Source organism: Streptomyces sp. NPDC028305, from assembly GCF_055569495.1.
The window spans coordinates 245,277-302,947 of the sequence record NZ_JBVHTN010000003.1; the positions used below are offsets into that span (position 1 = coordinate 245,277).

The 57,671-nt window shown below is 67.7% G+C and carries 42 protein-coding genes and 10 pseudogenes (2 of these 52 cut by a window edge); 26 read left to right on the forward strand and 26 right to left on the reverse strand.

The genetic code is table 11. The features are described from left to right. From ACZ4WQ_RS12470 to ACZ4WQ_RS12500, 7 genes are all read left to right on the forward strand, one after another. Window positions 1-709, forward strand: partial view of an ABC transporter substrate-binding protein gene (locus ACZ4WQ_RS12470; RefSeq protein WP_398372424.1) — the 3' portion only. The gene continues 563 nt to the left of window position 1, outside the view; the window shows 709 of its 1,272 coding nt (coding positions 564-1,272); its start codon lies beyond the left edge, outside the window; its stop codon occupies window positions 707-709. 2 nt (window positions 710-711) lie between these two features. Continuing rightward, window positions 712-1,677 carry a carbohydrate ABC transporter permease gene (locus ACZ4WQ_RS12475; RefSeq protein WP_311721384.1) on the forward strand — a complete coding sequence of 322 codons (966 nt, stop codon included), beginning with the start codon at window positions 712-714 and terminating at the stop codon, window positions 1,675-1,677. Then, window positions 1,667-2,512: a carbohydrate ABC transporter permease gene (locus ACZ4WQ_RS12480; RefSeq protein WP_311721382.1), complete on the forward strand. Its 846-nt coding sequence runs from the start codon at window positions 1,667-1,669 to the stop codon at window positions 2,510-2,512. The genes ACZ4WQ_RS12475 and ACZ4WQ_RS12480 overlap by 11 nt, the downstream gene beginning before the upstream one ends. A 145-nt stretch (window positions 2,513-2,657) precedes the next feature. Beyond that, window positions 2,658-3,755, forward strand: a complete 1,098-nt coding sequence (locus tag ACZ4WQ_RS12485; RefSeq protein WP_311721381.1) for a hypothetical protein — start codon at window positions 2,658-2,660, stop codon at window positions 3,753-3,755. Between the two features lie 67 nt (window positions 3,756-3,822). Beyond that, window positions 3,823-4,686 carry a DUF3592 domain-containing protein gene (locus ACZ4WQ_RS12490; protein WP_311721380.1) on the forward strand — a complete coding sequence of 288 codons (864 nt, stop codon included), beginning with the start codon at window positions 3,823-3,825 and terminating at the stop codon, window positions 4,684-4,686. A gap of 41 nt (window positions 4,687-4,727) precedes the next feature. Next, on the forward strand, window positions 4,728-5,054 hold the full coding sequence (locus tag ACZ4WQ_RS12495) for a hypothetical protein (RefSeq protein WP_311721379.1): 327 nt from the start codon (window positions 4,728-4,730) through the stop codon (window positions 5,052-5,054). A 1-nt stretch (window position 5,055) separates the two neighbouring features. Then, window positions 5,056-5,376 (forward strand): hypothetical protein, encoded by a 321-nt coding sequence (locus ACZ4WQ_RS12500; protein ID WP_398372422.1) that lies wholly within the window; start codon window positions 5,056-5,058, stop codon window positions 5,374-5,376. A gap of 103 nt (window positions 5,377-5,479) precedes the next feature. Here the strand turns inward: ACZ4WQ_RS12500 and ACZ4WQ_RS12505 are convergent, their stop codons facing one another. After that, window positions 5,480-5,713, reverse strand: a complete 234-nt coding sequence (locus ACZ4WQ_RS12505) for a hypothetical protein (protein WP_361190783.1) — start codon at window positions 5,711-5,713, stop codon at window positions 5,480-5,482. A 412-nt stretch (window positions 5,714-6,125) separates the two neighbouring features. Between ACZ4WQ_RS12505 and ACZ4WQ_RS12510 the strand changes: the two are divergent. Then, window positions 6,126-7,097 (forward strand): annotated as a pseudogene (locus ACZ4WQ_RS12510) (IS3 family transposase); the annotation flags it as partial. A 90-nt stretch (window positions 7,098-7,187) separates the two neighbouring features. Here ACZ4WQ_RS12510 and ACZ4WQ_RS12515 read toward each other — a convergent pair. Beyond that, on the reverse strand, window positions 7,188-9,224 hold the full coding sequence (locus ACZ4WQ_RS12515) for a glycoside hydrolase family 97 protein (RefSeq protein ID WP_385339788.1): 2,037 nt from the start codon (window positions 9,222-9,224) through the stop codon (window positions 7,188-7,190). Between the two features lie 400 nt (window positions 9,225-9,624). Here ACZ4WQ_RS12515 and ACZ4WQ_RS12520 point away from each other — a divergent pair, with 400 nt between their 5' ends. Further along, window positions 9,625-10,209: a DinB family protein gene (locus ACZ4WQ_RS12520; RefSeq protein ID WP_398372420.1), complete on the forward strand. Its 585-nt coding sequence runs from the start codon at window positions 9,625-9,627 to the stop codon at window positions 10,207-10,209. Window positions 10,210-10,337: 128 nt separating this feature from the next. Next, window positions 10,338-10,700 (forward strand): annotated as a pseudogene (locus ACZ4WQ_RS12525) (integrase); the annotation flags it as partial. Window positions 10,701-10,939: 239 nt separating this feature from the next. Here the strand turns inward: ACZ4WQ_RS12525 and ACZ4WQ_RS12530 are convergent. Beyond that, window positions 10,940-12,418, reverse strand: coding sequence for an ATP-binding protein (locus ACZ4WQ_RS12530; RefSeq protein WP_398372418.1), 1,479 nt, complete (start codon window positions 12,416-12,418; stop codon window positions 10,940-10,942). 335 nt (window positions 12,419-12,753) lie between these two features. Here ACZ4WQ_RS12530 and ACZ4WQ_RS12535 point away from each other — a divergent pair, with 335 nt between their 5' ends. Both ACZ4WQ_RS12535 and ACZ4WQ_RS12540 read left to right on the forward strand, forming a co-directional pair. Further along, complete coding sequence (locus ACZ4WQ_RS12535) at window positions 12,754-13,281, forward strand: NUDIX hydrolase family protein (protein ID WP_358848447.1); 528 nt, start codon at window positions 12,754-12,756, stop codon at window positions 13,279-13,281. Between the two features lie 1,310 nt (window positions 13,282-14,591). Continuing rightward, window positions 14,592-15,077 (forward strand): annotated as a pseudogene (locus tag ACZ4WQ_RS12540) (phosphotransferase); the annotation flags it as partial. 137 nt (window positions 15,078-15,214) lie between these two features. Here ACZ4WQ_RS12540 and ACZ4WQ_RS12545 read toward each other — a convergent pair. Continuing rightward, window positions 15,215-15,715 carry an integrase core domain-containing protein gene (locus ACZ4WQ_RS12545; protein ID WP_398372415.1) on the reverse strand — a complete coding sequence of 167 codons (501 nt, stop codon included), beginning with the start codon at window positions 15,713-15,715 and terminating at the stop codon, window positions 15,215-15,217. A 679-nt stretch (window positions 15,716-16,394) separates the two neighbouring features. Between ACZ4WQ_RS12545 and ACZ4WQ_RS12550 the strand changes: the two are divergent. Continuing rightward, window positions 16,395-17,103: pseudogene (locus ACZ4WQ_RS12550) on the forward strand (transposase family protein); the annotation flags it as partial. On the opposite strand, the pseudogene ACZ4WQ_RS12555 reads toward ACZ4WQ_RS12550, so the two are convergent. Then, window positions 17,092-17,973, reverse strand: a pseudogene (locus ACZ4WQ_RS12555) (endonuclease/exonuclease/phosphatase family protein). The pseudogenes ACZ4WQ_RS12550 and ACZ4WQ_RS12555 sit on opposite strands and share 12 nt — an antisense overlap. A gap of 184 nt (window positions 17,974-18,157) precedes the next feature. On the opposite strand from ACZ4WQ_RS12555, the gene ACZ4WQ_RS12560 reads away from it, so the two are divergent. Next, window positions 18,158-18,313 (forward strand): hypothetical protein, encoded by a 156-nt coding sequence (locus ACZ4WQ_RS12560; protein ID WP_385339801.1) that lies wholly within the window; start codon window positions 18,158-18,160, stop codon window positions 18,311-18,313. Here the strand turns inward: ACZ4WQ_RS12560 and ACZ4WQ_RS12565 are convergent, their stop codons facing one another. Then, window positions 18,314-18,697, reverse strand: a complete 384-nt coding sequence (locus ACZ4WQ_RS12565) for a hypothetical protein (protein ID WP_398372413.1) — start codon at window positions 18,695-18,697, stop codon at window positions 18,314-18,316. It abuts the gene before it with no gap. A 41-nt stretch (window positions 18,698-18,738) separates the two neighbouring features. Beyond that, window positions 18,739-19,218 (reverse strand): annotated as a pseudogene (locus ACZ4WQ_RS12570) (ISAs1 family transposase); the annotation flags it as partial. Window positions 19,219-19,220: 2 nt separating this feature from the next. On the opposite strand from ACZ4WQ_RS12570, the pseudogene ACZ4WQ_RS12575 reads away from it, so the two are divergent. From ACZ4WQ_RS12575 to ACZ4WQ_RS12590, 4 genes and pseudogenes are all read left to right on the forward strand, one after another. Next, window positions 19,221-19,927: pseudogene (locus ACZ4WQ_RS12575) on the forward strand (integrase core domain-containing protein); the annotation flags it as partial. Window positions 19,928-20,103: 176 nt separating this feature from the next. Then, window positions 20,104-20,391 (forward strand): hypothetical protein, encoded by a 288-nt coding sequence (locus ACZ4WQ_RS12580; protein ID WP_398372411.1) that lies wholly within the window; start codon window positions 20,104-20,106, stop codon window positions 20,389-20,391. Between the two features lie 461 nt (window positions 20,392-20,852). After that, a complete protein-coding gene (locus ACZ4WQ_RS12585) occupies window positions 20,853-22,385 on the forward strand; it encodes a hypothetical protein (RefSeq protein ID WP_398372409.1) in 1,533 nt (510 codons plus the stop codon). A gap of 186 nt (window positions 22,386-22,571) precedes the next feature. Continuing rightward, window positions 22,572-22,961, forward strand: a complete 390-nt coding sequence (locus ACZ4WQ_RS12590) for a transposase (RefSeq protein WP_398372407.1) — start codon at window positions 22,572-22,574, stop codon at window positions 22,959-22,961. Window positions 22,962-23,455: 494 nt separating this feature from the next. Here ACZ4WQ_RS12590 and ACZ4WQ_RS12595 read toward each other — a convergent pair. From ACZ4WQ_RS12595 to ACZ4WQ_RS12605, 3 genes and pseudogenes are all read right to left on the reverse strand, one after another. Continuing rightward, window positions 23,456-24,537 (reverse strand): annotated as a pseudogene (locus tag ACZ4WQ_RS12595) (integrase core domain-containing protein). A gap of 357 nt (window positions 24,538-24,894) precedes the next feature. After that, window positions 24,895-25,788 carry a helix-turn-helix transcriptional regulator gene (locus ACZ4WQ_RS12600; protein ID WP_398372405.1) on the reverse strand — a complete coding sequence of 298 codons (894 nt, stop codon included), beginning with the start codon at window positions 25,786-25,788 and terminating at the stop codon, window positions 24,895-24,897. A gap of 27 nt (window positions 25,789-25,815) precedes the next feature. Further along, window positions 25,816-26,622, reverse strand: a complete 807-nt coding sequence (locus ACZ4WQ_RS12605) for an SDR family oxidoreductase (RefSeq protein WP_385339823.1) — start codon at window positions 26,620-26,622, stop codon at window positions 25,816-25,818. Window positions 26,623-27,092: 470 nt separating this feature from the next. Between ACZ4WQ_RS12605 and ACZ4WQ_RS12610 the strand changes: the two genes are divergently transcribed. Continuing rightward, on the forward strand, window positions 27,093-27,392 hold the full coding sequence (locus ACZ4WQ_RS12610) for a hypothetical protein (protein WP_398372403.1): 300 nt from the start codon (window positions 27,093-27,095) through the stop codon (window positions 27,390-27,392). On the opposite strand, the gene ACZ4WQ_RS12615 is transcribed toward ACZ4WQ_RS12610, so the two are convergent. The 4 genes from ACZ4WQ_RS12615 to ACZ4WQ_RS12630 all read right to left on the reverse strand — a co-directional run bounded on the left by ACZ4WQ_RS12615 (window position 27,322) and on the right by ACZ4WQ_RS12630 (window position 30,273). Then, window positions 27,322-28,026, reverse strand: a complete 705-nt coding sequence (locus tag ACZ4WQ_RS12615) for an integrase core domain-containing protein (RefSeq protein ID WP_468022231.1) — start codon at window positions 28,024-28,026, stop codon at window positions 27,322-27,324. The genes ACZ4WQ_RS12610 and ACZ4WQ_RS12615 overlap by 71 nt on opposite strands. A gap of 592 nt (window positions 28,027-28,618) precedes the next feature. After that, window positions 28,619-28,912, reverse strand: a complete 294-nt coding sequence (locus ACZ4WQ_RS12620) for a hypothetical protein (protein ID WP_311730174.1) — start codon at window positions 28,910-28,912, stop codon at window positions 28,619-28,621. A gap of 157 nt (window positions 28,913-29,069) precedes the next feature. After that, window positions 29,070-29,441: a hypothetical protein gene (locus ACZ4WQ_RS12625; protein WP_398372400.1), complete on the reverse strand. Its 372-nt coding sequence runs from the start codon at window positions 29,439-29,441 to the stop codon at window positions 29,070-29,072. Between the two features lie 196 nt (window positions 29,442-29,637). Then, window positions 29,638-30,273 carry a hypothetical protein gene (locus tag ACZ4WQ_RS12630; RefSeq protein WP_398372398.1) on the reverse strand — a complete coding sequence of 212 codons (636 nt, stop codon included), beginning with the start codon at window positions 30,271-30,273 and terminating at the stop codon, window positions 29,638-29,640. Between the two features lie 62 nt (window positions 30,274-30,335). Between ACZ4WQ_RS12630 and ACZ4WQ_RS12635 the strand changes: the two genes are divergently transcribed. Continuing rightward, entirely contained in the window at window positions 30,336-30,488 is a 153-nt protein-coding gene (locus ACZ4WQ_RS12635; protein WP_468022232.1) for a DUF4241 domain-containing protein, read from the forward strand. 859 nt (window positions 30,489-31,347) lie between these two features. Here ACZ4WQ_RS12635 and ACZ4WQ_RS12640 read toward each other — a convergent pair. Together ACZ4WQ_RS12640 and ACZ4WQ_RS12645 are read right to left on the reverse strand one after the other, a co-directional pair. Next, window positions 31,348-31,881: a GNAT family N-acetyltransferase gene (locus ACZ4WQ_RS12640; RefSeq protein WP_398372396.1), complete on the reverse strand. Its 534-nt coding sequence runs from the start codon at window positions 31,879-31,881 to the stop codon at window positions 31,348-31,350. A gap of 114 nt (window positions 31,882-31,995) precedes the next feature. Next, window positions 31,996-33,085, reverse strand: a pseudogene (locus ACZ4WQ_RS12645) (integrase core domain-containing protein). Window positions 33,086-33,157: 72 nt separating this feature from the next. Here ACZ4WQ_RS12645 and ACZ4WQ_RS12650 point away from each other — a divergent pair. From ACZ4WQ_RS12650 to ACZ4WQ_RS12660, 3 genes and pseudogenes are all read left to right on the forward strand, one after another. Further along, window positions 33,158-33,468, forward strand: a pseudogene (locus ACZ4WQ_RS12650) (integrase core domain-containing protein); the annotation flags it as partial. A 237-nt stretch (window positions 33,469-33,705) separates the two neighbouring features. Beyond that, entirely contained in the window at window positions 33,706-33,828 is a 123-nt protein-coding gene (locus ACZ4WQ_RS12655) for a hypothetical protein (protein WP_398372394.1), read from the forward strand. A gap of 275 nt (window positions 33,829-34,103) precedes the next feature. Beyond that, a complete protein-coding gene (locus tag ACZ4WQ_RS12660; RefSeq protein WP_398372392.1) occupies window positions 34,104-34,946 on the forward strand; it encodes a MerR family transcriptional regulator in 843 nt (280 codons plus the stop codon). Between the two features lie 1,168 nt (window positions 34,947-36,114). On the opposite strand, the gene ACZ4WQ_RS12665 is transcribed toward ACZ4WQ_RS12660, so the two are convergent. The 7 genes from ACZ4WQ_RS12665 to ACZ4WQ_RS12695 form a co-directional block, all read right to left on the reverse strand. Next, window positions 36,115-38,484: a glycoside hydrolase family 95 protein gene (locus tag ACZ4WQ_RS12665; protein WP_311730166.1), complete on the reverse strand. Its 2,370-nt coding sequence runs from the start codon at window positions 38,482-38,484 to the stop codon at window positions 36,115-36,117. A 109-nt stretch (window positions 38,485-38,593) separates the two neighbouring features. Next, window positions 38,594-39,472 carry a carbohydrate ABC transporter permease gene (locus tag ACZ4WQ_RS12670; RefSeq protein WP_398372389.1) on the reverse strand — a complete coding sequence of 293 codons (879 nt, stop codon included), beginning with the start codon at window positions 39,470-39,472 and terminating at the stop codon, window positions 38,594-38,596. 1 nt (window position 39,473) lies between these two features. Then, entirely contained in the window at window positions 39,474-40,478 is a 1,005-nt protein-coding gene (locus ACZ4WQ_RS12675) for a carbohydrate ABC transporter permease (protein ID WP_398372387.1), read from the reverse strand. Beyond that, window positions 40,475-41,713, reverse strand: a complete 1,239-nt coding sequence (locus ACZ4WQ_RS12680) for an extracellular solute-binding protein (protein WP_398372385.1) — start codon at window positions 41,711-41,713, stop codon at window positions 40,475-40,477. The genes ACZ4WQ_RS12675 and ACZ4WQ_RS12680 overlap by 4 nt, the downstream gene beginning before the upstream one ends. Window positions 41,714-41,786: 73 nt before the next feature. Beyond that, window positions 41,787-44,216, reverse strand: a complete 2,430-nt coding sequence (locus tag ACZ4WQ_RS12685) for a glycoside hydrolase family 2 TIM barrel-domain containing protein (RefSeq protein WP_398372383.1) — start codon at window positions 44,214-44,216, stop codon at window positions 41,787-41,789. A gap of 382 nt (window positions 44,217-44,598) precedes the next feature. After that, on the reverse strand, window positions 44,599-45,594 hold the full coding sequence (locus ACZ4WQ_RS12690; protein WP_311730161.1) for a LacI family DNA-binding transcriptional regulator: 996 nt from the start codon (window positions 45,592-45,594) through the stop codon (window positions 44,599-44,601). Window positions 45,595-45,693: 99 nt separating this feature from the next. Further along, a complete protein-coding gene (locus ACZ4WQ_RS12695; RefSeq protein ID WP_398372380.1) occupies window positions 45,694-48,564 on the reverse strand; it encodes a glycoside hydrolase family 3 C-terminal domain-containing protein in 2,871 nt (956 codons plus the stop codon). 328 nt (window positions 48,565-48,892) lie between these two features. Here ACZ4WQ_RS12695 and ACZ4WQ_RS12700 point away from each other — a divergent pair, with 328 nt between their 5' ends. The 3 genes from ACZ4WQ_RS12700 to ACZ4WQ_RS12710 all read left to right on the forward strand — a co-directional run bounded on the left by ACZ4WQ_RS12700 (window position 48,893) and on the right by ACZ4WQ_RS12710 (window position 54,270). Then, window positions 48,893-50,878: a beta-galactosidase gene (locus ACZ4WQ_RS12700; protein ID WP_398372378.1), complete on the forward strand. Its 1,986-nt coding sequence runs from the start codon at window positions 48,893-48,895 to the stop codon at window positions 50,876-50,878. After that, the gene (locus ACZ4WQ_RS12705) at window positions 50,875-52,407 is read left to right on the forward strand and encodes a glycoside hydrolase family 43 protein (RefSeq protein ID WP_468022190.1); all 1,533 of its coding nucleotides are present in this window, start codon (window positions 50,875-50,877) and stop codon (window positions 52,405-52,407) included. The genes ACZ4WQ_RS12700 and ACZ4WQ_RS12705 overlap by 4 nt, the downstream gene beginning before the upstream one ends. A gap of 105 nt (window positions 52,408-52,512) precedes the next feature. Next, entirely contained in the window at window positions 52,513-54,270 is a 1,758-nt protein-coding gene (locus ACZ4WQ_RS12710; protein WP_398372374.1) for a cellulase family glycosylhydrolase, read from the forward strand. Between the two features lie 70 nt (window positions 54,271-54,340). On the opposite strand, the gene ACZ4WQ_RS12715 is transcribed toward ACZ4WQ_RS12710, so the two are convergent. The 3 genes from ACZ4WQ_RS12715 to ACZ4WQ_RS12725 form a co-directional block, all read right to left on the reverse strand. Beyond that, window positions 54,341-55,318, reverse strand: coding sequence for a LacI family DNA-binding transcriptional regulator (locus tag ACZ4WQ_RS12715; protein ID WP_361188671.1), 978 nt, complete (start codon window positions 55,316-55,318; stop codon window positions 54,341-54,343). Between the two features lie 212 nt (window positions 55,319-55,530). Continuing rightward, complete coding sequence (locus tag ACZ4WQ_RS12720) at window positions 55,531-56,223, reverse strand: FadR/GntR family transcriptional regulator (RefSeq protein ID WP_385339844.1); 693 nt, start codon at window positions 56,221-56,223, stop codon at window positions 55,531-55,533. Between the two features lie 185 nt (window positions 56,224-56,408). Then, window positions 56,409-57,671: the 3' portion of an alpha-L-fucosidase gene (locus tag ACZ4WQ_RS12725; RefSeq protein ID WP_398372371.1), read on the reverse strand. 999 nt of this gene lie beyond the right edge of the window; 1,263 of the gene's 2,262 nt are visible here — the last part of the coding sequence; its start codon lies beyond the right edge, outside the window — the gene reads right to left on this strand; it ends in the stop codon at window positions 56,409-56,411.

Sequence of the window (57,671 nt, forward strand, 5' to 3'; positions counted from 1 at the left end):
CGTCCACGCGGACACCGGCAAGGCCGGATTCGTCGTCCGGGACTTCGACTACAAGTCGTGGAACACGCTGGCCACCGTGTGGACCGGCTTCGGCGCATCCGCCTGGAGCCCGGACGGCAAGACCTGCACGTTCACCAGCCCCGAGATGCAGAAGGCGTTCACCTTCCTGCACGACGCCGCGTTCAAGACCAAGGCCATGCCCGGCCCCGGCACGACGGCCGACTTCTTCGCCGGTGACTCCGCCTTCACCGTGGCCCAGGTCTCCCGCGCCTCGCTGCTCACCGACAAGTTCACGTACGCGCTGTACCCGCTGCCGGCGGGCCCGGCCGGCCGGTACTCCGTCATCGGCCAGGCCGGCGTGGGCGTCCTCGCCTCGGGCAAGCACAGGACCCAGGCCGCCGACTTCCTCGCCTACCTGACGAATCCGGCGAACTCCGCGAAGCTGGCGCAGTTCTTCCCGCCGCCGCGCAAGTCGATGCTCACCGGCGCGAAGCTCGCCGCCGACAACAAGGTCCTGACCGCCGCGCAGCTCCAGGCCGCTGTGGTCGACCAGCTGCCGAACGCCGTCACCCTGCCCAACCACACCAACCCGGCTGAGATCGCCCAGAAGGGCAAGACCGCGCTGGACGGGATGTGGAAGGCCGACGCCGACATCCCCGCCGTACTGAAGTCGGTCTGCTCCGCGATCAATCCGATCCTGGCCAAGTGACCATGTCCGGCCTCACGAAGCCCCGCACAAGGGCACCTGACACCTCCAGGACGCCGGCCACGGCCCGGAACACCTCCGGAGCGCCGTTCTGGACGACCCGGCGCCGAGACGTACTCGCGGGCTACCTGTTCATCACGCCGCAGCTCCTCGGGGTCGTGCTGTTCGTGCTGATCCCGGTCGGGCTGGCGATCTGGTACAGCCTGAACGACTGGAACGTCTTCTCCGGCGAGCAGACCTTCGTCGGGGTCGACAACTACAAGGCCCTGGCGGACGATCCGCAACTCCCGTCGATACTAGGGGCGACCGCGATCTTCTGCGGCGGGGTCGTGGCCTTGAACATCGGCCTGGGCCTGCTGCTCGCCGTACTGCTGAACCGGCGGTTCCGCGGCGCGACCTTCTTCCGCACTCTGTTCTTCTCCCCGGTCGTCGTCTCCGTGGTCGCCTGGACCCTGGTCTGGGGCTTCCTGCTCCAGGACAACGGCGGAGTCAACGGGGTTCTCGGCGCGGTCGGCATCGACGGCCCGAACTGGCTCCAGCGCGGCGACACCGCGATGCTGTCGGTGATCGTCACCCAGGTGGTCCGCAGCGTCGGCGTCAACATGGTGCTCTTCCTGGCCGCCTTGCAGGGCGTGCCGACACAGCTGTACGAAGCCGCCCGGCTCGACGGCGCGGGAAGCAGGGTGATCTTCACCCGGATCACCCTGCCGCTCATCTCCCCCACGGTGCTGCTGACCGCCATCATCACCATCGTCGGAGCCTTGCAGTCGTTCGCGCAGATCGCCGTACTGACAAGCGGTGGCCCGGAGTTGAGCACCACCGTGCTCGTGTACTACGTCTTCCAGCAGGCCTTCGAGTTCAACCACATCGGTTACGGCTCGACGCTGGCCCTGATGCTGCTGTCCTTCGTCATGCTGCTGACGCTGGTGCAGTGGCAGTTGCGCCGTAAGTGGGTGTTCCATGAGGAGTAAGCCGCGTTCCCCCGTCCTCAGGCGGGTGGCCCTGCTGACCGCGCTCGGCGTCCTGGCGATCCCGTTCGTGGTGCCGACCGTCTGGATGGTGGCGGCCTCGGTGAAGCCGCTGCCCGAGATCTTCAAAGCCCCGCCGTCACTGTGGACCGCCGACCCCACCCTGTCCGCGTACACCGAGGCGTTCAGCTTCCAGCCGTTCGCCCGGCAGTACATGAACAGCGTCTACATCGCCGTCCTGGTCACCCTGATCACCCTGTTGGTCTCCAGCCTCGCCGGATACGCCTTCGCCCGGATCCGCTTCCCCGGCGCGAACGCCCTCTTCCTGGTGGTGCTGGTCGGCCTCCTGGTGCCCAGCGAGGTGACGATCGTGCCCTTGTTCCAGATGTTCAAACGAGCCGGGATGATCAACACGCACTGGCCGCTGATCCTGGTCACCGCGCTGGCCGGACCGTGCGTCCTGGCCACCTTCATCATGCGGCAGTTCTTCATCGCCCTTCCGGCCGAGCTGGAGGAGGCGGGTCGGCTGGACGGCCTCGGCCGCCCCGCGCTCTGGTGGCGGATCTTCCTGCCGCTGGCCAAGCCGGCGTTGTCCGCGGTCGCGATCCTGACCTTCCTCACCTCGTGGAACCTCTACCTGGAACCCACCGTCTACCTCACCTCGCCGGAGCTGTTCACGCTGCCGCAGGCCCTCACCCGGTTCACCGACTCCTACGGGGCCGAGATGTGGAACACCCAACTGGCGGCCGCCACCATGACCGTTCTGCCGGTCCTGGTCGTCTTTGTCATCGCCCAGCGCCAGTTCGTCGAGGGCCTGGCCCACTCGGGCCTCAAATGAGGCCGGAACGGCCCCTGCCGGCGCACCGGGCCCGGACGCCGGCGCCGGGCCCGCCCACTCCCCGCGTGGGGTCGTTCCCAGCAGCCCCGGAGGCAGACACGTGGAGATCCACCGGCCGTCACCCGACCCCGACACAATCACCCATATGACGATCGCCACGGGCGCCGCGCCCCCCGCGCGGAACACACCCCTCGTCCTCGCCCGGGGGGTCCTGACAGGTGGTGTGATCGGGGCGTCGCTGGCCGCTCTCGTCGTCGGCGGCATCATCGAGAAGTGGCCGCTGTTCGCCGCCGGACTGGGTCTTCCCGTGGTCTACGGCCTGCTCTACTTCCTCGCCGGTGTGCCGAGGCGGGCCCGGGAGGCGGCGATCGCGCCCCGTACGGCGCTCGCGATGGTCGAAAGCGTGGAAGCCGTCGGGGGCGAGGCGACCAGCGACGTGGCGGTGCGGTTCGTGTCGACGGTCGCGCCGGACGACGTACCGGCGTACCGCGTCGCGTTCACGCAGGACATCAACCTCGCGGACCTGCCCGACTACCGGCCGGGCGGCGTCGTGGTGGTCCAGTACCCGCCGGACCGGCCGTGGCGGGTGAGGATCGTGAAGCGGCCGACGCCGGAGTGGGAGGAGCGGGCGGCCGGTGCCCTCCTGGACTCGGCGCCGGGGCCGGCCCTGGTGAGCGAGCCCCCAGAGGGCTGTGCCGTCGGCATCGTCACGCTGCTCGCCGTGCTGCTCGCCGCGGCCGGTGTGGTCCTGCTGTTCCGCGCCGACCTGTTCGACGAGGACGCCTCCGCACCGCCGCCGTCCTCCGCCCAGCCGTCGGCCTCCTCCTCTTCGTCGACCACGGTGGTGTCGTCGGCCTCCGGCACGGTCACCCTCGGTCCGCACCAGTCGTTCCTCGACAAGGGCGAGCTGCGCAAGGCCGTCGCCTCGCTCGCCAAGGGCACGGACGCGCGCGCGGCGCTCACCGTCGTCGTACAGGACCGGCTGCTGTCGATCGTGTACGCGCCCACCGGCTCGCAGGCCCCGACGTTCGACCCGGACTCCCTGCCCTACGACCGCTTCCCCGCCCTCGTCGAGAAGGCGCGGACGGGCCTGGGCGTCGGTTCGCCGCAGACCTGGCAGCTCACCGTCGAACGCCTCACCGGCTCCCTCACCATCAGGGTCAGTGTGACGGGGACCGAGGGAGCGGCCTCGCTGGAGGCGGACGGGGACGGCAAGGTGGTGCGGCGCACCCCGGCGCACTGACGGACGCCGCGCCGGCCGCGTCTCACTGCCGCATCTCACCGACGAAGAGGAAGACAGGGGAAACCGCATGGGCCTGCAGGGGTATCTGGCGCTGTGGTGTGCGGTGTTCGGCACCGTCGCACTGGTCGGCTACGCCCGGTCGCTGGCCGGAGTGACCGCGGCCCAGCGGGCGGTCCGGGTCCTGGGGCGGATCGAGCAGGTCCGCAAGCCCAGACACGGAAGCTCGCAGCGCGACGGGATACCCGTGGTCGTCTCCTTCCAGGATCCCTCCAGCGGTGAGGTGTTCACCGTGACGAACGACCGGGACCACGGGGAGAGAATCACGGCGGCCTGGACGGGCCGGGAGATCGGGGTCCGCTACCCGCGCGGAAGACCGCACGCCTACCAGTTCTCTACCGGCGACCTCGGGGCAGGCCGACGCGGCCTCGGGTGGCCCAACTTCGCGCTCTTCCTGATCTACGTCGGACTGGTGGTCTTCGCCGCGATCGACTGGAGCTGGCCATGGGCCCTGATCGGCTTCGGCGTGCCCTGGACCCTGTCCGGCGTGTGGTACATGCCCCAGAACGCACGCGCGGTACGCCGCCGTACCGACGCGCTGTCCTCCCAACCCCCCGTTCCCGGCCACGTCATCGCCGTACTCACCGACACCGACACCGACAGCGAGGGCGGCACCTACACCAGCCACACGCCGGTCATCGCCTTCACCACCCGCGAGGGCACGACCGTCACCGCCTACTGCACCGACCAACTGCCCGACCCCACCAACTCCCACGGCCGCAACATCACGATCCACTACGACCCCGACGACCCCGCCGTCTTCACCCCGGACCTCGCGTCCGAAGACCGTTCCCGCGCGCTCGACATCACCAGCGGCACCGTGGCGCTGCTCCTCGGTGTGGCCGCGGTCGTCGTCGGGGCGACACTGCTGTGACACCCGACGAGCGATGGTACGCACCGGAGGACTTCTCCCCCATGGATCCCCTCACGTTCGACTACGAGAACCTGCATGTGCGCGTGGACCGGGGGGTGTTCGAACTGTTCCGGCCGTACAACCTCGAGACCACGCTCCGGATCCCGCTGCCCTGGCTCGGGGTACTGGTGCACTACAGGAAGCCGGGCAAACCCGGCGAGCTGATCTTCGGCGGCGTACGCAATCCACACGCCGCCCTCTACGGCACCGACCTGGCCTCCTTCGGGTACCGCTCCACCGAGGCGGTCCGGGTGCCCCACAGCGACGAGCCGTTGTTCCGCGCGTACTTCACCGAAGTGGCCGCGCTCGCCGACCGGCCGGTGATCTGACATGGAACCACTGGTCTTCGAACACGGCAATGTGCACTTGCGGGTCGATCACGGCATCTTCGAGGTGTTCCGGCGCAACCGCACCATCGGCCCCTACCGGGCTCCGTTGAGCTGGCTCAAGGTGCGCACCGAGACCTGCAAGAGTGGGGTGACCCGGCTGCACTTCGGCAACATCGCACACCTCGACGAACCGCTGTACGCGCCCAAGACCCAGCCCGGACACCTGCTCGCCACCATCGAGATCCCGACCGCCGACGAGCCCCTCTACCGCACCTACTTCACCAGGCTCGCCCACGTGTCCGACCGCCCGATCGTGTCGTAGCTCCGAGGCCTGTCACCCGACGGCCACTCCCTCACCCCGGCCGCCAGGTGCGAGAACGCCCCCCTGTGCCGGAGGCCCCGAAGACCCGTCGTGCCGCAGCACGTCATTCCAACAGGTCGAGCTGGAGGTGCAGCGCCGCAGTGGTGCGCGCGCTGTCACCGGTGGCGAGCAGGTCCAGCAGGGCGCCGCGCAGGACGGCGAGGACGAGGGTGCGCTGCGCGCGTGCGGCCTCGGTGTCGCGCCCGGCGGCGGGCTGGCTGCGGGCCAGCAGCGCCGGCCAGTCCTCGACCGTGTCGCGGGCGAAGCCGGCCCACGGCCCGTCGGGGTCGATCAGCAAGTCCCGCTTTCAGCATCACGGACATTGACCACTCGCGGGGCCTGTGCCGGACCCCACGAATCACCGTGAGAGCCACCAAGGACAGCGACCTTCGAAAATCAAGATCCCCGATAGGGTCCCTCAGCGCCCTCCCTCTCTGCCCGGCCCCGGCAAGCCGACCCAGCAGGCCCCACAGGGGACCCCGTTCCGTGGCGTACGCCGACGCCATGTGCCCAGTGCCGCATCGGGCGATGTCGGCCCGGTCCACCAGGGCTCGCAGCCGCGGGGACCGGGCGGTGGTCAGGCTCCGGATCACAGCTCTGCCCGGCGGGGGCCGAGGTGGCCGGGTGCTGACCTGAAGGGTGTCTTTGTTGCCGTACGGTGGTTGACCTGGGGCTTTGTGCTCGCCCAAGTGTGGGCATGATCAGTGATTGTGGGTCTGCGACTGCTCTACCTGATCTTCTGCCGCCTGCTGGGCTGCTTCCTTTTGCTGGGCCGATCGACCGCCGCGAACAACACCGAGATCCTTGCCCGTCGTCATGAGGTCACCGTGCTGCGCCGGCAGATCAAGCGGCCAAGGCCCTCATGGGCTGATCGTGCCGTTCTCTCCGCTCTCGCACGGCACCTGCCATCCGCCTTGCGTCGCCATCGGCTGGTCACCCCGGGCACCCTGCTGAACTGGCACCGCCGTCCGGTGCGCTGGAAGTGGCGCCAGACAGCGGTCGAATCCGGTCGGCCACCGTTGCCGGAAGAGACAGTCGCGCTCATCCAGCGCCTGGCGACAGAGAACCCGACCTGGGGATACGTCAGGATCCAGGGTGAACTGCGCCGGCTTGGCCATCGGGTCGCCGCCGCCACGATCCGGCGCGTCCTGCGCCGCTCCGGTCTGCCGCCCGCACCGCAACGAACAAGCCAACAGACCTGGCGCTCCTTCCTCCACGCCCAGGCCCACACGCTGCTCGCCTGCGACTTCATGCACATAAAGACCGTCTTCCTCAAACGCCTCTACGTCTTCTTCGTCATGGAGATCACCACCCTGCGCGTCCATGTCCTGGGCGTCACCGCCCGTCCCACCGGCGCATGGGTCACCCAACTCTGCGCTTGCCGAGAATGTCATCCGCCCTGGTCAAAGGCGCGCACCGGGCCCCACGGTCGTTGGCCTCGGTCGCTCGAGTCGGCGCTCTCGCGTAGCCAGTGGTCCACGCGTCATGATGATCAATCGTGCTGAACATGCGTCATGGGCCTTGAGGACGCGGGCTGCCGGGCGCGGTTCCTGATCGGGGAGCGAGATGGGAAGTTCCCCGCCCTGTTCGATGCCGTCCCTACCGATGCGGGGATTGAGGTCGTACTCAGCGGCGTCCAGATGCCGAAAGTAAACGCGATCACGGAGCGGTGGGTGCAGACTGACCTGCACAGATGGGATTTCCGGCAAGCGCAGGCAGACCGGCAACGGCAGCGGGGCATCTGAGCGCGTTCTTCCTGGAAAGCCCAACGGTCAGGAGCGCGCGCGGCGGAAGCGGATCGCGGTGCCCCCACCGGCGACGAGTTTCAGCTTCAGTACGGTGGACGCTCGCACCGTCTCGGTCCGGATGTCGATCGGCAGTGGGTTGTCGTGCCAGCTGGTGTCCGCGGCGTCGCTGTAGATTTCGGCTCTGTACCGGCCGCGTCCCAGGAACCGCAGCGGCAGCCTCAGCGTCCGGTCGTGCTCGTCGGTGATGGCGCCGAGATACCAGGTGTGGCCCTTGCGGCGGGCGACCACCGTGTAGTCGCCGATCACGCAGTCCAGGAAGCGGGTCTCGTCCCAGCTGGCAGGCATGTCCTTGAGGTAGGCGAATCCAGGGTGGGAGTGGTAGTTCTCCACGGTGTCGGCCAGCATCTGCAGCGGGCTGAAGAACACCGAGTACAGCGCGAGCTGTGCGGCCGAGGTCGTCTGTACGCGGGTACCGAGTCCGGCCGGGTCCCAGGTCACGTTGAGTACGCCCGGGGTGTAGTCGGCCGGCCCGCCCATGAACCTGGTGAACGGAAGGATCGTGGCCTGCTCCGGCGGGTTGCCCAGCCGACCCATGTAGTTGTGCTGCTCCATGCCGGCGACGCCCTCGCTGGTCATCATGTTCGGATAGGTGCGCGCCAGCCCGGTCGGCTTGATTGCCTCGTGCGCGATGATCATGATCTGGTGGCGGGCCGCAGTCTCGACGACACGCTGGTAGTGACGCACCGCTTCCTGGTCGAAGTGGCTGCGGTTGACCCCGCCCAGCACGAACTTGGTGGCGTAGCCGGTCTTGACCGAGTGGATGCCCAGTTCCGCGTATCGCGCGAAGATCGTTTCCAGGTGCTGCTCGTAGTAGTCGACGAAGCCGCGGGTCTCATTGTGCGCGGTGAACCCGATGCCGTTGGCCTGGGCGTAGCGCAGTACCTCGGCCAGGTCGAAGTCGGCCCGCGGCGTGAGGAAGTCCTGGCCGGTCCAGTTGCCGCCGGCGTTGGTGTTCCAGCCCTCGGCGAGTACGGAACTCGCGCCCGCCTCTCTGGCGAGGTCGATGTAGCGTTTGACCCGCTCAGTCGTGGCGCCGTGACGCGGTCCCTCGGTCCAGGTCGTGTGTCGCCGCTGTAGTTCCCACCAGACACCGACGTACGTGCCGGGTGAGATCCACGACGTGTCCGTGAGCGCGCACGGCTCGTTGAGGTTCTCGATCAGATGCGATTCGGCGAGATCGCCGGGTCGGCCGCCGATGACCAGCGTGCGCCATGGGGTGGAGAATTCACCCCTGAGGTGGGCCTTCGCGCCATCGGGAAGGCTGATCAGCTCGCTGGTGAAGGTGCCGGGCCGGTTACCGTCGGCGGCGAGGGTCATGCTCGGATAGTCGATCAGCGCCGCCTCGTGCACCACGATGTACTCACCACCCTGGGTGGCCAACGACAGCGGGGTCTGGGCGGTTTTCACGTCCGCCAGCCGGGCATGCCGGTAGTGCCGTTCATCAGCATTCCAGTCCGTGCCCGCCGCCAGCGACCAGCTCGTGGCGGTCGGTGGCAAGGAGAACTCGGTCCTCTCAGCGGTCACGGTGTAGCGGTCGAGCCCGGCTTGGGCCGGCAGGCGGTAGCGGAAGCCGACGCCGTCGTCGAAGACCCGGACGATCAGGTCCAGCCGTAGCCCGGTCGCCGGTTGCACGGTCCGCAGTACGCACTCCCGTGCATGGTTGCGGACGAGCGCGTCGGGCCCCCACACCGGCCGCCATCTCTCGTCTATGGTCCTGCGCTGCACGGATTCCAGCACCAGGCCGCCGGTGAGCGAGGGTCGGTCGGCCAGGTCGAGCCCCAGCCCGGAAGAGGGCACCAGGACCCTTCCGTGTCGTGCGACCTGGTAGCGCAGCCGTCCGTCCGTCACCCGCACGGTCATCCGCAGCCGGCCGTTCGGCGAGACGATCGTGACGTGGCCGGGCGGCGCGGCGGACGCATTGGCGGGTGTGGCGAGCACCCCGGTGAATACCACGCCGGCGGTGGCGCCGACGACGGCACGGCGGTTGGGGACATTGGCCATGTCACGCTCCATCAAGAGTGGTTGGCGACTGGTCCTGGGCGGTGCCCTTGCTCCGGAGCCGGTCGGGCGTGCGACGAGCCGTGGGCAGTCCGGGCCGGGGCGCGCGTCGGCACCGCGCGCAGTGCGGCGGCCGGGTGCGCGGCGACGTCAGGCATACGGCCCTTTCGTGGAGGCAGGCAGGAGCACCGACGCGCGACCTGTCACACCGGGCGCCGTTGCCACGTTGTTGCAACGTTGTAACAAGCGCTTTCTGTGGACGTCAACCCTTCGGCGGACAGAAGTGACTCGCAGGGGCGCCGAGGCTCGGCGCCGGTCGGGGCCGCGCACGCCGCCTTGTCGCAACCCGCGCTCCGCGAGGGGATCTTGAGACCACGAGCAGCCCATGGCAGGCTCATACCGCATGATCGATGAATTCGCGAAAGACAACCTGCACGGGAGGCTGCGGCGGGACCGCAAGGCGCTGCTCTGGAAACTCGACGGCCTGTCCGAATACGACGCCCGCCGACCTTTGACAGCGACCGGGACCAACCTCCTCGGCCTGGTCAAACACGTGGCCACCGTCGAGGCCAGGTACTTCGGCGAGGTCTTCGACCGCCCTTCCCCGGAACCGCTGCCCCGGTGGCAGGACTACAACGGCAGCGATCTGTGGGCGACCGAGGACGAGACCCGCGATCAGATCATCGGGTTCTACCGGCGCACGTGGGAACACTCGGACGCGACGATCAACGAACTTCCCCTCGACGCCCCAGGCCACGTGCCGTGGTGGCCGGAGCCTTATCCCAACACGAACCTGTTCGCCATCATGGTCCATGTCCTCGGCGAGTCCATCCGGCATGCCGGGCACGCCGATATCCTGCGCGAGGGCCTCGACGGCCGGACCGGGGTGCGCGCCGAACACGAACAGCAGATCGACGAGGAAGCCCGCGCAGCCTACTGCACGAAGATCGAGCAGGCCGCCAGGTCGGCCGCACCAATCAAGGCTTAGAGGTTGTCTCCGCGAGTGCCGATAAATCATCCACGCAGGTGAGAGCTCGATCAGAGATCTTCGGCTGTGACCGACACGTGCCCTGGCGTCTTCACCTGCCCCCGGCCCCGGCGGCATCATGATCTGTCGTGCTGCTGCGCCTGGCCTACCTCGCCGCCACCAACACCCTGGCCATCCCACGCCTCCTGCCGATGAGCAACAGAGACAAGGACATCGAGATCCTGGTGCTCCGGCACCAACTGCTGGTCCTGCAACATCAGGTCGGCAAGCCTGCCTTCAATAACAGTGATCGCGCTGTCCTCGCCGGCCTTCTGCACCACCTACCCAAAGACAGACTGCGGCACCTTCTCCTGCTGGTCCGCCCCGAGACGGTGTTGCGCTGGCATCGTGAGCTGCTGAGGCGGCGCCATGCCGCGACCTGCGTTCCCAGGCGACGTGGACGCCCCCGCACAATCCGCTCGATCCGCGCCCTGGTCCTGCGCCTGGCCAGGGTCGCTTTTCGGCCCCTGAACTTCTGGCTGATTGAGAGTTGACAGCCTGACCATGCAGCACATACGTCCAGCTTACGCTTGCTGTGCCCGTCAAGGACAGGCCCGCCGGGCCGACGCCCGCGAGCTCACACCGACAACTGCGGGCCCACCCGGCATCTTAATCCCCTCTCGCCGCGGTGCGCACGAGGAGATCCGGCGACACGCGAGCACCGTCTCCTGCGCCTTGGGAAAGGTGGGCATCAGTCTCCGCTGTAGAGGCGGTCCAGGTCGACGAGTTGGACCGTGGAATCGCGGTGGGCGAGGTCGCGCAGGTCGCTGGTGAAGCCGGCGCCGCTGAAGCACAGCAGCCGGGTCCGCTCAGCGTGCACACCGTGCCGGGCGCGCAGCAGGGTGCGGATGTGGTCGAGGCGTTGGAGGTGGCCCAGGCCCATGGTCTCGTTCCACTTGGCTTCGCCGATGGCCAGCAGGACCTCGCGGCCGTCCTCGTCACGGCCGAAGGTGGCGAGGTCGACTTCGTGGGTGGTCTTGGCGGTCGGGTCTGGGACGGTGCCGGATTCCACGCGGGTGCGCTGTCCATCGAGGGTGTCGGGGCTTGCGTACCAGCGGGTCCAGGTGCGGCAGAGCTGTTCGAAGTGGGGGCCGATGACCTTGCTGCGGAACGTGGCCTGCGAGCGTTCCCATACGGCGGGTGCCTGGCCGGGCCGCTCCAGGTCGCTCCACTCCGGGCGCATCAGTGCGTGGTAGAAGGTCAGGATGGGTTCGGCGATGCGGTAGGCGGAGCGTTTGCCGTGGAAGGCATCCGGCTCGCGGACGATCATGCCGGTGTCTTCCAGCACCGTCAGCGCGTGGCTGAGGTCGGTGGACTTGCGTTGCAGGAAGCCGGCGATGCCGCCGCGGGTGTGGTTGCCCTGAGCGATGGCGGCGAGCACGCCGTGGTAGAGGGCGGTGTCCCGCAGGTCGGGCTCCTCGGCCAGCAGGAAGCGGGCTTCCCGGAACAGCGGGCGCCCCGGGTTGAGGACGTTGCGCAGGACCCACGGGCCGAAGTCGTCCAGACCGGCGGGCGTGTCGCCGAGGACGAACTCGCGCCGGTAGGCAGGCGTTCCGCCGACCACGGAGTTGACCAAGAGCGCCAGCTGGGGATCGTCGGTCAGTTCCCAGAAGCGGGCGGCCAGGCGATAGTCCAGAGTCGGCACCACCAGTTCCAGGCTGGCCCGGCCACGCAAGGGAGCAGTGCCGGCCAGCAGGCGCCCCATGAACGACAGCGCCGAGCCGCACAACAGCAGACGCACCGGACCGCTCTCGTGCCGAGCCTGTGGCCCCAGGGCCCGCTGCAGCAGCGAGGGCAGTTCCGGCGAAGCCTTCGCCAGGAAAGGGAACTCGTCCAGCACCACCACCAGGGGCGCACCACCGGGTCCCGTCAGGCCCATCAGCTCGGAAACCGCCTCCTCCCAGTGCGCGAACCGGTAAGGCGCCCGGCGCCCTTCAAACCGTGCCAGCGCCGCCCCGAACTGGCGCAGCGACTCCGCCTCGGTCGCCTCACTCGCCGCGAAGAAGAAACCTCCAGCCGCCCGGCACAGCCCATCCAGCAGGAACGTCTTCCCCTGACGCCGCCGGCCCGAGACCACTCCAAGCGTCGCCTCCGCCCCCGCGTAGGAGGCGAACCGGACCAGTTCCTCCCACTCGAAATCCCGGTCGAACATCCCCACCGGCTTGTCCACCACACACCTCCATCACCCCAGCCAATGATGAGCCACCCTATTATAGACAGACTCATCATTGCTTTGCGGGAAAGCAGCTTTGCCGCGCCCGGCAGCTGCACCACGAGCTCCCCGAATGAACACGCCAGTCGAACGTGTCGTCGGCGGCGGCGGACGCGAAGCCTCAACCACATCCTGATCACGAACGAGCCCCACGCCCACCACGTCCTTGCAGCCGGACCAACGAGTACACCCATGCGGCGTGACGGCACCCACAGGCCCGTACGGATCGCAGGTGCCTGGAGCGGCGCGCGAACAACGGAACGCGCTGAACGTACGATCACGCAATGGCTGACATGACCGAAACCACACCCGGTTGGCTGAGTCCCGACAACCTCGAACAGGCGCGCGCGCAGATGCCAATCCTGTATGTCGAGGCCGTGCCCGTGCGAGTCGACGACAGCGGCGAAGTCACCAGCATCGGACTACTGCTCCGCATCGGACCGGACGGCGCGGTCAGCCGCACTCTCGTCTCGGGCCGAGTGCTGCACCACGAACGGGTCCGGGACGCCCTCCTGCGCCACCTGGAGAAGGACCTCGGACCGGTGGCGCTGCCCCGCGTCCCGGCCTCGCTGCAACCCTTCACTGTCGCCGAGTACTTCCCGACGCAAGGGATCACACCGTTCCACGATCCCCGCCAGCACGCGGTGGCCCTTGCCTACGTCGTCCCGGTGACCGGTGACTGCCGCCCCCGCCAGGACGCCCTGGACCTGGTCTGGTTCAGCCCTCAAGAAGCCGCATCGCCACTGGTGCAGAACGAAATGCCGGGCGGCCAGGGAGTCCTGCTCAAGCAGGCACTCGCCCACGTGGGCTGCCTGTCCTGACGGGGACGCCTACCGCACACGCCCAACCTGTGCCACCCTGTCGCCCGATTCGGTCGACCTGGCGCAACCGGTAGGCCGCTGACGCTGAATGCTCAGGTCACGCTGATCGAATCGGGCCTCACCGCGAATCGGGCGACAGAGTCCGACAGGCGGCCGAGACCCGATGACCGAGCCGTCGGAGCTCACCTTGGATCTTGACGTACCCCCAGGTCGGATTCTCTCGCGCCAGGCACTGAATGAGCGCCGCAGTCTCCTCCGCCAGCGGTGGCCGGCCGGGTTCCGTTGGGGTCTGGCGCCATTTCCAGCGCACGAGGCGGCGGTGCCAGGTCAGCTGTGTGCCCGGGGTGACCAGTCGATGGCGGCGTAGGGCGGATGGCAGGTGCCGTGCGAGAGCGCAGAGCAAGCTTCTGGCTCACGTCCGGTGTACGGTGCGGGCTGAAGCTGGCCTGCCCAGCCGGGGAGCGGAGCCACGGCCGGCGGCTTCAGGTGGGAGATGACGTGCAGCGCAGCGACGGCATACCAGTGCCCTCGTCCTTCTCGGGGATCGCGTCGAACCGCGCCATGGGCGGGCTCGTGCACTCCATGAGCGGCGGTTCCCGACTCCAGGCCTGGCAGAACAAACAGCTTGTGATCGTCGTGTACGAGCAGGGCAGCGTGGTCGGCCTCGCCGATGACCCGGCCCCCTTTCAGTCTGCGGGTTCGGCACGTAGTCGGAGCCGCCCTCGTCCCAGGACCGGCATGCCTGCTGCCCGGGGGAACAGGCTCACCACCGTCCGGCAGCGGCGGCCGCGTGTCCAACCCACAGCACGCCTCCCCTGAATGGCCCGGCGCAGGCCCTGTCCTGGGGTGAGCGCCGCTGTTCCAGAAGGCTCAGCACGGAGGAGGCGTGATGACGACCTCCCTCACTCGGGGTACATCAACGCCCTGTTTCGGGAGTGCATTGACCGGCTTCAGTGAGGCCGGTACTCGCCATCATCGGCTTAGGCCATCGTCCCGCCGACCACGCCCTCCACTGGCGGCAGTACCAAGCCGGGCAGTAGCACCTGATCGCCGCTCACGCCAAGGGAGGTGTCTGCGGCGGCGTCTTGCCATTTCGCAGAGAACCCTTCGTCCTAAGGGGCCGCGCCCGTGAACGCCGGTCCGGCCGGCCCAAGGCGACCGGATACAGTGCGCGAGACGGCAGCCCGGTCAGGGAGGGGAAGCGTGACCGACACCAGCAACACCCGGCCCGCCGAGGGTGAAGCGCAAGCGCCGCGGCAGAGCCGACTGCACCGGCTGATGCGCTACATCCCCCTGATCGCCCCCGTCCACCGATCTCTACGGACCGCGGTGCCCATCCCAGGAGCTGCACGGACGGCTTCGAGAACTTCTTCCAGGCCGTTGTCCCCGACGACATCGCTGCTGACGTCCGGGCCGTCTGGGACGACGCCGTTGCGGCCGATGCGTGGGAGGGCCCGCCAGTGTGGGTCCACGGCGACCTCCATCCCGCGAACGTCGTCGTCTCGGACGGAACGCTCTCGGGCATCGTCGACTTCGGTGCCATGTTCGCCGGCGACCCGGCGTGGGACCTCGCCGCCGTATGGGTGCTGCTGCCTGCGGGCATGGCCTCACGGTTCTTCGACATGTACGCGCATGCAGACGAGCCGGCGATCCGGCGCGCCCGCGGGCTGGCCGCGATGAAGAGTCTCTTCCTGATGCTCATGGGGCAGAACGGAGATCGGGGCCTTCCCGGCGGCAAGCCGCACTGGGGGCCTGCAGGCCGCGCGGCACTTGATCGTGTTCTGAAGGGCGTTTGAGGCACGCTACTTTAAACCTGTTCTCGATCTTGGTTGAGGGCCATGCGGCAGCCCACCTTCGTGGGTTCATCGATCACCACGCATGGTCGGGATGCCAAGGTCCACGACCGTATGCTTGAAGGGTGTCAATATTCCGATCAGGCTGCTGAGCTGGGCGTTTCCTGTGGACGGTGCGGCAGCCGTGGTGACGTGGTGTGGTACTCGTTGAGCAGTCCGCCAAGTACCTGGCGGCGCCTGACCGCGGCGGCAGGCAGGAGGATGACGTTTGGGTGGTCGTCAGGTGCTCGTAGGCCGAGGCCACGGTGGGCCCGTCCCGCGTTGTAGTGCTCCGCGTACGTGGTGAGGACCGCGCGGAGGTGTCGTTCACCGGTGATGAGGAGGCGATCGGTACATTCGGCGCGGGCTGTGCGTATCCATCGTTCGGCAAACGCGTTGGATAGGGGGCTTTGCGGCGGGGTCGGGATGACGGTTGTGCCGTTGCCGGCGAAGACGGCGTCGAACGCGTCCTTGAACTTGCTGCCCCGGTACACGGATGAGGAACCGAAAGCGCCCAGCCCTCTCCTCGAGATCCATGAGCAGATTGCGGGCGAGTTGGGTGACTCATGCGCCGGTTGGGTGGGCGGTGACGCCCAGGACATGGATTCGCCGGGTCTTGATCTCCATGGCGAAGAAGACGTAGAGACGCTTGAGGAAGACGGTCTCCACGTGTATGAAGTCGCAGGCGAGCAGCGTGTGGGCCTGGGGGCGGAAGAAGGATCGCCAGGTCTGCTGGGAGGCACGCTGCGCTGCGGGCGGCAGACCGGAGCGGCTCAGGACGCGCCGGATCGTGGCGGCGGCGATCCAATGACCGAGCCGTCGGAGTTCGCCTTGGATCCTGACGTATCCCCAGGTCGGGTTCTCTCGCGCCAGGCGCTGGATGAGCGCGACCGTCTATTCCGCCAGCGGTGGCCGGCCGGGTCCGGTCGGGGGTTGGCGCCATTTCCAGCGCACCAGACGCCGGTGCCAGGTCAGCAGTGCGCCCGGGGTCACCCAGCCGGTGGCGGCGCAAGACGGGTGGCAGGTGCCGCGCGAGAGCGGAGAGCACGGCACGATCAGCCCATGAGAGCCGCGGACGCTCCATCTGACGGCGCAGGACGGCGACCTCATGGCGAAGCGCGAGGATGTCGACGTTGCTCGCGGCAGTCGTGTACGCGCCAGAAACCTCGTCCGTGCTGGTCAGGGAGCCTGAGCGCTGCAGCGGGCCTGCCGGTCAACCGTGACGGTGGAGGACCCATCCCCCCGTTGCCGACGCGACCTCACCGATTCCAGCATGGTCCGGTGCTGCTGCGACTGTCCTACCTGGCCTTGACGAGCATGTTCACGCTGATACGGCTTCTGCCCATGAGTGATCGTGACAAAGACGCCGAGATCCTGGTGTTACGCCATCAACTGGCCGTGCTGCAGCGACAGACCGACAACCCAAAGCTCACCTGGCCAGACCGTGCGCTGCTGGCCGCCCTCCTGCACCGTCTCCCCCGGGTCCATCTTCGTCAACTACCGCTGATGATCTCGCGTGACACGGTGCTGCGCTGGCACCGTGAGCTGCTGCGCCGGCGCCACGCGAAGGCCTCCCGCCCCAAACGGCCGGGACGACTCCGCACTGTACGATCCGTGCCCGCCCTGGTGTTACGGCTGGCACGAGAGAATTCCAGCTGGGGGTACCGGCGCATCCACGGCGAACTCGCCGTCCTCGGTATCAAGGTCGCCGCCGGCACTGTGTGGAACATCCTCGAGGACCACGGCATCGACCCCGCACCCGAACGCCAACACACCACCTGGGCGACCTTCCTGCGCTCCCAGGCCCAGGCCATCCTCGCCGCCGACTTCTTCGAGATCGACGCTGTACGTCTTCGCGCTGATCGAGCCCGCCACCCGCCGGGTGCGGATCCCCGGCGCGACCGCACACCCCACCGCGGCCTGGGCCACCCAGGCCGCCCGCAATATGACCATGGACCTCCAAGCCGCGGGCGCCCACTCAAGTTGGGTCCAGGTCGGTGTGCAGCAGGTGGTGGTCCGAGTACGGGGTCGGAAGCACACGGTGCTCGAGCGGGACGATGCCTCGCAGGAAAATGTAGTCAAACTTGCTCTGCCAGTCGGTGGTCGGCTTGCAGGTTCCGGTAGACGAGGGATGACACTAGGGGTCTGTGTCCGCGGCCAGTGCCCACATCCCGGTGAGCTCGGGAGCGTCCGGCACAGCGTTGAAGTCGCCGAGAACGATCGCGCGGTCGTGCCGGGCGACGTCTGCGGCGAGTATGTCGGTCTGGTCTGCTCGGACTGCCTCCTGACGTCGTTCAGCGAGGTGTGTGTTGAAGACCCGGACAGACCGGCCGCCCACACTGGTGGTGACTGCCATGTACCCACGGTCCTCGGATCCGCCGTCGGGGTATTCCACGTTGACCGGGTTCGTCATCGGCGCCGCCGAGAGGACCGCTTGGCCAAATGCCCCCGGACTCCACGGCGCTCCCCCGCAGCGGCCCCAATTCCGAAGAACCATTCCGTACTCGACGTGGTAAACCAGCCCGTAAAAGCCCTCCAGATAGTCCCGCATCCTCTCGACGTCACGCACGCACGCTTCTTGTAGGCCGATCACCTGGGGCGCATACGTGGCGATCTCCGCTGCGCGGTCGACGTTGCTTTCCTCACAGGGGTTGCAGATGTTCCACGTCATGACCCGGTTCGGCACGACACCCTTGACGGCATCGACGGGCAGTGGCCTGGCGAGGGGCGCGCCGCTTGGTGCGCTGGGGCCGACGAGCACCATGCAGGCCACGATCACGACGCCCGCGAACAACCGCGTATCCCTTCCGAACACCATCGCCTCCTCAGAGTGGATACACGTGGCATCCGACGTCTCCATGCACGAGGTTATGGGACGGAGTTGTGAGCAACATACGCGGTGTGCCGGATCTCATTGCGCTCGGACGAAGCCGCTGCCTCGCCCAGGTCGATCTGAATCGTACCGCCGCACGTGCACATCGGTCGCCGTGCCATCCGTGCGGCGGGAACGACCATCCGACCACGGAACATGGCGCAGGCTGCTCGTGCTGGGCATGAAGGTGGCCGCCTCGACCGTCTGGAAGATCCTCAAGGAATCCGGCGTCGATCCAGCCCTCGACAGGACCTCCAGCACATGGGCCGACTTCCTGCGCTCCCAAGCCGGCCAGGGCTTCGGCGTAGTTTGCTGTCGTCCGTTTTGATCACGTGAGGCCGAGAAGGGCAAGGGGCCGGGTTTGGTCTCGGGCTGCCCGTCGGAGGTCGGAGGCGATGTTGCGGGCGCCGGTCAGGTGGAGAGCTCCGATCGCGAGGTTTCTGCAGGTGGCCATCACTCTGGGGGTGTTTCCGGTCCGCAGCTGGGAGGCGTCCTCGGCGAAGGTGACGTCCCTGACTTGGTGCAGGGCCTCGACGGTCCAGTGCCCTCGGATCAGTCGGGCGAGCTGAGCCGGGCCGGCCTGTTCGGCGGTGAGGCTGGTGACCGCGTAGACGGTCTTGAGGCTGATCTTCCCGGTCTTGCGGTGGACGCGGCGGCGGACGATCTGGACGGCCTGGCGGGTGCCGGGGAAGAGCAGGTTGTGACCGTGCACACCTTCAGCCGGCGGATCTCCTGGCGGCCGTGACCGGTCGCACGGGTCCTGTCCTGCAGTGGGATCTGCGTCCAGGGAAGGGACTTGAGCTGCCGACGGAGCTTCTTCGTGTTGCGCTTGGCGATCGCGATGTAGTGGGCCTGCCGGTCGAGCAGGTAGACGGCGTGGTCATGCTGGGTGTGCATCGCGTCGCTGGTGACGACTGTGCCGGCCAGATCCTCGAGGGTGTCGAGCAGACGCCGGAAGCGGGTGATCTCGTTGGTCTTCTCACCGACGTCCATCTGGGCCAGGACCAGTGCGTTCACGTGGTCGCAGGCGGCCAGGAGGTGGATCTTCCGTCCCTTCGCGCGGGCCGCACCCCGCAGCGACTTCCCGTCGACCACGAGCCCTCGCAGCCCTTGTCCCCTGGTCTGCCGGTCCGCGAGCCAGGCTCCGACCGCCCGGTCCAGGGCGTCCGCGTCGATTCTGGCGAGCAGTCGCCGGATCGTGGATTCCGCGGGCCAGGACCGTTTCGGGACCAGCGGGTCGACGCCCGTTCCAGGGCGAGTTGGCCCGGCTCGGACACCGGATCACAGCCTCGACGGTGTGGCAGATCCTGCACGCAGCCGGCGTCGACCCGGTGCCGCGTCGCTCCGGTCCGACCTGGCGTGAGTTCCTCAGCGCACAAGCCGAGGGCATCATCGCAGTGGACTTCTTCCACATCGACACCGTGCTCGGCAGGCGGCTGTACGCGCTGGACTTCCTCGAGCACGGTACCCGGCGCCTGCACATCACCGGCGTCACCGCCAACCCCACGCGGGGATGGACGGTGCAGCAGGCGAGGAATCTCGCCGCTGACCTGGACATGCGCATGGAGTCCCCGTGGTTCCTGCTGCGCGATCGGGACGGCAAGTACGGCGAGGCATTCGACGCCGTCTTCAACGCCGAGCAACTGAACGTGATCAAGAGCGCGCCACGAGCACCTCGGATGAACGCCCGCTGCGAACGCGTCATCGGCAGCATCCGCCGCAAAGTCCTCGACCACGTCCTCATCCTGGGCGAAGCACACGCCCGAAAGGTCCTTGCTGTCTACCAGAGTCACTACAACGAGCACCGGCCCCACCAGGCCCGCACCCAACTACAACCCGATGCCCAGAATCAGCCTGTTGCCCAACGGACACCGGCGCTCACCGACTGCTGCGAACCCGCATCATCGGCGGCCTCATCAGCGAGTACCCATACGCCGCGTGACATGCAGCGACGACTTTTCGAGCGGCACAGGCCGCCGTCATTGGAAATTCATTGACCTTCACACGAACGCAATGCTTGTATTCAGGAGTTCGACCGGCGGGCTCACGGGAAGTGGAGGGAGAAATTCCGCTCCGCATCACGCGCTCTCGCTTCTGACCAAACTTCGAGAGGAACTCATGCGTAAGCTCACTCTTTCGCTCAGCCTTGCGGCCGTGTGCGCCACCAGCCTCATCGCCATTGCTCCTGCTGCGACTGCTTCGGAAAGCGGCGCGCAAGCCTCGTGCGTCACACTTTGGCAGGCCGCTGGCGACAAGGACGAGTCCCGCGCGTTCTCGGGGAATGACTCGAACTTCGTTGGCAACAACTGGTCCAGCGGCACGGCGATGAACGACGACGCCAACTCTGGAAAGAACAACTGCGGAAGTCGAGTAGGTTCGATGCCGAGAAACGTGATCAAAGCGTGAGGAGCGTAGTGAGTCGTTGGAGTGCATGCATGAAGACGGCTGGTTTTGACTACGCGACGCCCTGGGGTGCGGCTAGTAAATGGGGCACTGAGGGGGACCCTTTGGAGCGCGAGATTGCAACCGCTGAGGCTGATGTCAAGTGCAAGCAGCAGACCAAAGATAGTTGCTGTTTGGCTCTCCGCCGAAAAGAGGCTAGAGGAAATCGAAATCACAATAGTAGGTCCTATTTCGATGAAATCAAAAAGGTAAACCGGCGCTATATGGGTAACGCCCAGGCAGTGCTGTCCCGGAAATAGTCGCCAATTTCGAACAGGCCTACGAGGTGGGCCGGTTTCTCGGCAAATTACTGAACGGAATCATCAGTGGCATCCACTGTCTCGTCGACCGAGCTGCCTGCGCGACGTATACGTATCCCCCTTGCTGGACAGAGGTGGGTTCGCGCCTTCTGGAAGCGGCATCGTGTGCCTATCCTGGCCAGCGCGCTCGCCCTTCCTCTGTACGTTCTATGGTTTATCTTCCTCGGGACCGGAGGGGGGGACCTTGCGGCACAGGTCTCCTGGACCAACTTCGTCGCCGAACATCCTGGATCGCCCTACAGCCTTGGCTGGTATGGGGGCGTCCATGTAGGCAACTACAGTGTTTTGGCCCCACAGTTGATGGCACTGTTCGGTGTGCGAACTGTCACTGTCGCCGCGGGTATGGCTGCCTCATGGCTGGTGGGCTGCGTGTTCGTACGTAGCGGTGTCCGTCACCCCTTGTGGCCCACCCTCCTGGGGGTCTTGTTCCTTTGGGGCAACGTAGCGTCCGGTCGGTCTGCCTTCGCGCTGGGCGTTGCGCTCGCCTTGGTGTCGTGCCTCGTGCTGGTGAGGCATGGTCGGCGCCTTGCCCTGGCCGGTATCTTCAGCGCGCTGGCGACCATGGCTAGCCCGGTGGCAGGACTGTTCCTTCTTGTGTGCGGGGCAGGCTGGCTTTTGAATCGAGACCTCGGTAGTGCACTCGCGCTGTGCGTCCCACCCACTGTGGTGGTGGGCTTGACGACCCTGCTCTTCCCCTTCAGCGGCATGATGCCAATGTCCGCAAACGATATTTGGAAGCCGGTCCTTTTCGGCGTACTGCTTGCGGTGTTTGCTCCGCGGGAGTGGCGAGTGCTCCGCTTCGGCGCCGCGACGTACGCGGTCGGAGTCCTTCTGTCGGCCCTGATTCCCTCGCCTGTGGGTTCCAACGTCGTTCGTCTAGCCGAAGTGTTTGGCGGTCCGGTGTTGCTCGCTGCGCTTCTCTCCCATAAGGGGCTAAAAGTTCAAAGGGTGGCGCTCGCCCTCGCTCTGGCGCTTTCCGTGTATTGGGTCACGGAACACACCATTCATGTGACGAGGATGTCAACTCCGGTGCCAACGTGGGCTACGGAATCCCGCGGTGTGCTGACGGCCCTTGATCGGCTGGGGGCGGACCGCACACGCGTTGAGGTGGTCCCGGCTGTGAATCACCGAGAAACCACTGTGCTAGGGCCCCATATCAATCTGGCCCGGGGCTGGAATCGTCAAGTCGATGTGGAGCGCGGCGATCTCTTCTACAAGAATCGTTTCTCGTCAGCGAAGTACCGTGCCTGGCTCAACGACTGGGCTGTAGGCTACGTAGTTCTGCCAGAAGGTGAACCGGACTGGGCCGCAAAGGATGAGGCTGAACTCGTCCGTAACGAGCCTGACTGGTTGAAACCTGTGTGGCGGGATTCCCATTGGCGAATATATGAAGTCAAGGGTGCGAAGCCGATGATTTCAGGTGCCGGGGCGGAGGTCGTCAGCAGTGATAACGCCACGGTGACGCTACAGGCGCGGGATAGTGGGACGGTCAGCCTGCGCATCGCGTACTCCCCCTGGCTTCGTGCCAATGAGGGGTGCCTGGAACGCGATGGCGAATGGACGCGTCTCAAGGTGCCTGCCGCAGGTCAATACAAGATCAGCAGCTCCTACCAAGTCCCATGGCAAGGGCGTTGCTAACTTGACTCTGTCGGGGATCTTGGAGTTTCCCGGTGCGGCAGCATGATCAGCGGGCATGCTCGGCTGTTCCGAAGACCGATACATGCCGAGGTGTTCGTTGTCGCTCCGTCCTCGTTCCGGTGAGCAAGTCCGGTCTCTGACCGTGCAGATTGCTCGGGCGAGCAACCCTGGCGGTACGACGACGATGTGGGTGAGAGACCGCCTCGACGGCTGTGGTGCGATGAGGACTTCGCCGACTGGTACCCGCGCCACGGGCGTCCGAGCCTCTCGCCCGCCCAGCTTGCCACCGTCTGTGTGTTGCAGTTCCTGCTCGACCTGTCGGACCGGCAGGCGGCCGAGGCGGTGTGCTGCCGCATCGACTTCAAGTACGCCATGGTGCGCCACGAGGCGCCGCTATTTCCGGGTGGGGGTGGAAGAACCCCCACCGCTGGTCTGTCGCAGCAGGCTGGCGAAGCTGAGGGCAGCCTGATCGCGGAGACGCGCGGGAGGGTGGTAGGCAGCCCTGAGTGGACGGTTCGTGAAGTGATGTCCGTTTGCGGGTGGGGCTTGTGTCAGAGGTGCTGGTCGTGGCGGTGACTATTGCTTACTCGTGAAGTTACCCGTGTCGGCTTCGGTGAGGACGCCAAGTTTGACCAGGACGCTTTAGCTTGGCTCGGATGCCCTCGACGTTCTTGGGCAAGAGTTCGTGGTCGAGGACCTGGCAGACGTCCGTGGCCCGCCGTGGTCCGGTCGCCTCGTTGAACACGGTGAGGATGCGGGCGTAGTCCGGATGCTCGGGCAGTTCCGGCGGGGATCCGGTCGGCGAGGCTGGTGACGGTCTTGCGGGTGATCGCGAGGTGCTCGAGGTGTGTCTCGGCCTCTCGCAGCCGGGTCTGCAGGTCGTCGATCTGCGTGCGGAGGTCGTCGGCCTGGGCCCGGGTGGCTTCCTCCTGGATGTCCAGTGCCTGAAGGAGAGGTTGGATGTTCACGTGGCCACCGCCGCTTCACGTCAGGTGGGGGTGTTCGCGCCGGTGAGGCGTCTCGTCATCACATGGGTCATCGTGTGCCGCTCGAAAAGTCATCGCTGCATGTCATGCTGCATATCTGTACTCATTGATGAGGCCGCCGAGGATCCGGGTGCGCTCGACTCTGTGGGTGTGGAGGTCATGCGCCGTGGCGGGTTGTTTGTGAGCGTCGGGTGGTAGCTGGTTGCGGGCCTGGTGGGGTCGGTGTTCGTTGTAGTGCCGCTCGTAGGCCGCGAGGACGCGGCGGGCATGGGCGTCGTCCATGATGAGAACGTGGTCGAGGGCTTCGCGTCGGATGCCGCCGATAGTCCGTTCGCAGTGCGCGTTCATGCGGGGAGCCTGTGGCGCACTGTTGAGAATCTCCATCTCCTCGGACTGGAAGACAGCGTCGAGGCCTCGCCGTACTTGCCATCGCGGTCGCGTAACAAGAAGCGCAGGGACTCGATGCGTATGCCCAGGTCGGAGGGGAGATTCCGCGCCTGCTGCACCGCCCAGTCCCGGGTCGGGTGGGCGGTGACCCCGGTGATGCGCAGTCGCCGGGTGCCGTGCTCGAGGAACACCAGCGCGTACAGCCGCTTGCCGAGGGCTGTGTCGATGTGGAAGAAGTCTGCCGCGATGATGCCCTCGGCTTGCACGGTCAGGAACTCGCGCCAGGTGGAACCTGAGCGACGTGGAGAAGGGTCGATGCCGGCCGCGTCGAGGATCTCCCACACCGTCGAGGCGGCGATCCGATGCCCGAGTCGAGTCAACTCCCCTTGGATCCGCCGGTGCCCCCACCTCGGATTCTCCCGGGCCAACCGCATAACGAGCGTCCTGATCGCTACCGAGGTGGGTGGGCGTCCGGTACGCCGGCGCGCGGTGTAGTCCCACTTCGCGGCGATGAACCTGCGATGCCAGGCAGGCAAGGTGCCAGGGGTGACAGGGAAGATCTCGCGCCATTGACGCCGGGGTATCAGCCCGGACAGGACTGCGAACCAGAACCGGTCGGCAGGCTCATAGCGGACCGGCCCGGCCAACTGGCGATGCAGGACAGCGTTCTCGTGCCGCAGCACCAGCAGTTCCGCGTCCTTCGCCGTCCCGCGACGGAGGAGCACCGATGGGACAGTCAGCAGCTTCCGGGTCACCTTGTACAGCAAGGACACGATCACAGAGGACATGATCCCAGCGGACTGACCGCGCCCCGCTCACCTGCGGCGATGACTTTTTGAGCGGCACACGAGCCACTAGCGCGTTGTCGTAGGTATCCCCCTACTGCTAATCGATGATGCAATTCCATCCAGCGCAGCAGTTTCCGCAATCGCATTCGAGTTGTATCGGCCCGGCATCGCTGTGATGGATCAGCCCGTCACCGACACGGCGTCGGGCGTCATCGCGCCACCACAGCGCCATCTTCAACGGTTCACCCGCGTGTCCACACTGATTTTTGTCTCACTCCCGTGTTTACTTTCCGGCAGATTGTTGCCCCACGTCATGGTCCGCTGACTAGTACGGCTGAAGAGGTTGGACTATCCGTTGTGTGCTTCGAGCTCGGTCGCCAGCGTCTGTTGGGTGGCCGCCCACGACGCCAGGAGCGCTAAATTGTCAGCGGTCGGTGTGCCCGCGGGTGCGGTGTAGACGTTGAGGTGCAGGCCGGGTTCGGCGGGCAGTTCCAGGGACTCGACGTCCAAGTCGAGCTGGCCCACGATCGGATGGCGCATACGCTTGCGGCCGGACCGGTGCAGCCGCACGTCCTGAGATGCCCACCGCTGCCGAAATAGCTCACTGCACGTTGACAGTTCGCCGACTAGGGCGATCAGCTCCTCGTCATGCGGATTGCGGCCGGCCTCCATGCGTAGCTTCGCGGCCGCGGCACCGGCAATTTGGTCGTAGTCGACAAAGAAATCTCTGGCCGCCTCGGGGTTTAGATAGACGAACCGCGCTGTGTTCGCGGGCCGTCGCGGGTCGGCCAGCACCGGTGAATACAACGCGCGAGCGAGTTGATTCATGGCGAGCACGTCATAACGGCCGTTACCGATCCAGGCCGGCGCATCGGAGATCGCGTCGAGCACCTGCTGCAACGTCGAGCGCACCGTCACGGCAGGCCTACGCCGGCGTGGGCCGCTGGGCGCCCTGGATTGGCGCGCGAGGTGGAACAGGTGGTCGCGCTCGGCCTCGTCGAGTTGCAAGGCAGAGGCCAACGCGTCGAGCACGCCATCGGAGGCACCGGCGAGGCTGCCGCGCTCCATGCGCACGTAGTAGTCGACGGATACCCCCGCCAGTAGCGCTACCTCCTCGCGGCGCAGACCTTTGACCCGACGGTTGCCGCCGTAAGCGGGCAGGCCCGCCTGCTCGGGTGCGATGCGGGCGCGACGCGAGCTGAGAAACTCCCGGATCTCGGTGCGTAGATCCATCGTGGCCATCCCCTCACCGTAAGCCCGTCCCGCAGTCTAGGGGGTACCCGTTGCGGTCGTCGCGGTGCCGCCGTCTACCGGGATGATGGTGCCCGTGAGGTAGGACCCAGCCCGGCTAGCGAGAAACACGGCGATACCCGCCATGTCGTCGTCGCGGCCGAGCCGGCGCAGAGGGGCCGCCGCCGCGATCTTGTCGCCGATGGCATCGAGCGTGGACGCCATCATCTGCGACGGGAACACTCCCGGTGCTACCGCGTTCACCGTGACGTGCTGTGGGCCCAGCTCCCTGGCAAGCACTCTGGTGAGTTGATGGAGTGCCGCTTTGCTGCTGGCGTACGAGTAGTTGGGCGCCTGGGCGACGTGGATGGCGGCGATACTGCCGATGTTAATGATCCGCGCGGGATCATCGGCGGTGCCCGCCCTGCGAAGTGCGGGGAGCAGCGCCTGCACCAGCCAGAACGGCGACTTGAGGTTGAGGTCGATCACTGCGTCCCAGGCCTCGTCCGGGAACGTCGCCAGCGGCTCGCGCCACATCGCTCCCGCGTTGTTGACAAGGATGTCCAGGCGTTCCGAGTCGGCCATGACAAGATCAGCGAGGCGCTGACACTCGTCGTGCCTGGACAGGTCGGCGGGGATTGCTTGAACGTCGCCGAATTCAGACAGTAGATGCTGTGCCTCCGCGCACGCGTCTGCCTTGCGTGAGCTGATGACGACGCGGGCGCCCGCCTGGAGAAGGCCGCGCGCTATCATCATCCCAATGCCCCTGGTGCCGCCAGTGACAAGGGCGTACTTCCCACTCAGATCGAAAAGTTCTGTGCGAGTGGTGAATTGGTTGTCCGCCATTGGTCTCCGTCCCTTCGTTCGTGGAAGAAATCGCCGACATGGTCGCGCATTCGGGGCAGCTGAATTGAACTGATGGGGGTAAAGCTGCAGTGCGTGTCCATGGAGTGTTGTCGGCGCTTTCGACTCAACCAGGTTGACAGGCGTTCTGGACGTCTGGGAGACCCTGGTGATACAGGTACTGTGAGAGCCCCCCTTGCCTGGTGCGCTGACTCACCCCGGATCCACTGAGCCCTTTCCAACCTGCCGTGCTGGTTCGGCAGTTGCCGTGACAGATAAGTGAAGCCCCTGGTAGACGGGTTCACGACCAAGATCACCCGGGTCTCGAGGAGGTACTGAAGGACGGCGTCGACCCGCTGGGCGTCCATCACCTCCTGGATCCGCCTGCACCTCAGGTCGCCTGACAGTTCGACCGACCCGGAGCGGATGATTGCGTCGGGGCCTGCTTCCGTCAGGAGGCGGGCCCCGACGTCTTGCCCGATCTCATCAGCCCCGCCCTGCGCCACCAGATCACCGTGCTGGAACGCCAACTCGGCAAGAACAAGATTCGGTTCACGCCGAGCGATCGAGCGTACCTGGCAGCGCTGCTGCACCGGCTGCCACTGCATGTCCTGCGAAGATTACGGCTACTCGTCCGCCCCGACACGGTGCTGCGTTGGCACCGCGACCTTGTCAAACGCCTGAAGGGTGTCAATACTCCGATCAGGCTGCTGAGCTGGGCGTTTCCTGTAGATGGTGAGACGGTCGGGGTGGCGCGGTGTGGTACTCGTTGAGCAGTCCGCCGAGTATCTGCGTGCGCCTGACCGTGGCGGCGGGCAGGGGGATGATGTGCGGGTCGTCGTCTGGGGCACGTAGGTCGGGGCTGCGGTGGGCTCGTCTGGCGTTGTCGTGCTCGGCGCACATGGTGAGGACGGTGTGCAGGTGTCGTTCGCTGGTGATGAGGAGTCGGTCGGTGCATTCGGTGCGGGCTGTGCGTATCCATCGTTCGGCGAACGCGTTGGACCGTGGGCTTTGCGGCGGCGTCGGGATGACGGCTGTGTCGTTGCCGGTGAAGACGGCGTCGAATGCTGCGGTGAACTTGCTGTCCCGGTCGCGGATGAGGAACCGGAAGCACCCAGCCCTCTCCTCGACATCTATGAGCAGGTTGCGGGCGAGTTGGGCGACCCATGCGCCGGTGGGACGGGCGGTGACACCCAGGACCTGAACGTGCAGGGTGCATCTCCATGACGAAGAAGACGTAGAGACGTTTGAGGAAGACGGTCTCCACGTGCATGAAGTCGCAGGCGAGCAGCGTGTGGGCCTGGGCTCGGAGGAAAGTACGCCAGGTCTGCTGGGAGGCGCGCTGCGGTGCGGGCGGCAGGCCGGAGCGGCGCAGAACGCGCCGGATGGTGGAGGCGGCGACCCGATGACCGAGCCGTCGCAGTTCGCCCTGGATCCTGACGTACCCCCAGGCCGGGTTCTCTCTCGCCATGCGCTGGATGAGCACGACCGTCTCTTCCGGTAACGGTGGCCGACCGGGCCTGGCTGGTGCCTGTCGCTATTTCCAGCGCACCGGACGACGGTGCCAGGTCAGCAGGGTGCCCGGGGTGACCAGCCGATGGCGACGTAAGACAGGTGGCAGGTACCGGGCGAGAGCAGAGGGCAGAGAGCACGGCACGGTCAGCCCACGAGAGCCGCGGCCGCTCCACCTGCTGGCGAAGCGCAGCGACCTCATGGCGGAGAGCAAGGATCTCAGCGTTGTTCGCCGCGGTCGATCGACCCAGCACAGGAAGCAGCCCAGGAGTCGGCAGGAGATCAGGTAGAGCAGTCGCAGACCCACGATCAGAGATCATGCCCATACTTGGGCGATGGCAAAGCCCCAGGTCAACCACCGTACGGCAATAAGGACACCCTTCAGGCAGATCCGACACACGGACAATCCCAAAGGCTCGGACGCCGTCGGCCCCAGCCACCGGGCATCGGAACTGCGGGGATACCGATTGGCCGCCCCGCTGAGTGTTCAGGGGGTAGGGCTTGGCATCGGCGTCGTGCCGTCGGGAGGCGTCGCGTATGGGTCCTCGTCCCACGGATAGGTGGGATTGTCATCGATCTGCGGGCTCCAGGGCGTCTCCTTCGGGGGCTCGAAGGGGCCCTTCCGCTCCTCCATCAGGAACATCATCACGAGCGCGAAGACAAGGCTCAAGATGATCAAGGCCATCCCTACGGGGTTGTTGGGGTTGTAGACGTACCGGCTTGTACCCCAGTTGCTCTTCTTGAAGACCGGCTCGTAGTCGTCATCGTCAACTTGCGGCATGAGTCCCCCAAAGTTGCCTCAGTAAGCAAGATCGCTGCATATCAGGTGCCGTGCCCAGCGCTGGCCATGGGCACGTTGCGGGCCCCCGCCATGACCCTTCGGGCAGGGATTGGGTCGTCACGCTTCGTGAACGACTGCTTCAAGTCCCCTGAGGTGCTCAGGACGGCAGCCGGGCGGCCAGGCGTCGCTGGAGGCGGACACCGACCCAGGCCGCGCCCAGCGCGGCGGGGAGTACTGCGGCGCGCAGCCAGGGCCAGCCGATCAGCACCGTACCGATCAGGCTCACGAACCAGGAAATGACCACGCCCGTCGAGACGATGATGGTGACCGGAAGGCCCGCCACGTCGGCGTGGACGCCATCGCCCCCGTCAAAAGCGTCCACGCCGCCGGCTCCCCCGATCAGCACCACCAGCCAGTAACCGGCGACGACGAGGAGCGCGAAGCTGAACAGGACGGCCGGGAACCCCAGCGCGGGCCACAAGAACTCAGCAACATGCCACCCCCGTTCCTCGTCTTCGGGCCCCGTCATGCTGGCACCTGGAGGCACGGCCGCACATTGCCGGATTCCGGCAATCTTTATGCACCCCTGACGTCCCGTTAACGCGGGAACCGAACGGTGCGGGAAGGCGTCTACAGCGGCGCTTCCGGCCAGCCGAGCAGAGGTGCCCCCGTCGCCGCCGTCTCCAGGGTGGAACGCTGCAGGGCGTCCCAGGGGTCGTAGCCGGTCAGAGCCTTGATGGGAGGAGGTGGTTGAGGCGGTTCTTGTCGGTGTTGTGGGTCGGGCCGATCAGTGGCTCGCCGGGATGGCGGGCGGCGAGGGTGTGCAGCAGGGGTGCGTACGCGGCGAGCACGGGGATGGCGCGCGGCCGGATACCGGCGATGCTCAGCACGGTGGTACCGCGCTCGGTGGTGGCCAGGGAGCGGCCGGTGATGGTGAGGTGTTCGCCGGGCATGAGTCCGGCACCGAGCCCTGCGGCGAGGAGCCCGAACGCCGCCCTGGTGCGCACTGGTGTGGATTGCTGCCCGGCTGCTTCCAGGTATCCGGCGACCTGGGCGGGGGTGTAGGGGGTGGCCAGCCGGTTGCGGGCCAGCCCAGTCCTGGCAGGTGGCCAGGGTGCACGGCGGGTGATCGTGCGGCCGATGGCGGACAGCTGGGAGCGATGCGTGCGCCGGCATGAGGCCTGCAGATCCCGCATACCGGTCAGAACGTAGCGTTCGACAGTGTCGGGGGTGAACAGCGTTTCGCGGTCCAGGGGGAGGAACTCCTCCAGGCACCAGGCGCAGAACCGGGTGACGGTGGACATGCGGTCCACGGCGGACCAGGGCGAGACGGGCTCGGAGTCGGTGACACAGGCGCGCACGGATCGAAGACCAGCTGGACGAGGACCTGTTCATACCCCTCGACAGCCATTTCACCGTCGAACTGCCCAGCACGGAGCCCGAGCCGAACCTCATCGCCTTCCGTGCCGGCCGGGGTGACGGGGCCTACCCCGTCTGGATCGGCCGCACCGACGACGGACAGGTTGGTTGCGTCGTCGTCGACTTCCAGCTCCGTTCCGCCGACGGGGGAGAGTAAGGAGCCGCCGACCATCGGCGCGAGGCCGCACTGCCCGAGACTGAGACCGCGGCGAACCTCCAGAGTGCACACGGCGATTGAGAAGCTCGACAACTCGATCACCGACTTCGGCCTGGTGGACGCCTTCCCGGAGGACGTCAAGGAAGCTCGCCAGCGGTACTACGCGTCGATGCACATGGGCGATAGGGCCACCGACGCAATGCGCTGGCATCGTGGGCCGGCAAGTCCAGCAGGGCGTGTATCCCGCGCAGATACGCAGAAGTTCCCGCACACGGGAGCCGCCTTCGGTGGGATCGGTGTCAGCCCAATCGTCCGGCCGACGACGGACTGCGTTTCGTTACCCACACAGCCCCATTTCGTCGGTACGCCGTTCTCGCCGTCGACGTCGTCGCCGCCTCCAGCGCCCTCGGTGCCATCCCGTCGGGAACCGGGTCGCGGTCGGCGACGCCGCCCGGCGGGCGCACGACGCGCTCGTAACCCCAGCCGCCCGCGCCTGCCTGAGGTCGGGCACCACAGCGGAGGGTCCGCCCCGTAGCCGGCCAGGTCTGGGGGCGCGTCGAGCTGTCCAGGGCGGGCGAAGCCCAGCGCGCAGCGCCGCCGAAGACATCTCACGACCGCTCGTCACGGCCCGCACACTCCACAGGCGGGTGGCCCCGGCTCCCGTTGCCGACGGCAACCGAGTGGGGCATGAAGAGCGATATTGGCCGATTTCACGGCTCTGGCCGCAGTTCCGTGAAAGCGTGGGTCAGCGACGGGAAGACACCGTCCGTCCCTCGATGTCCGCACTGTCGCGATCAATGCGCTCAGGGACGTAGGGACAGTGGTCGGCTGTCTTGTGATGATCGACAGCTCGGCCGGTTCACGCCTGGAACTCGGTGAGATCAATGGCGTGAACGCGCAGCGGGTAGCCGTACACCGGGTGCGCCGTCTCCCGCTCGGACACCATGCCGAGCTTACGGATGACGTTCTCGGAGGCGTTGTCCCCCACCTGGTTGATGCTGATGACGCGGTCCAGGCCGCGGTCCTGGAGCGCGAACTCCAGTGTGGCATGCGCGGCTTCGGACGCGTATCCCTGGCCCCAGAACTGTGAGCCGAGCCGCCAGCTGATCGCCACGGCGGGCATCGCCTCCGGCAGGAACTCGGGCACGGACAGTCCCGTGAAGCCGATCAATTCGCCCGAGGCCAGCAGCTCGACGGCGAAGAGGCCGAAGCCCTCCTCGTCCCACTCCTCCTCCCATCGCTCGATGGCCTCCACCGTGTGGTCCAGGTCGCGCACCGAACCGTCGTCGATCCAGCGCATAGCCCGCGGGTCCGCGTTGATGTCCGCCATCGGCGCGAGGTCGTCGTCGTGCCAGCGGCGTAGGAGGAGACGGGATGTGCGGATCTCGGTCATGCGCCCATCCTGCCGAAGGCAAGCGCCTCATCGGTAATCCGGCGCTTGCCCGCGCTGCCGCTCCGGAACCACAAGGCGTCAAGCCTGTGCCGTTCAGGAACCCGTCGCGGCAGGTCAGGCCGTGTACCTGTACTCGTTGATCAGGCCGCCAAGGACACGAGTGCGGACTAGCCATCGCCTGGTGCCCAGGTCGGTCAACGGCGCGGTCCGGTCGTCGGCGAGGGGAGGTAGTCGCCCTCGGGGCTGATGCGGGCGATGCCCGTTGTAGTGCCCGGCACAGGTCTCGAGAACGCGTCGAGCGTGGGCCTCATTCCAGATCAGCACGTGGTCGAGGGCCTCACGCCGTAACGTCCCAATGACTCTCTCGCCAGTGTGCGTTCATCCGCGGGGTCCGTGGTGCGGTCTTCACGGTTTCGACGTCCTCGGCCGCGAAGACCGCGTCGAAGGACTCGCTGTATGTGCCGTCCCGGTCGCGGATCAAGACGCGCAGCGACTCGAAACGCACGCCCATTTCGACGACAAGGTTGCGAGCCTGCTGAACCGTCCACCGCGCGGTCGGGTGTGCGATCACCCCAGCGACGTGCAGCCGACGCGTGCCGTGCTCAAGGAAGACCAGCGCGTAGACCCGGCGCAGGTCCACCAGGTCGATATGGAGGAAGTCGCAGGCGATGATGGAATCGGCCTGTGCTGTGAGGAACTCACGCCACGCCGGCCCGCCGCGGCGGGGAGCCGGGCCGATGCCGGACGCCGTCAGGATCTCCCAGACCGTCGAGGCGCCGATCTCATACCCCAACCGCGTGAGCCCGCCCTGGATCCTGCGGCAGCCCCAGCGCGGATTCTCCCGAGCCAACCGCACCACCAGATCCTTTACCACATTCGCGGTAGGCGGCCGCCCAGGGCTGCTCCGGCACTTGCTGTAGTCCCATCTGCGTGCAACAAGCCTTCGGTGCCATGCGAGCAGGGTCCCCGGAGTCACCGGGAAAACCCGCGTCCAGCGCCACCGGGGTATCAGCGAGGACAGAACCGCGAACCAGAGCCGGTCCGCCTGCTCGAACCGCACCCGGCCCGCAAGCTGCCTGCGCCGCACCGCATTCTCATGACGGAGCGCCAGCAGTTCAGCATCCTGGGCCGCCTGCCGACGCAGCAGCACCGCCGGAACCGACAACAGCTTCCGCGTCACCTGATACACCAGCGAGACGATCACCCCGGCGTGTTCCCAACATCCCCGGTCTCGCCAGCCCCCTATGAGCAGCAGCGACGCATTTCTGAACGGCACACGGTGCAGCAGGCAAGAAACCTCGCCGTCGAGTTGGGTGTTCGGGTGGACTCGCTGCGTTTCCTGCTCCGCGACCGGGACGCGAAGTACACCGAGTCCTTCGACGCGGTCTTCAAAGCCGACGACATCCAGGTCATGAGGACCGCGCCACGGTCCCCACGGATGAACGCGCACTGCGAACGTGTCATCGGCACCCTGCGCCGCGAGGCCCTCGACCACCTCTTGATCTGGAACGAGACGCACGCTCGGCAGGTCCTCGATGCTTACCCCGGCATTGCAACGGTCATCGCCCCCACCAGGCTCGTGGGCGGCGTGATCAACGAGTACAGATACGCCGCCTGACCGGGAACGACGAGTTTCCGAACGGCACAGGATGCGATCGAGCAAGAGGCCAACGCTGTCACACTTGGCATCGGCCCCTACCGCGAGTTCGGCGACGTCGGTGAAGTCGCGGCGCTGAAGCTGTTCACCCAGCGCGTCGAGGATCACCGCAACGAGCAGCGACGCGCCTCGGCGGTGCGCTCAGGCGCGGTCGCAACGAGCTGCTTGTGCGGCTCGGACCGTGGCGCGAGGACGAACCGACATCGGTGCCCGACGGGCGCGACATCGAGAGCTACTACCTCGCCGTGCCCGAGGCAGTCAGGTTTTTGTGGTGCTGGGAGAGCCGGTGAGGAATCCGAGCCCCAGTGGGGTGCAGGAGTGCCAGACGGTCTTGCCGTCGCGGTGGGCGGTGGTGAGGTGGGCGGCGCGGAGGGCTCGCACACAACGGCTGGCGGATGAGGGTGCAGAGGTCTGCCAGTGGGATGCGGGATGCCTCGTCACAGTGATCGGTTCCGGCAGTGGCCAGGGCCTCGCGGTCGGTGGAACCCGGGTGGTGTGTTGTTGCACCTGCCGTAGCGGCATGTGGTGTCGTTGAGGCACCACAGCACGAAAGGCTCCGTCTGCGATGTACCCCTCCGTCACACCGCCCCGCCAGGTCAAGATCGGCGCTGCCGCTGCCTTCGCCGGGATCACCCCACGCGCTATCCGCCACTACCACCAGATCGGTCTGCTGCCGGAACCCGAGCGCGGTGGAGACGGCCGCCGCCGCTACGGCTACGACGACATGATCCGCCTGTTGTGGATCCGCAGAATGGCGGAGGTCGGCATCAGTCTGGACGACATGCGAGCTGCCTTCGACGAATCCGGGGACATCGAGGAGACCCTGGGCCGGCTGGAGGAATCCCTGGCTGCCCAGGAGGCCGACATCAAACGTCAGCGCGCGGCCGTCAGGCGCCTGCGGGCTGTGGGCAGCCCGCAGGGCCTGCTCTCCGAACTGGTGACGGATCGGCTCAGCCACCTGCCCCCTGGCGCATTGCGCGCCTCCGACATGGAGGCCCTGCTGGTCACGGAACGGATCTTCGGTCCGCTCGGCTCCGCACTACAGGCCAGCGTGTACATCGTGCTGGCCACCCATCCCGACCTACGGGCCGAGGAGGACCGTCTCGACGAGGCTGAGGCCGCCCTCGACGACGGCGTCGACCCCGATGACCCGCGCGTCGAGGAAATCGCGGTACAGCGATACACCCACCACATGGCCCTCGTACAGGCCATCACGGCAGCCGGGCTGGACACGGCCGATGACGAGCTCTTCGAGACCTACGACGCCGACCTGGCAGAGCAGGAGGACACGCAGATGGGCGCCTCGGAGGCGATCACCAAGATGCCCTACGACTTCTCTCCTGCCCGGATCCGCTGCATGGAGCGCGTGGCACAACTCGTCGGCCAAGACGCCTGCGCAGACAGTTGATCGCCTGTCCCCGGTACCGACCTGGCCGGCATCCCATCGCGTCCACCTGTACGTGACCGGCCACATCAGGAACCGGTCAATCCGAAACCGAGAGTGACATCTCAACTGGCCGTACATGGGGATCCCGGACTGGCCGCTGACACTTCAGCCGCAGTCGTTGCGGTTGATACATAGCGAGCGGGTCTGCCCCCCCCCAGGTCTGTAGGGAGGCGCGCTGCGGTGCGGGTGGCAGGCCGGAACGGCGCAGAACGCGCCGGATAGTTGCGGCGGCGGCCCGATGACCAAGCCGTCGCAGTTCACCCTGGATCCTGACGTACCCCCAGGTCGGGTTCTCTCTCGCCAGGCGCTGGATGAGCACGACTGTCTCTTCCGGCAGCGGTGGTCGGCCGGGTCCGGTTGGGGTCTGGCGCCATTTCCAGCGCACCAGACGGCGGTGCCAGGCCAGCAGAGTGCCCGGGGTGACCGGCCGTTGGCGACGTAAGACGGGTGGCAGGTGACGGGCGCGGGGGGCAGCCACCATCGCTTCTACGGTCGCGCGCACCCAGGGGACCATCCCCGCGAGCACGGGAGCACGAGCCGTCCAGCGAGTCGGAGTTCGCGACGCGAAGGAGGAAGCGATACCGCCGGCCGGGGAGAAGGCGCTGCGGGGTCACATCGCGTTCCGTGCGGCCGACGTCAACCGCCACACACTAACGCCGTAGGTCCCGTCGGAGTCCCGGTGGATCGTCCGAATCCGCGCGGCGCGCCGGGCGTCGCCGGTCTGTCGGCCCACCCTCGCGACCGCAGTGCGGCGCCAGCCCCGGCCGCGAGGTGTACAGCGACCGCATCCCGCTGGACCTCCGGTAGGTAGTGCCTCATCATCACACGGTGACTCCGTGCTCAGATCCTCAAGATCAGCCTCTCGTTGCGGAACCGCTGTCGCGGGTACCGATCTCTTCCTTGAGTAGAAGCAGGAACCGGTCCGGCCGGTGCTCCGGGCTGGCCGGGCCTGCCGGCTCACCCCCAGATCCCGCACGATCTCGGTGATCGTCTTGCTGGAGGAGCGGGCCACCGCGATCGCGTCCCACTTGAGCTCCTCGAAATACCGCTTCGAGTACTGACTGCCCACCTGGCACTGCTTCCTCTGGAATCTCACATCCAGTCTCCGGTCCACGATCAAGGGGAAGCTTCAGCTCCGGCCCCCTTGGCTCACGAGCCGGTAGTACGAAGCGGCACGTCCGTCCCACGTGAGGCGACGGCGTCCGGGCACCGCACATGGTGTGTCGAAGGCATCGACCGGATCACCCGCCGCGTCCGTGACGGTGAGGTCGCCCCCGGTGGCCGGGATCTCCACGACGACGGGGCCCGAGGAGCCCGTGCGAATCGTGGCGGTGGTCAGTTCTCCCGCGTCCCAGTCCACATCGACGGTCAGTCCGCCACGACAGCGGATACCGGCCACGTGACCGCTCCGCCAGCCACGCGGGAGCGTCTTCAGCAGGCTGACGGCTCCCTCGTGGCTCTGCACCAGCAGTTCCACGATGCCCGCGACGGCGCCGAGATTGCCGTCGATCTGGAAGATGTAGCCGCCCGGCCACTCCGAGTGCGGGTGCAGGTCCAGAAGGGACCACGACGTCAGGTCGTTCAGCAGGACGTCGAGGGAACGCTCGGCCAGCCCGGTGTCCCTCAGTCGCGCGGCAAGGCACAGGATCCAAGCCTGGCTCCAGCCGGTGTATCCGCTGCCGTGCTGGAGCCTGGTCGCGAGAGCCTTCCTGGCTGCCGCGAACACCTCGGGAGTGCCACCCTCGGTGATACGCGTCCCGGGGTGGATGCCGTAGAGGTGGGACAGATGGCGGTGGCCCGGCTCCGAACCAGGCCGCTCGTCCTTCCACTCGAGCAGTTCACCGCTCGCGCCGATGCCGGGCAGACGCAGGACACCCAGCGCGTGTCGGGCGCGGGCAAGCAGCCCGTCGTCGTCACCACGTCCGAAGCGTTCGGCCAAAGTGACGTACCGGGAGAGCACCTCATGGACCAGTTCCTGATCCATCGTCGTTCCCTCGGAAACCGCGGACCCCCGCGGCGCCGGGGGGAGGACGAAGCGGTGTTCGGGTGACGTGGAGGGGCTCGTGACGAGCAAGCCGTCGTCGTCGGGTACGAGCATGTCGAGCGCGAACAGGGCGGCCGAGCGGTGCACACGCAGGGCGGACCCCGCGCCGAAGTCATCGTTTCCGCCGTACTCGTAGTGGTCCCACACGTGCGCGGCCAGCCAGTACAGGCCCGTCGGCCAGGTGGCCCACTGGGTATCGCCCTTGACGGGTGTGGAGAACCGCCAGATGTCGGTGTTGTGGTGGACCACTGCGCCCGCGGCGCCGTAGTACCGCGCGGCGGTGTCCGTGCCGCTCTCGGCGAGGTCGCCGGCGAGCGTGAGCATCGGGCCGTGCACGTCCTGTAGGGCCGTGCTCTCGGCGGCCCAGTAGTTCATCTCGACGTTGATGTTGGTGGTGTAGTTCGCGCTCCAGCCGGGGCGGACGTCGATGTTCCAGATTCCCTGGAGATTGGCGGCCTGAGTGCCCGGGCGGGAGCTGGAGATCAGCAGGTAGCGGCCGAAGTGGAAGAGGAGTTCGGCCCGTGCCGGGTCGCCGTGGTCCGCGGCGGGTGACGCCGACAGGTCGAGGTCGACGCGGTCGAAGTAGCTCCGGTAGTCCTGGACATGGCGCTGGACGAGCTGTTCGGCAGTGCGGGTCAGGGCTCGGGTCACCGTCTCTTCCGCCGAGCGTGCGAGGGCGGCGAGGTCGGCGCCGGGCCGCCGGTCGTAGCCACGGAACCCGCCGGCGGCTGCGGCGATCAGGCGTAGTTCCTCCGGTCCCGTTCGCTCGACCGCCACCGCTACCGCGAACCCGGCGCCGGCGGCCACGGTGCCGGCACCGTCGGGCTCGTCCTCGCCGTAGACGACCGCGGGCTCCTCGTCGACGTAGTTGGGCAGCACCCGGGCCGGCACCCGGCCGGTGGCCACGAGCAGGCCCGGTCGCGGGGTGGCGGTGGTGACCGGGTGGGGGGAGACGAAGGTGGGCAGGACAGGGTGCGAGGCGGCACCGGGCCCGGTCACCGTGACCACGAGCACGTTGTCGGGGGCCGAGACGAAGCTCGACATCTCGGCCTCCGCTCCGGCGGGCCCGTAGCCGGTGGTGGCCACCGCGTCGGCCAGGTTCAGCCGACGGTGGTATCCGGTGGCGTCCGACGTGTCGGCGTAGTGCCATTCGAGCCATCCGAGGGGCTGGTAGGACTCGGTCCAGCCAGGTCCCATCATGGCCTGTGCCAGCTTCTCGGCCCGGACGTTGTCCTCGGCCCGGATGGCCTCGCGCAGTTGCGGGAGCAGGTCGGCCGGTGACCCGGTGTTCTCAGCGGTCACCGGGCCGCCCGACCACAGGCTGTCGAGGTTCAGGTCGATGCGCTCGGTTCCCACGGCTCCGCGCAGTGTCCCGCCCAGTGATCCGTTGCCGATCAGAAAACTGTCGTGGAACGCCGTCGCCGGCTCGGTCAGTTGGATGGTGTGACGTCGCATTTTGTCGTTCTTTCTCGGTGACGGTGTCCGGTGGCGATGGCCCGTTACGCGACCGCCCAGTTGCCACGTAGGGCGGGTGCATGAGCACCGGAGGTCACGCGGCCCACGCCTACTTGACGGCGCCGGCGACCATGTTGCGGAAGATCCACTTCCGGACGAACAGGAAGAGCACGATGAGCGGAATGGCACCGACCAGCGTGCCCGCCGTGACGACGCTGTAGTCGATGTTGCCGTAGGCCCCCTTCAGCTGCGCGAGGGCGACGGGCACGGTGTACTTCTGCGAATCGTTCAGAACCAGCAACGGCCAGAGATAGTCGTTCCAGCTCCACATGAAGGTGAAGATCCCGAACGAGGCTATGGCGGGCCGCATGGCGGGCAGCGCGACGTGCCAGTACATGCGGAGCAGGCCACAGCCGTCCAGTCTCGCCGCCTCGATCAGCTCGTACGGGATCGCGGAGACCGCATACTGGCGCATCCAGAAGAGCCCGAAGGCCGAAGCGGCGCCCGGCACGATCAACGGCAGGAAGGTGTTGATCCAGCCGAGGTGCGAGTAGATCTGGAGGGAGGGCGCCAGACTCACGCCCGTCGGGAAGACGAGTGTCGCCAGCACGCATCCGAACAGCTTGTCACGGCCGGGGAAACGCATTCTGGCGAACACGAACCCGCCGAGCGAGCACAGGAAGCCCGTCAGGACGACCGCACTCACGGCGACCACCAGCGAGTTGACGAACGTGGCGCCCAGTGGGACCGCGTCGGACACCTTCCCCAGATTCTCGAAGAGCCTCGTTCCCGGGATCAGCCGGGGCGGGAATTTGAAGACCTCACCACTGGAGCTCGTCGCCATGATGAGCAGCCAGTAGAAGGGAAACAGGCTGACCAGGGCGGCGCACAGCAGCAGGAGGTGCTTGCCGACCTGTGGTCGGCGTCCGCCGCCGCGTTTCCGCACCGGGTAGGTGCCACGGCCCGTTTCCTGCACATCGGCGCTCATGTCAGATCACCTCCTTGTGTCCGGTGACGCGCCGCATGAGCAGAGTGCCCAGCGAGGCCAGAGTGACGAGGGCGAACACGGCCCAGCCGATCGCGCTGGCGTAGCCCAGATCGGCGCCCACGCTCGCGCTCGGCGACTGTCCGAGGTACTGGTACTGCAACAGCATCATGGTCATCCCGGGTACGGACGTGCCGCTGACGTCCAGGATCTGGGGTTCGGTGAAGACCTGGAGGCCGCCGACGATGCCGGTCAGGAGCGCGAACACGACGGTGGGGCGCATCATCGGCAGGGTGATCGACCACAGCTTCCGCGGGCCCCCCGCCCCGTCGAGTTCCGCCGCCTCGTACAGTTCGGGGGGAATCGTGGCCATGCCCGCCATGAAGAAGATGACCAGATAGCCGAAGCCACGCCAGATGATCATCAGAGCGATCACCGTGTTGGCACCCCAGGTGCTCGCCATCCAGTCCACCGAAGGCAGACCGACAGCGACCAGCAGCCGGTTGATCATCCCGAAGTTGCCGCCGAACAGGGACTGGAACACGATCGCGATCACGACGATCGACGTGACCTGGGGCAGGAAGTAGACCGTCTGGTAGACACCGCGGAAGCGCAGCCGGTCGCTGCTCAGCACGAAGGCCGCGACCAGTGCCGCCACCACCATCGGCGCCTGGGACATGGCGAAGATTTCGATCGTGGTGACCAGCGACTGCCAGAACTGGGAGTCCTCGAGCAGCCGGTGGAACTGCTCGAATCCGACGTAGTGCATCGTCCCGATGCCGTCCCACGTGTGCAAGCTGAGATAGGCCGCGATGCCGAGCGGAAACACTCCGAACACCGCGAAGAGCACGAAGAACGGGGAGATGGCGAGATAGCTGGCCAGATAGGACCGCCAGCGCCGGGGCCGGGACGGGCCGGGAGCGGGCCGGGGCCCGTCCGCCGTCGGCCGGCGGGCAGTGGGTCGCGCCGGGACCGACGCGCCCATGCTCGTGTCCACGACCTTCGTCACCGCTTCAGTTCCTTGGCGATCTGGGCCTGTGCGGACTTCCAGGCTTCGTCAGCGGAGGCCTTGCCCTGCGCCACCGACTTGAGTGCGTCCACGAGAGCGCCCTCCACGACCCCGTCCTGCGGTGTGACCGGGACCGTCGGCGACTCCTGGGCGACCTTCGCGAACACCACCCCCGTCGACTGACCGCCGTAGAACGGCTGCGCTGCGTTCAGCTCCGGGCTCTTGTACGCAGCGAGGGCCGAGGGGAACAGGCCGTCGTCGAAGCCCGACGCCTGGTTGGCCGGGGACATCATCCACTTGATGACCTTGTACGCGTCTTTCCGGTGCTTGCTGGAGCTGAGGATCGACATGTACGAGCCCCCCTTGCTGCCGGGGCCACCGGGCGGGTAGGCCACCCGCCATACCCCCTTGGGGCTGCCCGCGGTCTCCAGCAGCGGACCCTCGTACACCGGGGCGACGAAGCCGCCGAGAGCGTTCTGCGCGACCGAGCTGTTCCAGTCCGTGCTGTATGGCGCCGCCTTGGTGCACAGGCCGTCGGAGAGCAGCTTGGCGGAGTAGTCGAACGCCTTGCGGGTCGAGGCGTTGTCCCCCAGGTACTTACCGGAGGTGTCGAAGCTGCCCTGCCCCTTCTGCTCGAGTTGCAGGAAGTAGACCTGGTTGGCGTCGTCACACGCCTTGAAGCCGGCCTTCTTCGCCTTCTCGGCCATGGTGCGGTAGCCGTCCCAGGTGGAGGCCATCTTGGAGACCGCGGCCGGGTCGGTGGGCAGGCCGGCCTTGCGGAACAGGTCGCTGCGGTAGAACAGCCCCTGCGGCCCCGTGTCGATCGGGTACCCGATCACCCGTCCGTCGGGGAGGGTGCCGTTGGTCCACTTCCAGGTGACGTAGTCCTTCTTCGGGTCTGCGCCCATGGTCTTCAGGTCGACGAACTTGGTCGAGATGTCGGCGTAGGAACTGATGTGGTTGCCGATGACCACCACGTCCGGCAGTCCGGAGCCGGTCTGCAAAGTGGTCTTCAGCTTGGTTTCCAGGTTGGGCGTCGGGATCAGCTTGATCTTCAGGCCGGGGAAGTTCTTCTGCACCGCCAGGGACGCCTTGGGCACGGAGCCCGGCGCGTACCAGACGGTGAGACCGTCGCTCGCCGAGGAACCACTGCCGCCGCAGGCGGTCAGGGCCAGCGCCATGGCTGTCACGGTGGCCGAGGCGGCGACCCGCGGCAGGACTCTTCTGTTCTTCATTGAACTGGCCTTTCGTGAACATGTATCGCATGTACTGCCGATCGTGATCGGATGCTCTGAGGGCAGTTCTCGCTCAGTGACCGTGCACCCGGATGTTGATCACTTCGATGGGCGCCTGCGGAAAGGTCACCCTGACCGCGCGGGCCTGCGTGTTGTCGGGTTCCAGCCGCACGGTGGTGGACCCGGTGGTGCCGGCGGCCAGCGGCACGAGGTCCCGGCCGCCGTCGGAGAGCTCGATGACGTACGGCACCTGGGGCCCGGCACCGAACTCGACGTGGATCGTGGTGATCGACCACAGTCCTTCGAGGTCGACCGACAGCCAGGCACCCGGGTCGTCCGTGGCGCTGATCCATCCGTGGTCGACGCTGTGGTCGGTGACGAGACGGGCGGGACGGTCCGGCCGGGCCCCGCTGCTGAAGGCGGGTCGCATCTCGGAGAGTTGGGGGGGCATGAGGGTCTCGGGCAAGTGGACCCGTGACGGTGGGCCGGGGGCGAAGTTACGGTGTTGTCCCGTCCACGGCTCGGGGCCGACCGCCTCGATCGTGATCTCGCTGGGAGCAAGCCCTTCCGCGGTCGCCCGCAGCCGGTTGGGGCCGGCGTGGTACGAGCGGAACTCGATGGCGCCCCGGCCGTCGAGCAGCCCCTTGTTGTCCGGGTTGAGCTCGATCGACGTGCCGGTGGGGAAGATACCGCCACCTTGGACGACCTCGATCCGCACGGGGCGCTCGTCCGCCACCACTCGGCCCGTGTCATCGACGATCTCCACGACAAGCTGCGCGTCGTCGGTGCCGTCGGTGAGCACCATGGTGCGGTCGGCGGTCAGCCTCAGCGCGGTGGCCGTGCCCGGCTCGGGCCACGCGGGCGGCGCGATCCCTCTCAACTGATGGCGATACCAGTACCAGGACCGCAGGGGAAGGCGGTAGTAGTCGACGAAGCCCATCCGCCCCATGTCGGGCACGATGCTGCCGTGGTGGAAGCCGCACCACAGGACGACTCCGGAGCGCCACGCGTATGCGTTCTCGCTGCCGTGGCGGAAGCGGTGGGTGTAGCTGCCGGGCCGGTCCTCGACGACGCTGCCGTACTCGGAGACGATGTTGGGCCAGGGCGGGTTGAGGTACAGCTCACCGCCGTCGCCGTTGTATCCCGCCAGGTCACCCAGCTCGTCGAAGCCCCGGCGCTGTGCGCCGCCGACCGCGGCGGGACGTGTCGGATCGAGTTCGTGGGCGAGGTCCACCAGACGCCGGGTCAGTTTCTTCGCTGCCGGGATCACATGCTCGTCGCTGAAGAAGACCTCGTTGCCGGTGCTCCAGGCCACGATGCTCGGGTGATTGCGATTCACCCTGATCATCTCCGCCATGGCACGCAGGCAGCTGTCCTCGAACTCGGCCTGGTCCGCCTCGTCCGGCGGATACGCGCTGGCGTTCCAGAACCCCTCGGAGTTGGCTCCGCCGATGCCCCAGAAGGGCGCTTCGGACCAGAAGAGGACACCGAGTCGATCGCACTCGGTCGCGAACTGGTCGTGGTGGGGGTAGTGGGAGCCGCGGATGAAGTTCATCCCGGCCTCCTTGATGAGTGCGACGTCCCGGCGCATCCCGGAGTGGGTGACGGCGTCGCTCCATCCGGCGTGGTCCTGGTGGACGTTGGCACCGTGGATCGCGAACCGCTCCCCATTGAGGTGAAAGCCGTCGGTCGCGGTGAACTCGAAGGTGCGGATGCCGAACTCGGTACCCGTGCGGTGGCATTCGGCGCCCTCGCTCGTCCGCAGCGTCTGCTTGAGGGTGTAGAGGTGTGGGGAGTCCGGGCGCCACAGGCGTACGTCGTCCACGACCAGACGCTGCCGGTGCACCGTGGTCGAGCGGGGCGGGAGGTTCACCGCTGCGACCGCCTCGACGGGGCGTGTACCGGGACCGGTCACCTCCGCGGCCAGCAGTCCATCGAAAGGCGCGTCGGTCTCGTTCACCAGCTCGGTGGTGACCTCCACCGCCGCGCCGTCGGTGCCGACGCCGAGCGTCACCACGCCCGTGCCGTACCAGGCGATCCGCGTCCGCTCGGCGATGATCAGGGAGACATCGCGGTAGATGCCGCCGTTGAAGACGTGCTCTCCCGCCCTGGGCGCCAGCCGTGGGTTCCACTCGTTGCTCACGCGGACCGCGAGCTGGTTCGTCCCCGGGCGCACGGCCTCGGAGACATCCACGATGAAGGCCGTGTAACCGCCCAGATGGCGGTCCACCGGCACACCGTTCACCGTGATCTCGGCATCCTGGAAGACACCGTGGAACTCCAGCGCGACGAACTTGCCCGTCTCCTCCGCGGCGAGTTCGAAGGTGCGGCGGTACACGCCGCGGCCGACGTAGAAGCCGGTCTCCATGAAGTACGGGATCCCGAACGAGTGGGGCAGCCCCACGTCGTACCAGTCACTGTCGTCGAAGGCCTCCAGCGTCGCGCCCTCGGGGTCTCCGTGGGTGAACTTCCAGTTCCTGTTGATCAGTTCCTTGCGGTTCACGCTGCGGTCCCTTCCACGTCAGCGGCGCGGCCCGGGCCGCCGAGATCCGGTCCATGAATTCTTTTGAATGTATTGATGAATTGACGAGTCATTCGAATCGCGAAGACTCCGCCGGCTGCATCTCACAACGGGCCGTGAACCTTCACGGCCGCAGCGTGCAGCACACGCTAAGGAGGCCGAACTCGGCTGTCAAGGTTGCCGGCACGTTAAATTTCAACACCGGTTCGCCAGCCGGATCACATGCCAAAAGCCCCGTTCACGGCCGTAGAACGGGGTTTGCCGAATCAATTTGTAACGGCAGAGCATTAAACGCCGCTGGCGTATCCTGCCTGCGGCGGTGGTTCACTCGGCTGTTTGTTTCAGCGATGTATTCGGGGTGGCGTCACGCCGATTCCCGCCACAGCAGGCGCGGCATGACGGTGCGGTGCAACGACTCGGTGTGGGTGAAATTGCCCGCCGCAAGGGCGTCGGCGATATCGAGAGCACTGGTGACAAGTGCCTCGCGGTCGAGCGAGATGGTGCTGACCGTCGGATGCACTGCCTCACCAAGTGTCAGGCCGTCGACACCGAGGATCCTCATACGGCCAGGGATCTCGATGCCCAGCGCCTGGGCGGCCTGGAGCGCACCGATGGCCATCATGTCGTTGAATACGAGGACGCCGTCGACATCCGGATACTGGGCCATGAGCGCGCGGAAGGCATGGCCGCCACCGGCCATCGACTCCTCCCCCACCACGACCGCGGGTTCCGGGGCGCCGAAGGCGAATTCCTCGAAGAACCGCCGGCGCGGCGTCGGCGAGTAGGTGGGTGACGCACGCAGGGAATAGGACGAGTCGATCATTCCCACCCGGCGAACACCCTTGGTCTCGAGCGCGGCCATCGCCTGACGGACGCCCGCGCGCAGGTCGATCTCGACAGAGTGAAAGCCACGACGCGAACAGCGGTCATCGAGCAGGATCGTCGGAATACCCTGCACGGCCGCGGCCAGTTCGTCGCCGGACAGCCTGAAATGCCCGACGAACAGGTCGACGTGTCCGGCCAGCATCTCGACGGCGGCGGTCTCGTCCCCCGACTCCCCCGAGGCCATCATCACCTGCCAGCCGCGCTCGGCGGCGGCCGCGAGAAAGGCGCCCGCGATCTCCGTGTAGTACGGATTACTGAAGGAACCGACCAGCAGGCCGGCAGCGCGGGGCCGCTGTCGGCCGACCAGGTTGCGGGCGAAGCGGTTGGGCCGGTAACCCAACTGGGCACTGACCTCGAGAACACGTCGTTTGGTGGCCTCGCTGATATCGCCCAGGTCGTTGTGGGCGCGTGTGACCGTCTGCCGGGACACACCCGCAGCCATGGCGACATCGTTGATCGTGACGCGCCTCGCCATGTTCACCTCCTGGCTCGTCCGTGAACGTTCACGGCAGGCTGTCGGTTGTCGACCGTAGGCCCGACGTGGGGGCCTGTCAAGACCTGCGGTCCAAGGCCCTTACGTGGCAGGGCCGTCGGGCGCGGTGAAGCGGAAGGAAGCCAGCCGGAAGTCGCCGTGCAGGGTGAGGCACAGGTCGTGGTGGCCGTCGCTCCGCGCCGCCATCGCGGCGGTCACGGTCGTCCAGGTGTGGCGGCCGCCGGTGACCGGTACGGCGAACTCCGCAAGGAGCTGGTCTCCCGCCCGCGCCTCCAGTCGCGCCTCACCCGGTCCGGTGGCCTCGCGCGCGACCTCGGCTTCGAACTGCGAAGCACCGGTCAGATCCGCGGAGCGGAACAGCAGGGTCGCGGGGCGAGCGGGTTCTGCTGGGGTGACGGCATCGCCCGTGGCGCGGGTGGCGTCGACAAGAGTGATGTCGGCGTAGTCGTCGAAGTCGACGGCCAGAGTACGTCGGCCCACCAGTTCGCGCGGCGTGGGGGCGGTACCGCTGACGACGAGCGGCGTGCTGAGGACGATGTCCTGGGCCGAGCGGGCGATGAGCACCTCGTAACGGCCGGGATCGACGGTGAAGGCGCCCGCGGCGACATCCCAGTGCGCCAGTCGTTCGGCAGACAGGTCGAAGGTCACCTCCCGGCTCTCCCTCGAGTGGAGCCGCACCTTACGGAAGTCCGCGAGCCGGAGCCGGGGGGCTTCGTAGCGGGCGTCGACCGCTCGGACGTAGAGCTGGACCACCTCGCTCCCGGAGCGCGTGCCCGTGTTGGTCAGTGTCACCGAGACGTGCACCGCGCCGCCCTGGGCCATGGCGGGCGTGGACAGCCGCAGGTCACGGCAGGTGAAGTCGGTGTACGACAGGCCGTGTCCGAAGGGATAGAGGGGTGCTGTCCGGTGGTACTGGTACGTCCAGCCCGCCTTGATGATGTCGTAGTCGAGCGGGTGCGGCAGTGGGTCGCCGCCCCGGTACCAGGTCTGTGGCAGCCGGCCGGCGGGCTCGGCTTCGCCGAGCAGGACGGCGGCCAGGGCGCGGCCCGTTTCCTGTCCGCCGTGGGAGGTCCACAGCACGGCCGGCAGGTGGGTGTCGGCCCAGTCGACGGCGTAGGGGTAACTGCTCATGACGACCAGCGCGGTCTCCGGGCGGACGGCGGCGACCGCGCGCAGCAGCGTTTCCTGTGTCCGGGGCAGGCCGGTTCCGGTACGGTCCTCGGTCTCACGGCCGTTGATCATCGGGTGGTTGCCGAGGACGACGATCGCCACGTCGGCCTCCTTCGCGGCGGCCCGTGCCTCGGCCGCGCCGTCGCGCAGCAGCTCGCGCTGCCACCGCTCGGCCATCTCGGGGGTATCGGCGGTGACGCGCACCCGGCCGTCGGTGGGATCGAGGGCGGCGTAGCGGCCGGTGAAGACGTTGCGCAGCAGGAAGGTGTCGTTGTCGCCGCCCGGGTCGGGTTCCAGACGGAAGGTTTCCTTGATGAACCAGGTCTTGAGCACCGTCCGGTCCGCGGCGAGTGAGGCGTCGTCCTGGAGACTGAGGTAGCGGCCGGTGTCGGCGTCGCGCAGGGTGAGGACGCCGTCGCCCCACTCCTCGGCGTCGAAGGCGGTTCCGCCCAGAGGTTCGCCGGTGGTGCGGGATCGCAGCGTGATCCGGGCGGCGCCCGGCACACAGGTCACCTCGCCGCGGTCTTGTCCGAGCGCGGTGCGCAGGCCGGCCGCGACGCCGACCTGGTACGGCAGGGTGCCGCTGTACCAGTCCTCGTACAAGGTGTCGGCGTGTGGCCCGATGACGGCGATCCGCGGTGCGCGGTTCGGGTTCAGGGGCAGCAGCCCGTCGTTCTTGAGCAGCACCACGGACTCGGTCGCGGCACGCAGGGCGAGGGCGCGGTGCTCGGGGCTGTCGATCACCTCCGAGCCGATCGCGGCGTACGGGTCGAGGTCGGGGTCGAACTCTCCGAGGCGGAACCGCAGTTGCAGCTGGCGGCGCACCGCCCGGTTCACGTCCTCCTCTTCGATCAGTCCGCGCTCCAGCGCCTCGCGCAGTCGGCCGATCACGGTGGCGCTGTCCTCGCGGTGGTCGGTGAAGCTGTCGATGCCGGCCTTCAGCGCGGCGGCGTGGGAGGTGGGGTGGTCCTCGAAGTAGTGCTCCAGTTCCACCAGGTTGGAGGGCGCTTGCTCGTCGCTGACCACGAACAGCTCGTGGCCGGTGGTCCGGGCCCAGGTCCGCAGCTCCGTCTCGATGAGCGGGCTGACGTGGCAGGGGCGGCCGTTGACCAGGTTGTAGGCGGCCATCGCGCCGGTGGCCGCACCGGAGGCGACGACCGGGCGGAAGGCGGCCAGGTCGTACTCGTGCAGCACACGGGGGCGCAGGCCGGAGGAGGTGACGCAGCGATCCGTCTCGTTGTTGTAGGCGAGGAAGTGCTTGAGCACCGGGGCGACGCGCAGGAAGTCGGGATGGTCGCCGGCCAGGCCCTGGCAGTAGGCGGTGGCGAGGCGTGCGGTGTGCAGCGGGTCCTCGGAGTAACCCTCTTCGTTGCGGCCCCACCTCGGATCGCGCAGCAGGTTCACCACCGGCGCCCAGGCCTGGAGGCCGTTGGTGCCGGACCCGGTCGGGGTCGGCCGGTGCCGGTGGAAGGCGCGCACTTCGACCGCCACCGCCTCGGCGACGGCACGCACCAGATCCTCGTCCCATGAGGCTCCCAGCCCCACCGCCTGCGGAAATACGGTCGCCACTCCCAGCCAGGCCACCCCGTGCAGCGCTTCCGTTCCGGTGCGGAACGAGGCGATGCCCAGGCGTGGGACGGCCGGAACGTACTGATGCAGCATCGCGACCCGCTCGTCCAGTGTGAGCCGGTCCAGCAGGTCGCCGACGCGCTCCCCGAGGGGAAGCGCGGGATCACGGAACGGCAGCCGGACGGCAGCGGCGGAAAGGGAGGGAGATCCCACGAGTCAGACCCCTCAACAGACGGATGTGGATGGCGGGCTGAGAGCCGGAATGTCGAAGCGCATCGACGCTGCCACCGCGCGCGACGGGCTGTCAATGGACCTGCGGAAAGAAACTTTCTTCGAGCTAAGCCTCTTGTTTCGCGCGAAACCTGTCGGTTACTTTTCCACTGTCCAGGTGAAGCGCTTCGACGCTCTCGCCCTTCCCCGCCGCGTGATAGGAATCGCTCCCCCGCCACGGCTGCGTCGGCCGTCGGCCTTCACCTCCTGGCGGCGCCGGTGCCGGCCACCCGCCGGAGCACGACCTGACTCCCGTACCGGAGAAGCAGCCATGACCACCCGCAGCATCACCGACCGCCTGGGCGGCCTCGCCTTCGGCGGGGACTACAACCCCGAGCAGTGGGACGAGCCCGTCTGGAAGGAGGACGACACACTCATGCGCAAGGCCAGGGTCAACCTGGTCACCGTGGGCGTTTTCTCCTGGGCCCTGCTCGAACCGGAGGAGGGCCGCTACGACTTCGCCTGGCTCGACGCCCACATCGAGCGGCTGCACGCGAACGGCGTGGCCGTCGACCTCGCCACCCCGACCGCCTCCCCGCCGCCCTGGTTCACCCTCACCCACCCCGACGCACTGCCGGTCACCCCCGACGGCACCCGCCTCACCCACGGCAGCCGCGACACCTACTGCCTGGCCGCGCCCGCCTACCGCAGCGCCGCCCGCCGGATCGCCTCCGCCCTGGCCGAACGGTACGGCCACCACCCCGCCCTCGCGCTGTGGCACGTGCACAACGAGTACGCCACCCTCTGCTACTGCGAGCACGCCGCGGCGGCCTTCCGGGAGTGGCTGCGCGCGCGCCACGGTTCGCTGGACGCCCTCAACGAGGCGTGGGGAACGGCCTTCTGGAGCCAGCGCTACACCTCCTGGGAGCAGGTGCTGCCGCCACGCGCGACGCAGTGGCACAAGAACCCGGGCCAGACCCTGGACTTCCGCCGTTTCTGGTCCGACGAGACAATCGCCGCCTTCCGCGAGCAGCGCGACGCCATCCGCGCGCACAGCGACCGGCCGGTGACGACCAACCTGATGCTGCCCGCCTACCAGAACGTGGACCTGTGGGCCCTGGCCCGCGAACTCGACGTGGTCTCCTCCGATCACTACCCGGGGTCACCGGGTCTGGACGCCGCCGCCGACGTCGCCTTCCACGCCGACCGCGTCCGCTCCCTGGCCGGCGGTCTTCCGTGGCTGCTGATGGAACAGGGCACCAACACCGTCTACGACGGTGACCGGGTGCTCGGCAAGGAGCCCGGGGAGATCCTGCGCCACACCCTCGGCCACATCGCGCGCGGCTCGGAGGGCGCCCTCTTCTTCCAGTGGCGGCAGTCCCGGGCCGGCGCCGAGACATGGCACTCGGCAATGGTCCCGCACGCGGGGCCCGACAGTCGTATCTTCCGGGAGGTCACACAGGTCGGCGAGGCGGTCGCCCGGCTCGGCGAGCTGGCGGGCTCGACGGTCGACGCGTCCGTGGCCGTCCTGCACGACGCGGACGCCTGGTGGGCGTTGAGCGTCGACGGTCTGCCCTCCGCCGGCCTCGCTTACCACAAGGAGCTGAGCCGAGCGCACCGGGCGTTGTGGGACGCCGGCGTCACGGTCGACTTCGCCCATCCCGAGCACGAGTTGAACCGCTACGCGCTCGTCATCGCCCCGGCCCTGTTCCTCCTCTCCGACGCGGGCGCCGAGAACCTGCGCCGCTATGTCGCCGGCGGCGGGACGCTCCTCGTCCAGCACGCGAACGGATGCGTCGACGACCGCATGCAGGCCCGGCTCGGCGGCTATCCCGCCGGCCCGCTGCGCGACGCCCTGGGCGTCCGTGTCGAGGAGCACCGACCGCTGCGGGCGGATGAACGGATCGCCCTGTCGGACGGGTCGTTGGGCACGGTCTGGAGCGAGTCCCTGCACACCAAGGGTGCCGAGACGCTCGCCGCCTACACCCACGGCATGCTGGCCGGCAGCCCGGCGCTGACCCGGCACCGGTTCGGAACCGGACAGGGCTGGTATCTGTCCACTCGCCTCGACGACGCCGACTACGGCGCTCTGGTCCGCCGACTGCTCGACGAGGCCGGTGCCGGCCCGGAAGCACCGGGTCTGCCGGGCGGTGTGGAAGCCGTCACCCGGCACGCGCCCGACGGCCGCCGCTGGCACGTACTGATCAACCATGGCGCGGACGCCGTGCCCCTGCCGGAGCCCGTCCACGACCTGCTCACCGACACCACGGCCCATGAGCTGCCACCCGGTGATTGCGCGGTGCTGCGCAGGCCATGACACCCGACACCTCGAAAGGACCTGGTGACTTGTCAGACACCGGACCCGCCAACCCCGTGATCCCCGGCTTCCACCCCGATCCCAGCATCTGCCGGGTGGGCGAGGACTACTACGTCGTCTGCTCCAGCTTCGAGTACTTCCCCGGTGTGCCCGTCTTCCACAGTCGTGACCTGGTGCACTGGACGCAGATCGGCAATGCCCTGGACCGGCCGAGCCAGCTGCGTCTGGCGGCCGACGTGCCGTCGTCCGCCGGGATCTACGCCCCCACTCTCCGGTACCACGACGGACGCTTCTGGCTGATCGTGACCAATGTGAGCAAGGGCGGTGGCAACCTGGTCGTCACCGCCACGGACCCGGCCGGACCGTGGTCGGATCCCGTCCGGCTCCCCGGCGTGCCCGGCATCGATCCCGACCTGGCCTGGGACGAGGACGGCACCTGCTGGTGCACCGTCGCCGGGATCGCACAGGTCCGCATCGACCCGCACACCGGCCGGACGTACGGACCACCGCAGAAGCTGTGGTCCGGCACACCCGGCGCCAAGGCGCCGGAGGCGCCGCATCTGTACCGGATCGGCGACTACTGGTACCTGCTCATCGCCGTGGGGGGCACCGAGCGCGGCCACGGCGTGGCGATCGCCCGCGGCCGTACGCCGAGCGGCCCGTTCGAGCCCTGCCCGGCCAACCCGATCCTCACCCACCGGAGCACCGACCATCCCGTGCAGAACACCGGGCACGCCGATCTGGTCCAGGCCCCGGACGGCTCGTGGTGGATGGTGCTGCTCGGGGTACGGCCGGGCGGCGGCACGCCCGGCTGGCACGTACTCGGCCGCGAGTCCTTTCTGGCGCCCGTGACCTGGGTGGACGGCTGGCCGGTCGTCGGCGAGGTCGCGCTGGACCTGCCGGAGCTCCCTTGGCCCCTTGTCCCGGGCCCCGTCGAGGAGCAGCGGGACGACTTCGACCTGAGCGAACTGCGGCCGTTGTGGATCTCTGTGCGTGACCGTCCGGCAGAGCACTGCACCACCAAGGAGCGCCCCGGATGGCTGACGCTGCGCGCGCGGGGCGGCTCCCTGGACGAGCCCGACGTCGTCTTCACCGGCCGGCGCCAGCAGCACCTGTCGTGCCGGGCGCGCACCCTGGTCGATCCCTCGGAGGGATGCGGCGGCCTGGCCGTGCGGCTGGACGAGCGGCACCACTACGCCATCGAGGTGTCCGGGGGCGAGGTGCGGGTGGTCGCGCGGGTCGGCTCCCTGCGCACGGTGGTGGCCGCACAGCCCGTACCCGACGGGCCTGTGGTCCTCGGCCTCATGATCGGCGACCCGCCGCCTCCGCACGACGCCCGCACCGGCCCCGACGCCATCTCCTTCGGTGTCGAGCAGCCCGACGGCACCCTCAGCGTGCTCGCGACGCTCGACGGCCGCTACCTGTCGACCGAGGTCGCCGGCGGCTTCACCGGCCGCGTCATCGGCATGTACGCCGCGGCCGGCACCGTCCATTTCGACTGGTTCGACTACGAGCCCATCAGCCGCTGAACCGGCACCGCCCCATGGACCTGCACGGACAGGCAGGGCCGACTGTGGCGGCTGATCGCCACGGGTCGGATCACCATCCGCACGACCGACCGAAAGGAACGGCACGTGAAGGACATACGGCAACCCGCGCACCACCGGAACCGGGGTCCCGGACGCCTGGCGGCCCTGCTGCTGGCGCTACTCGTCATCCTGGGGCTGTCCGGTGGCAGCGCGTCCGCCGCGCCCGACGGCACCAGGGAGCCATCGCGGTCGGCGGTGAGGGTTCCGGCCGCCGCCAAGGACGCCGTGGCGGCGATGCAGCCCAGCTGGAACCTGGGCAACAGCCTGGACGCCATTCCGGACGAGACGTCCTGGGGCAACCCGAAGGTCACCAAGGATCTGTTCGACACCATCCGCGCGCAGGGCTTCCGCAGCGTCCGTATCCCGGTGACCTGGAACGACCACCAGTCAGCCAGCGCCCCGTACACCATCGACGCCACGTACATGAGCCGCGTCAAGCAGGTGGTGGACTGGGCGCTGGCCGACGGCCTCTACGTCGTGATCAACGTCCACCACGACTCGTGGCAGTGGATATCGAAGATGCCCACCGACCACGACAACGTGCTCGCCCGCTTCAACGCCACCTGGACTCAGATCTCCTCGACGTTCCGGGACGAGCCGCGCGCCCTGCTCTTCGAGAGCGTCAACGAGCCGGTCTTCGACAACGCCACGGACACCCAGAAGACCCAGCTCCTGAACGAGCTGAACACCTCCTTCCACAAGGTCGTCCGCTCCTCGGGCGGCGGGAACACCGACCGCCTGCTCGTCCTGCCCACGCAGGTCTGCACCCCGTCCCAGACCCTCATGGACGACCTGTCCACCACGATCGGCGCACTGCACGACAGCAACCTGGTCGCCACCGTGCACTACTACGGCTGGTACCCGTTCAGCGTGAACATCGCGGGCGGCACCCGGTACGACGACAACGCCCAGAAGGACCTGACCGACGCCTTCGCCCGCATGCACGACACGTTCGTCGCCAAGGGCATCCCCGTCTACCTCGGCGAGTACGGTCTGCTCGGATATCCCGACGACAACCACCCCTCCCGCATCGAGCGGGGCGAGGCACTGAAGTACTACGAGCATGTCGGGTACGCGGCACGCGCCGCCGGTGTCACCACCGCCCTGTGGGACCCCGGCTTCGCCTACCTGAACCGCTCCACCATGCAATGGCGCGACCCCGCCCTGTTCGCCTGGATCAAGTCCAGCTGGACCACCCGCTCGGCTACGGCCTCCTTCGACAAGGTCTTCGTACGGAAGTCGAGCCCGATCACCGCCCAGACACTCACCCTGAACCCGAACGGCACCACTTTCCAGGGCCTGTGGCAGGGCGACACCAAGCTGGTCGAGGGACGGGACTTCACCGTCTCCGGCGATCAGCTCACCCTCACGGCCGCCGCGCTGACCCGGCTGACCGGCAACCGGGAGTACGGGGTCAACGCAACGCTCCAGGCCCGGTTCTCCGGCGGGCTGCCCTGGCAGATCGACATCATCACCTATGACCCTCCGGTGCTGTCGAACGCCTCCGGCACGACCGGCTCGTTCACCATCCCCACGCAGTACCGCGGTGACGTGCTGGCGACCATGGAGGCCAAGTACGCCGACGGCAGCAACGCCGGCCAGGCCACCTGGACTCCGTTCCAGGAGTTCAACACGGCCTTCTCGCCGGACTACCCGGGCGGCAAGACCATCCTGACCTCCGACTTCCTGAACGCACTCCGCGACGGCGCACCGGTGACGCTGACGTTCCATTTCTGGAGCGGCGCCACCGTCACGTACCACGCCACCAAGTCCGGATCCTCGGTCACCGGCACGACGTCCTGACCGACCCGGCCCCTCGCCCTGGTTGCCCGCTCCCCGGGCAGCCAGGGCACACCCGCGACCCCGCGCGACCTCACTCCTCCTTCGGCACAGCCGTGCTCTCCCGGACCGTGAGGGTCGTCGCGATCTCCAGTCCGAGCCGCGGCACATCGTCGCCGCGGCCGAGCGCCAGGGCCAGCTCGGTGGCGGCTGTCGCCATCTCGGCCAGCGGCTGATGCACAGTGGTCAGGGGAGGATCCGCCCAGGCCACGGCCGGGACGTCGTCGTAGCCCACCACGCTGAGATCGTGCGGGATGCGCAAACCGAGCTCGCGCGCGGCCCGGTAGACACCGAGCGCCTGCATGTCGTTCGCGGTGAACACCGAGGTGGGGCGATCAGGGCGGGACAACAGCTCGCGCGCCGCGGTGTATCCGTGCTCGCGCGTGAGCTGGGTCTTCACCACCAGTTCGGGTGCCGCCGGCAGGCCGGCCTCCGAGAGAGCGGAGAAGTAACCGGACAGCCGGGCGCGGCAGTAGGGGTGATCCGGCCCGCTGATCATGGCGATGCGCCGGTGTCCCAGGTCGATCAGATGCCGGGTCGCCGTCTGGCCGCCCCGCCAATTCGTGGCGCTGACGAACGGCACGTCGTCGGGCAGCTCGTCGATCGGGTCGAAGACGACGAACGGGATGCCCTTCGCCTTCAGCTGTTCCCGCTCCGCATCGGAGAGCTGTGCCACCGACAGAACGCACTGAGGGCGCCGTCCGACCGTGTCGTCGATCATCCCCGCTGACTCGTGGGTTCCGAACGCGGACACCAGCAGCCCAACCCGATTCCTGCGGGCCACGCGCTCGACACCGCGGATGATCTCCACGGCCCACATGCTCTCCAGCTCACGGAAGACCAGCTCCACCAGATTGCTCCGGCTCTGGGGAGGCTTGCGGTAACCGTACTCAAGGATCAACTGCTCGACGCGGGCGCGGGTCTCGTCCGACACTCCGGAACGGCCGTTGAGGACCTTCGACACGGTGGGAACCGAGACACCCGCCGACTCGGCGATGTACGCGATCGTCACCGACGCGGGTCCCGCGCCACGCTCCTTGTCGTCATCCGCCGAAGATCTTCCCGATCGGTTGTCCGGCACAATCGCCTTTCCCCATCGCCTCGCCTGCTCCCGCCGCCATTCTGACACCTTCCGTTGAGCGCCTGTGACGGCCAGGAACGCGCCGTCGATGTCAGCGGTCAATGGGGCTTCGGAGCCCACGGGCCCACGCGCAGCGCTCGCGGCTACGAGGCGCCGTCCCGGTCCAGGTGCTCGCGCAGCCACTGCTCGGTGGTGTTGACGTGCATGAGGGCGGCGGCCTGGGCGAGGGCGGCGTCGCCGGCGGCGAGCGCGTGGTAGATCGCCTCGTGCTCGGCCAGCGTGCGGCCGGCGGCATCCTCGTCGACCAGTCCGCGCCAGACACGCGCGCGCAGCGTCCGGCTCGCGATGCCCTCCAGCAACGTGGCGAGCGTCGCGTTGCCCGTGGCCGCGATCACCGCGCGGTGGAACGCGGCGTCGTGCTCGTTGAGCTCCTCGACATCGTCGCGGGCCGCCTGCATCGCCTCCAGGTGTCGCTTCACCTCCGCGAGCCCCTCGGCCGAGATGCGGCCGGCGGCCAGGCCGGTGGCGACTGGCTCGAACAGTCGGCGGACCTCGGTGAGTTCCAGCAGAGTGTCGCCGCGCAGCAGCTCCACCGCGGATCCGATGCCGCTCAGCAGCAGTTCCGGTTCCAGGCTGGTCACGTACGTGCCGTCGCCGCGCCGGATCTCCAGCACTCGCGAGACGGCCAGCGCCTTGACCGCCTCCCGCATCAGATTGCGGGACAGCCCCAGCTCCGCGGCGAGCTGCTGTTCGGGCGGCAGCTTGGCACCCGGAGGAAGCTCACCCGACTGGACGAGCTCCCTGATGCGGTCGATGGCCTTGTCGGTCAATGACATGCTGCGCTACCCCCTGCTCATCCCCGGGCGTCGGCAGCGTACCAATACATCCCACAGCCCAGGAAGGAGCGGAGTGATCGCATCATCAGGGTTCGCATCGACTTGCCCGTACCCGCAGGTGATCGCCTCTCGATCGCTTTTGCGCGCGAGAGCGACGGACGCCATTCCCGTAGCGCCCTATAAATTCATCCCATGTCTCCTCGAGGGGTCGCCATGCTCACAGGTGTGAACGTCCAGAGCAGGTTGGTGCTGCTTCCGTAGGTCCACTGCTTGGTGACCGACCCCGATGCGACGTTGCCGCCGCCGTCGAGGACCAGGCCGGTGGCGCGGTTGGCGATCGAATAGTGGTCGCCGCCCCGGTGGGTGATCGTCCACTGCTGGTTGTTGCCACCGTTCCAGGCGGCCTGCCTGGCGGCGGAGCCGTCGGCGGTGGCGCCCCAGCCGTCGGCGACCATGCCGTTCGTGCGGTTGACCAGCCTGTAGCAGCCGCCCGGGACCTCCACCGCCTGCCACTGGAGGTTGGAGCTGCCGTCCCAGGTCCACTGCTTGAGGTTGGAGCCGGAGGCGACGTTGCCGCCGCTGTCCAAAGCGAGGGCGTTGGTGACGTTGGTGATCCGGAAGTGCGTCCCCGGGTTGAACTGGACTCTCAGCGAGGTGATCTGGTCGTTGTTGCCGGTGATCCGCAGGTCTGGGTTTTCGGTGGTGAAGGTCCAGGAGGTGCCGGTGAAGTCGTCCCCGGCGTAGCCGATCACCTGGTAGCCGGGGGCCGGCCGGAGGGAGGAGAGGGTGCGCGCGCCCAGTCCGGCCGCGATCAGGTCGGCCGCCGTGTAGTCGCCGAGGGCGAGCACGGCGGCGTCGCCGCTGTAGTCGACCTCCTTGAAGGCAACGGCTCCGGCGAGCGGCCGCAGGCCCGGGATCGTGCCGGAGAAGGCGAGCTTGAGGACGTAGGCGCCGGCGCTGTACGGGGCTGCGGACGGCAGGGTGACCATGAGACCGGAGGTGTTCTGGGTCGGCGTGGGCAGGTCGATGTAGGTGCCGGCGGTGGAGCCGAGCAGCTTCACCGAGGTCAGCGACGAGGTGTTCATCCGGTCCGAGTTGAGGGTCTTGATCGTCAGCGAGCTGCCGGGCCAGCCCAGGACGGTGGCGTAGAGGATGTTGTCGGCCTTGTTGCGGGTGAAGCGGATGTCCTCCGCGGTGCCGGCATGCGGGGTGGTGAACGAGCCGCCGCCCATCTTCGTCGGGCCCTCGCCGTACGCCGTCCAGGCGCGGGTCGCGTACACCGACTCGCCGAAGCGTGTCAGGTGGTCTCCGATACCGAGCAGGATGTCCTTCTGCGCCTGCGGGATGGTGCCGTCGGCCATCGGCGCGATGTTCAGCAGCATGTTGCCGTTCTTGCTGACCCGGTCGATGAACGAGTGCAGCATCTGCGGGATGGTGTAGTACCCGAT

What these genes read in the sequence shown, in the direction of transcription:
- ACZ4WQ_RS12620 (WP_311730174.1), bottom strand. Translation starts at nt 28,912, where the DNA reads ATGCCGCAAGTTGACGATGACGACTACGAGCCGGTCTTCAAGAAGAGC.
- ACZ4WQ_RS12535 (WP_358848447.1), top strand. Translation starts at nt 12,754, where the DNA reads ATGACCGAAACCACACCCGGTTGGCTGAGTCCCGACAACCTCGAACAG.
- ACZ4WQ_RS12660 (WP_398372392.1), top strand. Translation starts at nt 34,104, where the DNA reads ATGTACCCCTCCGTCACACCGCCCCGCCAGGTCAAGATCGGCGCTGCC.
- ACZ4WQ_RS12670 (WP_398372389.1), bottom strand. Translation starts at nt 39,472, where the DNA reads ATGAGCGCCGATGTGCAGGAAACGGGCCGTGGCACCTACCCGGTGCGG.
- ACZ4WQ_RS12580 (WP_398372411.1), top strand. Translation starts at nt 20,104, where the DNA reads ATGCGTAAGCTCACTCTTTCGCTCAGCCTTGCGGCCGTGTGCGCCACC.
- ACZ4WQ_RS12515 (WP_385339788.1), bottom strand. Translation starts at nt 9,224, where the DNA reads ATGGCCAATGTCCCCAACCGCCGTGCCGTCGTCGGCGCCACCGCCGGC.
- ACZ4WQ_RS12705 (WP_468022190.1), top strand. Translation starts at nt 50,875, where the DNA reads ATGACACCCGACACCTCGAAAGGACCTGGTGACTTGTCAGACACCGGA.
- ACZ4WQ_RS12720 (WP_385339844.1), bottom strand. Translation starts at nt 56,223, where the DNA reads ATGTCATTGACCGACAAGGCCATCGACCGCATCAGGGAGCTCGTCCAG.
- ACZ4WQ_RS12700 (WP_398372378.1), top strand. Translation starts at nt 48,893, where the DNA reads ATGACCACCCGCAGCATCACCGACCGCCTGGGCGGCCTCGCCTTCGGC.
- ACZ4WQ_RS12490 (WP_311721380.1), top strand. Translation starts at nt 3,823, where the DNA reads ATGGGCCTGCAGGGGTATCTGGCGCTGTGGTGTGCGGTGTTCGGCACC.
- ACZ4WQ_RS12625 (WP_398372400.1), bottom strand. Translation starts at nt 29,441, where the DNA reads ATGACGGGGCCCGAAGACGAGGAACGGGGGTGGCATGTTGCTGAGTTC.
- ACZ4WQ_RS12665 (WP_311730166.1), bottom strand. Translation starts at nt 38,484, where the DNA reads ATGCGACGTCACACCATCCAACTGACCGAGCCGGCGACGGCGTTCCAC.
- ACZ4WQ_RS12475 (WP_311721384.1), top strand. Translation starts at nt 712, where the DNA reads ATGTCCGGCCTCACGAAGCCCCGCACAAGGGCACCTGACACCTCCAGG.
- ACZ4WQ_RS12495 (WP_311721379.1), top strand. Translation starts at nt 4,728, where the DNA reads ATGGATCCCCTCACGTTCGACTACGAGAACCTGCATGTGCGCGTGGAC.
- ACZ4WQ_RS12485 (WP_311721381.1), top strand. Translation starts at nt 2,658, where the DNA reads ATGACGATCGCCACGGGCGCCGCGCCCCCCGCGCGGAACACACCCCTC.
- ACZ4WQ_RS12680 (WP_398372385.1), bottom strand. Translation starts at nt 41,713, where the DNA reads ATGAAGAACAGAAGAGTCCTGCCGCGGGTCGCCGCCTCGGCCACCGTG.
- ACZ4WQ_RS12545 (WP_398372415.1), bottom strand. Translation starts at nt 15,715, where the DNA reads ATGTCCTGGGCGTCACCGCCCACCCAACCGGCGCATGAGTCACCCAAC.
- ACZ4WQ_RS12480 (WP_311721382.1), top strand. Translation starts at nt 1,667, where the DNA reads ATGAGGAGTAAGCCGCGTTCCCCCGTCCTCAGGCGGGTGGCCCTGCTG.
- ACZ4WQ_RS12520 (WP_398372420.1), top strand. Translation starts at nt 9,625, where the DNA reads ATGATCGATGAATTCGCGAAAGACAACCTGCACGGGAGGCTGCGGCGG.
- ACZ4WQ_RS12640 (WP_398372396.1), bottom strand. Translation starts at nt 31,881, where the DNA reads ATGACCGAGATCCGCACATCCCGTCTCCTCCTACGCCGCTGGCACGAC.
- ACZ4WQ_RS12690 (WP_311730161.1), bottom strand. Translation starts at nt 45,594, where the DNA reads ATGGCGAGGCGCGTCACGATCAACGATGTCGCCATGGCTGCGGGTGTG.
- ACZ4WQ_RS12600 (WP_398372405.1), bottom strand. Translation starts at nt 25,788, where the DNA reads ATGGCCACGATGGATCTACGCACCGAGATCCGGGAGTTTCTCAGCTCG.
- ACZ4WQ_RS12605 (WP_385339823.1), bottom strand. Translation starts at nt 26,622, where the DNA reads ATGGCGGACAACCAATTCACCACTCGCACAGAACTTTTCGATCTGAGT.
- ACZ4WQ_RS12500 (WP_398372422.1), top strand. Translation starts at nt 5,056, where the DNA reads ATGGAACCACTGGTCTTCGAACACGGCAATGTGCACTTGCGGGTCGAT.